This window comes from Gymnodinialimonas sp. JB5-7 (assembly GCF_055693405.1).
In genome coordinates, this window is record NZ_JBVFUX010000012.1 from 1,515,001 (window position 1) to 1,569,758 (window position 54,758).

At 61.4% G+C, this 54,758-nt stretch carries 55 protein-coding genes, 1 tRNA gene, 2 rRNA genes, 9 pseudogenes and 1 riboswitch (2 of these 68 only partly in view); of the genes and pseudogenes, 47 read left to right on the plus strand and 20 right to left on the minus strand.

Going from position 1 to position 54,758, the window contains the following annotated elements; genetic code table 11:
* The 16 genes from ACZ1HK_RS16070 to ACZ1HK_RS16145 all read left to right on the plus strand — a co-directional run.
* A 23S ribosomal RNA gene (locus tag ACZ1HK_RS16070) occupies positions 1-1,154 on the plus strand (it extends 1,701 nt beyond the left edge of the window).
* 90 nt (positions 1,155-1,244) lie between these two features.
* Positions 1,245-1,359 (plus strand): 5S ribosomal RNA (rrf, locus tag ACZ1HK_RS16075).
* 77 nt (positions 1,360-1,436) lie between these two features.
* Positions 1,437-1,513 (plus strand) — tRNA-Met (locus ACZ1HK_RS16080).
* Between the two features lie 222 nt (positions 1,514-1,735).
* A complete protein-coding gene (locus ACZ1HK_RS16085; RefSeq protein WP_472629540.1) occupies positions 1,736-2,182 on the plus strand; it encodes a MarR family winged helix-turn-helix transcriptional regulator in 447 nt (148 codons plus the stop codon).
* Between the two features lie 283 nt (positions 2,183-2,465).
* A complete protein-coding gene (locus tag ACZ1HK_RS16090) occupies positions 2,466-3,734 on the plus strand; it encodes an ABC transporter substrate-binding protein (protein WP_472629541.1) in 1,269 nt (422 codons plus the stop codon).
* 20 nt (positions 3,735-3,754) lie between these two features.
* Positions 3,755-4,318, plus strand: coding sequence for a carbohydrate ABC transporter permease (locus ACZ1HK_RS16095; RefSeq protein ID WP_472629542.1), 564 nt, complete (start codon positions 3,755-3,757; stop codon positions 4,316-4,318).
* Complete coding sequence (locus ACZ1HK_RS16100; protein ID WP_472629543.1) at positions 4,297-4,818, plus strand: carbohydrate ABC transporter permease; 522 nt, start codon at positions 4,297-4,299, stop codon at positions 4,816-4,818. Before ACZ1HK_RS16095 ends, ACZ1HK_RS16100 begins: the two co-directional genes overlap by 22 nt.
* The gene (locus ACZ1HK_RS16105; protein WP_472629544.1) at positions 4,815-5,234 is read left to right on the plus strand and encodes a hypothetical protein; all 420 of its coding nucleotides are present in this window, start codon (positions 4,815-4,817) and stop codon (positions 5,232-5,234) included. Before ACZ1HK_RS16100 ends, ACZ1HK_RS16105 begins: the two co-directional genes overlap by 4 nt.
* 37 nt (positions 5,235-5,271) lie before the next feature.
* Positions 5,272-6,255, plus strand: a complete 984-nt coding sequence (locus tag ACZ1HK_RS16110; RefSeq protein ID WP_472629545.1) for a carbohydrate ABC transporter permease — start codon at positions 5,272-5,274, stop codon at positions 6,253-6,255.
* A gap of 6 nt (positions 6,256-6,261) precedes the next feature.
* Positions 6,262-7,329 carry an ABC transporter ATP-binding protein gene (locus tag ACZ1HK_RS16115; protein WP_472629546.1) on the plus strand — a complete coding sequence of 356 codons (1,068 nt, stop codon included), beginning with the start codon at positions 6,262-6,264 and terminating at the stop codon, positions 7,327-7,329.
* Positions 7,330-7,427: 98 nt separating this feature from the next.
* Complete coding sequence (locus ACZ1HK_RS16120) at positions 7,428-8,420, plus strand: Gfo/Idh/MocA family protein (protein WP_472629547.1); 993 nt, start codon at positions 7,428-7,430, stop codon at positions 8,418-8,420.
* A 1-nt stretch (position 8,421) separates the two neighbouring features.
* Positions 8,422-9,696, plus strand: a complete 1,275-nt coding sequence (locus ACZ1HK_RS16125) for an acyl CoA:acetate/3-ketoacid CoA transferase (RefSeq protein WP_472629548.1) — start codon at positions 8,422-8,424, stop codon at positions 9,694-9,696.
* The gene (locus tag ACZ1HK_RS16130) at positions 9,686-9,994 is read left to right on the plus strand and encodes a hypothetical protein (RefSeq protein ID WP_472629549.1); all 309 of its coding nucleotides are present in this window, start codon (positions 9,686-9,688) and stop codon (positions 9,992-9,994) included. The genes ACZ1HK_RS16125 and ACZ1HK_RS16130 overlap by 11 nt, the downstream gene beginning before the upstream one ends.
* The gene (locus ACZ1HK_RS16135; RefSeq protein WP_472629550.1) at positions 9,991-10,140 is read left to right on the plus strand and encodes a hypothetical protein; all 150 of its coding nucleotides are present in this window, start codon (positions 9,991-9,993) and stop codon (positions 10,138-10,140) included. Before ACZ1HK_RS16130 ends, ACZ1HK_RS16135 begins: the two co-directional genes overlap by 4 nt.
* The gene (locus ACZ1HK_RS16140; RefSeq protein WP_472629551.1) at positions 10,101-10,757 is read left to right on the plus strand and encodes an enoyl-CoA hydratase/isomerase family protein; all 657 of its coding nucleotides are present in this window, start codon (positions 10,101-10,103) and stop codon (positions 10,755-10,757) included. The genes ACZ1HK_RS16135 and ACZ1HK_RS16140 overlap by 40 nt, the downstream gene beginning before the upstream one ends.
* Before the next feature lie 3 nt (positions 10,758-10,760).
* Positions 10,761-12,284: an aldehyde dehydrogenase family protein gene (locus ACZ1HK_RS16145; RefSeq protein WP_472629552.1), complete on the plus strand. Its 1,524-nt coding sequence runs from the start codon at positions 10,761-10,763 to the stop codon at positions 12,282-12,284.
* On the opposite strand, the gene ACZ1HK_RS16150 is transcribed toward ACZ1HK_RS16145, so the two are convergent.
* A complete protein-coding gene (locus tag ACZ1HK_RS16150; RefSeq protein WP_472629553.1) occupies positions 12,260-13,213 on the minus strand; it encodes a LacI family transcriptional regulator in 954 nt (317 codons plus the stop codon). The genes ACZ1HK_RS16145 and ACZ1HK_RS16150 overlap by 25 nt on opposite strands.
* A 340-nt stretch (positions 13,214-13,553) precedes the next feature.
* On the opposite strand from ACZ1HK_RS16150, the gene ACZ1HK_RS16155 reads away from it, so the two are divergent.
* From ACZ1HK_RS16155 to ACZ1HK_RS16220, 14 genes and pseudogenes are all read left to right on the plus strand, one after another.
* A complete protein-coding gene (locus tag ACZ1HK_RS16155; RefSeq protein ID WP_472629554.1) occupies positions 13,554-14,801 on the plus strand; it encodes an ABC transporter substrate-binding protein in 1,248 nt (415 codons plus the stop codon).
* Between the two features lie 77 nt (positions 14,802-14,878).
* Positions 14,879-15,787 (plus strand): carbohydrate ABC transporter permease, encoded by a 909-nt coding sequence (locus ACZ1HK_RS16160; RefSeq protein ID WP_472629555.1) that lies wholly within the window; start codon positions 14,879-14,881, stop codon positions 15,785-15,787.
* The gene (locus ACZ1HK_RS16165; RefSeq protein WP_472629556.1) at positions 15,787-16,668 is read left to right on the plus strand and encodes a carbohydrate ABC transporter permease; all 882 of its coding nucleotides are present in this window, start codon (positions 15,787-15,789) and stop codon (positions 16,666-16,668) included. Before ACZ1HK_RS16160 ends, ACZ1HK_RS16165 begins: the two co-directional genes overlap by 1 nt.
* Before the next feature lie 5 nt (positions 16,669-16,673).
* The gene (locus ACZ1HK_RS16170) at positions 16,674-17,786 is read left to right on the plus strand and encodes an ABC transporter ATP-binding protein (protein ID WP_472629557.1); all 1,113 of its coding nucleotides are present in this window, start codon (positions 16,674-16,676) and stop codon (positions 17,784-17,786) included.
* Between the two features lie 116 nt (positions 17,787-17,902).
* A complete protein-coding gene (locus ACZ1HK_RS16175; protein WP_472629558.1) occupies positions 17,903-18,616 on the plus strand; it encodes an FAD-binding protein in 714 nt (237 codons plus the stop codon).
* Positions 18,617-18,630: 14 nt separating this feature from the next.
* Positions 18,631-20,037 (plus strand): 3-ketoacyl-ACP reductase, encoded by a 1,407-nt coding sequence (locus tag ACZ1HK_RS16180; protein ID WP_472629559.1) that lies wholly within the window; start codon positions 18,631-18,633, stop codon positions 20,035-20,037.
* A 6-nt stretch (positions 20,038-20,043) separates the two neighbouring features.
* Positions 20,044-20,850, plus strand: coding sequence for a GMC family oxidoreductase (locus tag ACZ1HK_RS16185; protein ID WP_472629560.1), 807 nt, complete (start codon positions 20,044-20,046; stop codon positions 20,848-20,850).
* Positions 20,801-21,634, plus strand: a complete 834-nt coding sequence (locus ACZ1HK_RS16190; protein WP_472629561.1) for a GMC family oxidoreductase — start codon at positions 20,801-20,803, stop codon at positions 21,632-21,634. The genes ACZ1HK_RS16185 and ACZ1HK_RS16190 overlap by 50 nt, the downstream gene beginning before the upstream one ends.
* Before the next feature lie 3 nt (positions 21,635-21,637).
* On the plus strand, positions 21,638-22,138 hold the full coding sequence (locus ACZ1HK_RS16195; RefSeq protein ID WP_472629562.1) for a DUF993 family protein: 501 nt from the start codon (positions 21,638-21,640) through the stop codon (positions 22,136-22,138).
* A 25-nt stretch (positions 22,139-22,163) separates the two neighbouring features.
* Entirely contained in the window at positions 22,164-22,802 is a 639-nt protein-coding gene (locus ACZ1HK_RS16200; protein WP_472629563.1) for a DUF993 family protein, read from the plus strand.
* Between the two features lie 9 nt (positions 22,803-22,811).
* Complete coding sequence (locus ACZ1HK_RS16205) at positions 22,812-23,819, plus strand: LacI family DNA-binding transcriptional regulator (protein WP_472629564.1); 1,008 nt, start codon at positions 22,812-22,814, stop codon at positions 23,817-23,819.
* Positions 23,816-25,054 (plus strand): annotated as a pseudogene (locus ACZ1HK_RS16210) (glycerate kinase type-2 family protein). The gene ACZ1HK_RS16205 and the pseudogene ACZ1HK_RS16210 overlap by 4 nt, the downstream one beginning before the upstream one ends.
* A gap of 11 nt (positions 25,055-25,065) precedes the next feature.
* Positions 25,066-25,374: a Dabb family protein gene (locus ACZ1HK_RS16215; protein WP_472629565.1), complete on the plus strand. Its 309-nt coding sequence runs from the start codon at positions 25,066-25,068 to the stop codon at positions 25,372-25,374.
* Positions 25,375-25,437: 63 nt separating this feature from the next.
* Positions 25,438-26,361 carry a hypothetical protein gene (locus ACZ1HK_RS16220; RefSeq protein WP_472629566.1) on the plus strand — a complete coding sequence of 308 codons (924 nt, stop codon included), beginning with the start codon at positions 25,438-25,440 and terminating at the stop codon, positions 26,359-26,361.
* Here the strand turns inward: ACZ1HK_RS16220 and ACZ1HK_RS16225 are convergent.
* The 3 genes and pseudogenes from ACZ1HK_RS16225 to ACZ1HK_RS16235 form a co-directional block, all read right to left on the minus strand.
* Positions 26,358-26,534, minus strand: a complete 177-nt coding sequence (locus tag ACZ1HK_RS16225; RefSeq protein WP_472629567.1) for a PfkB family carbohydrate kinase — start codon at positions 26,532-26,534, stop codon at positions 26,358-26,360. The two genes, ACZ1HK_RS16220 and ACZ1HK_RS16225, sit on opposite strands and share 4 nt — an antisense overlap.
* The gene (locus tag ACZ1HK_RS16230; RefSeq protein WP_472629568.1) at positions 26,450-26,758 is read right to left on the minus strand and encodes a hypothetical protein; all 309 of its coding nucleotides are present in this window, start codon (positions 26,756-26,758) and stop codon (positions 26,450-26,452) included. Before ACZ1HK_RS16230 ends, ACZ1HK_RS16225 begins: the two co-directional genes overlap by 85 nt.
* 31 nt (positions 26,759-26,789) lie before the next feature.
* Positions 26,790-27,314: pseudogene (locus ACZ1HK_RS16235) on the minus strand (PfkB family carbohydrate kinase); the annotation flags it as partial.
* 32 nt (positions 27,315-27,346) lie between these two features.
* Between ACZ1HK_RS16235 and ACZ1HK_RS16240 the strand changes: the two are divergent.
* From ACZ1HK_RS16240 to uvrC, 7 genes and pseudogenes are all read left to right on the plus strand, one after another.
* Positions 27,347-28,167 (plus strand): annotated as a pseudogene (locus tag ACZ1HK_RS16240) (fumarylacetoacetate hydrolase family protein).
* Positions 28,164-29,601, plus strand: a pseudogene (locus ACZ1HK_RS16245) (class I adenylate-forming enzyme family protein). The pseudogenes ACZ1HK_RS16240 and ACZ1HK_RS16245 overlap by 4 nt, the downstream one beginning before the upstream one ends.
* A gap of 74 nt (positions 29,602-29,675) precedes the next feature.
* A pseudogene (locus ACZ1HK_RS16250) lies at positions 29,676-30,474 on the plus strand (S49 family peptidase).
* Complete coding sequence (locus ACZ1HK_RS16255) at positions 30,474-30,674, plus strand: hypothetical protein (RefSeq protein WP_472629569.1); 201 nt, start codon at positions 30,474-30,476, stop codon at positions 30,672-30,674. Before ACZ1HK_RS16250 ends, ACZ1HK_RS16255 begins: the two are co-directional and overlap by 1 nt.
* Positions 30,667-31,613, plus strand: a pseudogene (locus ACZ1HK_RS16260) (calcium/sodium antiporter). Before ACZ1HK_RS16255 ends, ACZ1HK_RS16260 begins: the two are co-directional and overlap by 8 nt.
* 15 nt (positions 31,614-31,628) lie before the next feature.
* Positions 31,629-32,402, plus strand: a complete 774-nt coding sequence (locus tag ACZ1HK_RS16265; RefSeq protein ID WP_472629570.1) for an SDR family oxidoreductase — start codon at positions 31,629-31,631, stop codon at positions 32,400-32,402.
* Between the two features lie 291 nt (positions 32,403-32,693).
* Entirely contained in the window at positions 32,694-34,562 is a 1,869-nt protein-coding gene (gene uvrC, locus ACZ1HK_RS16270) for an excinuclease ABC subunit UvrC (protein WP_472629571.1), read from the plus strand.
* A 13-nt stretch (positions 34,563-34,575) separates the two neighbouring features.
* On the opposite strand, the gene ACZ1HK_RS16275 is transcribed toward uvrC, so the two are convergent.
* The 4 genes from ACZ1HK_RS16275 to ACZ1HK_RS16290 all read right to left on the minus strand — a co-directional run bounded on the left by ACZ1HK_RS16275 (position 34,576) and on the right by ACZ1HK_RS16290 (position 37,756).
* Complete coding sequence (locus ACZ1HK_RS16275; RefSeq protein WP_472629572.1) at positions 34,576-35,472, minus strand: FecCD family ABC transporter permease; 897 nt, start codon at positions 35,470-35,472, stop codon at positions 34,576-34,578.
* Between the two features lie 145 nt (positions 35,473-35,617).
* On the minus strand, positions 35,618-36,379 hold the full coding sequence (locus ACZ1HK_RS16280; RefSeq protein WP_472629573.1) for an ABC transporter substrate-binding protein: 762 nt from the start codon (positions 36,377-36,379) through the stop codon (positions 35,618-35,620).
* Positions 36,333-37,349, minus strand: coding sequence for an ABC transporter ATP-binding protein (locus ACZ1HK_RS16285; protein WP_472629574.1), 1,017 nt, complete (start codon positions 37,347-37,349; stop codon positions 36,333-36,335). The genes ACZ1HK_RS16280 and ACZ1HK_RS16285 overlap by 47 nt, the downstream gene beginning before the upstream one ends.
* Positions 37,346-37,756, minus strand: coding sequence for a DUF1636 family protein (locus ACZ1HK_RS16290; RefSeq protein ID WP_472629575.1), 411 nt, complete (start codon positions 37,754-37,756; stop codon positions 37,346-37,348). Before ACZ1HK_RS16290 ends, ACZ1HK_RS16285 begins: the two co-directional genes overlap by 4 nt.
* A gap of 106 nt (positions 37,757-37,862) precedes the next feature.
* Positions 37,863-38,066: riboswitch (cobalamin riboswitch) on the minus strand.
* 237 nt (positions 38,067-38,303) lie between these two features.
* On the opposite strand from ACZ1HK_RS16290, the gene ACZ1HK_RS16295 reads away from it, so the two are divergent.
* The 4 genes from ACZ1HK_RS16295 to ACZ1HK_RS16310 all read left to right on the plus strand — a co-directional run bounded on the left by ACZ1HK_RS16295 (position 38,304) and on the right by ACZ1HK_RS16310 (position 40,264).
* Positions 38,304-38,726 carry a hypothetical protein gene (locus tag ACZ1HK_RS16295; RefSeq protein ID WP_472629576.1) on the plus strand — a complete coding sequence of 141 codons (423 nt, stop codon included), beginning with the start codon at positions 38,304-38,306 and terminating at the stop codon, positions 38,724-38,726.
* 153 nt (positions 38,727-38,879) lie between these two features.
* Positions 38,880-39,572, plus strand: a complete 693-nt coding sequence (pgsA, locus tag ACZ1HK_RS16300) for a CDP-diacylglycerol--glycerol-3-phosphate 3-phosphatidyltransferase (RefSeq protein ID WP_472629577.1) — start codon at positions 38,880-38,882, stop codon at positions 39,570-39,572.
* Positions 39,572-39,817 (plus strand): molybdopterin converting factor subunit 1, encoded by a 246-nt coding sequence (moaD, locus tag ACZ1HK_RS16305; RefSeq protein ID WP_472629578.1) that lies wholly within the window; start codon positions 39,572-39,574, stop codon positions 39,815-39,817. The genes pgsA and moaD overlap by 1 nt, the downstream gene beginning before the upstream one ends.
* 3 nt (positions 39,818-39,820) lie before the next feature.
* Positions 39,821-40,264 carry a molybdenum cofactor biosynthesis protein MoaE gene (locus ACZ1HK_RS16310; RefSeq protein ID WP_472629579.1) on the plus strand — a complete coding sequence of 148 codons (444 nt, stop codon included), beginning with the start codon at positions 39,821-39,823 and terminating at the stop codon, positions 40,262-40,264.
* Positions 40,265-40,443: 179 nt separating this feature from the next.
* Here ACZ1HK_RS16310 and ACZ1HK_RS16315 read toward each other — a convergent pair whose 3' ends face one another.
* From ACZ1HK_RS16315 to ubiA, 3 genes and pseudogenes are all read right to left on the minus strand, one after another.
* A complete protein-coding gene (locus ACZ1HK_RS16315; protein ID WP_368477420.1) occupies positions 40,444-40,773 on the minus strand; it encodes a hypothetical protein in 330 nt (109 codons plus the stop codon).
* Positions 40,770-42,749, minus strand: coding sequence for an OmpA family protein (locus tag ACZ1HK_RS16320; RefSeq protein WP_472629580.1), 1,980 nt, complete (start codon positions 42,747-42,749; stop codon positions 40,770-40,772). The genes ACZ1HK_RS16315 and ACZ1HK_RS16320 overlap by 4 nt, the downstream gene beginning before the upstream one ends.
* A gap of 72 nt (positions 42,750-42,821) precedes the next feature.
* Positions 42,822-43,777, minus strand: a pseudogene (ubiA, locus tag ACZ1HK_RS16325) (4-hydroxybenzoate octaprenyltransferase).
* 12 nt (positions 43,778-43,789) lie between these two features.
* Between ubiA and ACZ1HK_RS16330 the strand changes: the two are divergent.
* From ACZ1HK_RS16330 to ACZ1HK_RS16345, 4 genes are all read left to right on the plus strand, one after another.
* Positions 43,790-44,524, plus strand: coding sequence for a 16S rRNA (uracil(1498)-N(3))-methyltransferase (locus ACZ1HK_RS16330; protein ID WP_472629581.1), 735 nt, complete (start codon positions 43,790-43,792; stop codon positions 44,522-44,524).
* 92 nt (positions 44,525-44,616) lie between these two features.
* Complete coding sequence (locus tag ACZ1HK_RS16335) at positions 44,617-45,231, plus strand: hypothetical protein (RefSeq protein WP_472629582.1); 615 nt, start codon at positions 44,617-44,619, stop codon at positions 45,229-45,231.
* Positions 45,228-45,752 carry a hypothetical protein gene (locus ACZ1HK_RS16340; RefSeq protein WP_472629583.1) on the plus strand — a complete coding sequence of 175 codons (525 nt, stop codon included), beginning with the start codon at positions 45,228-45,230 and terminating at the stop codon, positions 45,750-45,752. Before ACZ1HK_RS16335 ends, ACZ1HK_RS16340 begins: the two co-directional genes overlap by 4 nt.
* A gap of 53 nt (positions 45,753-45,805) precedes the next feature.
* Positions 45,806-47,176, plus strand: a complete 1,371-nt coding sequence (locus ACZ1HK_RS16345) for a glutamate--cysteine ligase (RefSeq protein ID WP_472629584.1) — start codon at positions 45,806-45,808, stop codon at positions 47,174-47,176.
* On the opposite strand, the gene ACZ1HK_RS16350 is transcribed toward ACZ1HK_RS16345, so the two are convergent.
* The 9 genes and pseudogenes from ACZ1HK_RS16350 to ACZ1HK_RS16390 all read right to left on the minus strand — a co-directional run bounded on the left by ACZ1HK_RS16350 (position 47,170) and on the right by ACZ1HK_RS16390 (position 53,794).
* Positions 47,170-47,868: a DUF805 domain-containing protein gene (locus ACZ1HK_RS16350; protein ID WP_472629585.1), complete on the minus strand. Its 699-nt coding sequence runs from the start codon at positions 47,866-47,868 to the stop codon at positions 47,170-47,172. The genes ACZ1HK_RS16345 and ACZ1HK_RS16350 overlap by 7 nt on opposite strands.
* Before the next feature lie 172 nt (positions 47,869-48,040).
* Entirely contained in the window at positions 48,041-48,475 is a 435-nt protein-coding gene (locus ACZ1HK_RS16355) for a DUF805 domain-containing protein (RefSeq protein ID WP_472629586.1), read from the minus strand.
* Between the two features lie 200 nt (positions 48,476-48,675).
* Positions 48,676-49,158: a DUF805 domain-containing protein gene (locus ACZ1HK_RS16360; protein WP_472629587.1), complete on the minus strand. Its 483-nt coding sequence runs from the start codon at positions 49,156-49,158 to the stop codon at positions 48,676-48,678.
* A 74-nt stretch (positions 49,159-49,232) separates the two neighbouring features.
* A pseudogene (gene plsY / locus ACZ1HK_RS16365) lies at positions 49,233-49,842 on the minus strand (glycerol-3-phosphate 1-O-acyltransferase PlsY).
* Entirely contained in the window at positions 49,842-51,113 is a 1,272-nt protein-coding gene (pyrC, locus tag ACZ1HK_RS16370) for a dihydroorotase (protein ID WP_472629588.1), read from the minus strand. Before pyrC ends, plsY begins: the two are co-directional and overlap by 1 nt.
* A 4-nt stretch (positions 51,114-51,117) precedes the next feature.
* Positions 51,118-51,663: a hypothetical protein gene (locus ACZ1HK_RS16375; RefSeq protein WP_472629589.1), complete on the minus strand. Its 546-nt coding sequence runs from the start codon at positions 51,661-51,663 to the stop codon at positions 51,118-51,120.
* 75 nt (positions 51,664-51,738) lie between these two features.
* Complete coding sequence (locus tag ACZ1HK_RS16380) at positions 51,739-52,083, minus strand: hypothetical protein (RefSeq protein WP_472629590.1); 345 nt, start codon at positions 52,081-52,083, stop codon at positions 51,739-51,741.
* A gap of 247 nt (positions 52,084-52,330) precedes the next feature.
* Positions 52,331-53,276: pseudogene (locus ACZ1HK_RS16385) on the minus strand (aspartate carbamoyltransferase catalytic subunit).
* Positions 53,277-53,299: 23 nt separating this feature from the next.
* Complete coding sequence (locus ACZ1HK_RS16390; protein WP_472629591.1) at positions 53,300-53,794, minus strand: hypothetical protein; 495 nt, start codon at positions 53,792-53,794, stop codon at positions 53,300-53,302.
* Between the two features lie 47 nt (positions 53,795-53,841).
* Here ACZ1HK_RS16390 and ACZ1HK_RS16395 point away from each other — a divergent pair, with 47 nt between their 5' ends.
* Both ACZ1HK_RS16395 and ACZ1HK_RS16400 read left to right on the plus strand, forming a co-directional pair.
* Entirely contained in the window at positions 53,842-54,624 is a 783-nt protein-coding gene (locus ACZ1HK_RS16395; RefSeq protein ID WP_472629592.1) for a uracil-DNA glycosylase, read from the plus strand.
* Positions 54,621-54,758, plus strand: the 5' portion of a protein-coding gene (locus tag ACZ1HK_RS16400; protein ID WP_472629593.1) for a hypothetical protein. It continues 396 nt past the right edge of the window; 138 of the gene's 534 nt are visible here — the first part of the coding sequence; it begins with the start codon at positions 54,621-54,623; its stop codon lies off the right edge, out of view. Before ACZ1HK_RS16395 ends, ACZ1HK_RS16400 begins: the two co-directional genes overlap by 4 nt.

Consider the following 54,758-nt stretch of genomic DNA (forward strand, 5'->3'; position numbering starts at 1 on the left):
GCCCAGTTTCTACGCAAGTATTGACTGGGGGCACAAACCAGGGGGTGGCGACTGTTTACTAAAAACACAGGGCTCTGCGAAGTCGCAAGACGACGTATAGGGTCTGACGCCTGCCCGGTGCCTGAAGGTTAAAAGGAGAGGTGCAAGCCTTGAATTGAAGCCCAGGTAAACGGCGGCCGTAACTATAACGGTCCTAAGGTAGCGAAATTCCTTGTCGGGTAAGTTCCGACCTGCACGAATGGCGTAACGACTTCCCCGCTGTCTCCAACATCGACTCAGCGAAATTGAATTGCCTGTCAAGATGCAGGCTTCCCGCGGTTAGACGGAAAGACCCCGTGCACCTTTACTACAGCTTCAGACTGGCAACAGGACTGGGATGTGCAGGATAGGTGGTAGGCTTTGAAGCAGGAACGCTAGTTTCTGTGGAGCCTCCCTTGAGATACCACCCTTCGCATTCTTGTTGTCTAACCGCGGACCGTTATCCGGTTCCGGGACCCTCTGTGGCGGGTAGTTTGACTGGGGCGGTCGCCTCCTAAAGAGTAACGGAGGCGCGCGAAGGTTGGCTCAGAGCGGTCGGAAATCGCTCGTTGAGTGCAATGGCAGAAGCCAGCCTGACTGCGAGACTGACAAGTCGAGCAGAGTCGAAAGACGGCCATAGTGATCCGGTGGTCCCGCGTGGAAGGGCCATCGCTCAACGGATAAAAGGTACGCCGGGGATAACAGGCTGATGATGCCCAAGAGTCCATATCGACGGCATCGTTTGGCACCTCGATGTCGGCTCATCTCATCCTGGGGCTGGAGCAGGTCCCAAGGGTATGGCTGTTCGCCATTTAAAGAGGTACGTGAGCTGGGTTTAGAACGTCGTGAGACAGTTCGGTCCCTATCTGCCGTGGGTGTAGGATACTTGAGAGGAGTTGCCCCTAGTACGAGAGGACCGGGGTGAACGATCCACTGGTGGACCAGTTGTCGTGCCAACGGCAGTGCTGGGTAGCTATGATCGGAAAGGATAACCGCTGAAGGCATCTAAGCGGGAAGCCCCCTCAAAACAAGGTATCCCTGAGAACCGAAGTAGACCACTTCGTCGATAGGCCGGAGATGTAAGCGCAGTAATGCGTTCAGTTGACCGGTACTAATTGTTCGATAGGCTTGATTTGATCCAGTGAAAGCCAGGAATGGCTTGATTGGACCACAAGCGTCACACCAATCATCAGGTGTACGCGACTTGGATGATGTTGTTCTTTTGGTTTGGTGGTCATAGCGAGAGCAAAACACCCGGCTCCATTCCGAACCCGGCCGTTAAGTGCCTTTGCGCCGATGGTACTGCATCTTAAGGTGTGGGAGAGTAGGTCACCGCCAAACCTAATGAACAACATCCGTATCTCTCTGACGATCCTCATCTCAGACGCCACTTCTGACGCCCGAGGTGAAATCATTGTCGCGGGGTGGAGCAGCCCGGTAGCTCGTCAGGCTCATAACCTGAAGGTCGTAGGTTCAAATCCTACCCCCGCAACCAAATCTCATCAAAAACACTCGAATATGCGACGCACGCGCGCTGTTTTGTCTTTCGCTGGCCTAAGTGGGTCCTGTTGAACGTCGAGGCCGGAAACCTTCGTGTCGCGCGGCCTGTCGAGTGGAACCGAATGATCCGAACAATCGTGCAGCACAAGCCTACCTCGATAGCGCTCGTGTGCCCCAACTGGTTTCAATTGTAACTGCCGTCTGATAATCAAATCCCATGTCGGCTCCCAATTTCCATCTTCCCCATTTCCTGCCCTACCTCCTGAACCAAGCGGCCGAAGCGGCCAGCCACGAGTTTCAGGCCTATTACCGCACGCGTTACGGAATGCTCCGCACAGAATGGCGCGTTCTGTTTCACCTTGGCTGTTACGGAGAGATGTCGGCCAAGCGTGTTTGCGAATTGGCCTCTTTGCACAAAACCAAGGTGAGCAGGGCAGTTGCCGCATTGGAACGCAAACGCTTTCTGGCGCGTGCAGAAACGGAAGCAGACCGCCGGATCGAAACGCTCTCCTTGACGCCGCATGGCCGGCAGACGTTCGAAGATCTCTCCGCCGCCGCGGCGCGGTTCGAGGCAGAATTGGTGCAAGGATTGCCACCGGAGGAAGTGAAACTCCTGCGTTCTGTTTTGCTGAAAATGTCGGGCTTGGACCAAAAACGCATATGATTCGCATATCTCAGGTGCCCGATTTCTCGCGTGGCGCATCTAGCCACCACATTCGTGCCTGAACACAGGAGCTCGCGCCGACTAAATTGATATACGATTGATCTACCCCGGGCGCGCGCAATGCAAACACATCATCGCAGCATTGATCGGATTGCTCTACCAACCCGCGCTGCAAGAAACGGCTGACGTCGAGACCAATACGGTGCACCGCAATAAAGGTTGGACGCGCCCCCACTTGTTTTTATCGTTTCGTTCAAAAGAAAAAATCCAATGGGAGGATCTTATGACCAAACTGCAGACTCTGCGGCTAACCTGTGCCGCCACCGCTCTTGTCGCCGCGGGCGCCGCCTCGGCCGACGAAGTGAGCTTCCTGTGTTACCAGAATGGCAATGAATGCGATGTTCTGGGTGAGTTGGCCGCCGCGTTCGAGGCCGAAAGCGGCCACTCCATCGCGATGGAGGTCGTGGGCTACGAAATCGTGCGCGACCAGCTGGAAAACCAGCTTCAAACAGATGCCGCCCCCGACGTGGCCCGCGTGACCAACCTTGGTGGTCTCAATCAATACTATCTCGACCTGACGCCTTACGTGGACGCAGATTACATGGAGGCGTCCTATGGCGCAGTTCTGCCATGGTACCGCGCACCTGGTGGCGAGGATCAGGGCATCTATGGCTGGCCGACCGAGCTGACTGTCACCGGCCCCTACGTAAACGTCACCATGTTTGACGACGCGGGCGTCGAAATGCCTGGCGCAGGCGCAACCTGGGATGATTGGGCAGCGGCCCTTTCCGAGGTTCAGGAAACCCTCGGCATGGACGCCGCACTGGCAATGGACCGCACCGCCCACCGTTGGGCTGGCCCGGCCTTCTCTTACGGTGCCGCATTCTTCGATGATGCGGGTGAGCCGATCCTCGTCGATGAGGGCTTCCGCAACTACGCCGAGACCTTCGTAGGTTGGCACGAGTCGGGCCTGATGCCCGCCGATGGCTGGCCTGCCGGCACCGGCACAAACTACCGCAACGCGGCGCCCCTGTTCCTCGATGGCTCGGTTGCGATGCACATGTCGGGGTCGTGGATGATCGGCAACTACGCCGAGAACATCACGAACTTTGAATGGCGTGCGGTTCCGGCGCCTTGCGGCCCGGGCGGCTGCGGCGCAATGCCTGGCGGCGCGGGTATCGTGGCGTTCTCGTCCACCGATGTGCCGGAAGCGGCAGCAGCGTGGATCGAATTCCTTGCACGTGAGGAAAACGCGGCCACATTCGCAGCGGCGACTCGGTCCATCACCGCGCACCAGGGCCTTCAGGCATCCGGCGTAGACTATGGCGATACGGATCCGGCAGTCGCAGCGGCCCTATCGACATTTGCTGCGTCCATCGGTGAAGCTGCAAACACCACGCCGCAGGCCTTCACCTTCCAAGGCTACTCCAAGAACTTCGTCATCTATGGCGTTGTCCCGGATTACATCACGCAGGTCATCACCGGCGAGATGAGCATGGATGACGCGCTGGCCGCCATCGACGCGGACGTCGCCGCACAGATCGCCGAGTAAGGTAAAGGGCAGGCGGGGCCATGTGGGAAGCGATCCAAAACGCTTTCGCGGGCTCCGCCTGGCCGCTTGGCTTTCTTATATATCTTATCGTTGGGGCGGTCGTTGCCCGCCCCACCGGCTCCTTTAGCTCCCGCGCCATGGCCGTTCTCGGCTGGCCGGTCGAACTGGCGCAGAAGATGCGTGGCCACGGGCCGCTCCCTTACGTTTTCCTTTTGCCGAACCTGCTGGTGTTCGGCATTTTCACCTTTGCGCCTTTGTTCATCAATGTGGGCTTCAGCTTCACTGAAGGGCAAAGCATCAACTTCGCTGACCGCCCCTACGCGGGCACCGACAACTGGTCGCGTCTGCTGGCGGAGACGCAGATCGACACCGGTCAGGCGAACCTTGAAGACGACCAGTTCCGCCAGGCGGTTCTGGACACATCCGTTTTCGTGATCTTTCAGGTCCCGATCATGGTGCTGTTCGCATTGATCACGGCGCTTGTCCTGAACCGCCCCATCATCGCGCGCGGCTTCTGGCGGTCGATCTTCTTCTACCCGGTGATGCTCAGCCACCGGTCGTGGTGGGCTTCCTCTGGACGCTGATCCTGAAACGGCAGGGCCTGTTGTCGATCACGCTGATGAACTGGGGTTGGATTGATGAACCAATCCAATGGTTGGTGGACCCGGCCTGGACGATGTTCTGGTCCATCTTCGTCTACACCTGGGCGCATCTGGGCTTTTACATGCTGATCCTGTTGGCGGGCCTGCAGGCGATCCCCGGCGACCTCTATGAGGCGGCGGAAATGGACGGCGCGTCACCCTGGCGCGTGCTCACCAAGATCACCCTTCCGCTTCTGATGCCCACGCTTTTGGTGGTGACCGTCCTATCGCTGATCAAAGCCTTTCAGGCCTTTGAGGAGCTCTACGCGATGCAGGTCGGTTGGATCTCCATCGTCGCATATATCTTTGAGACCGCCGGTCTGCGTGGCAACCCAACGCCAAACGGCCTCGGCATCGCGGCAACGGCCTCCCTCATCATCGCAGGCGCACTGGCCATCTTGTCGATCGTCCAGATTTTCCTGAGCGGAAGGAACGCGAGATGAGTGCCGTTTGGGACTTCATGACCCGCACCCAAGGGCGCGGCGGGCGGCTGACCTGGACCGATTGGCTCAGCTACGGCTATCTGTTCCTGGGCTTCCTGATCATTCTGCTGCCGGTCCTTTGGCTCGGTCTGAATTCGATCAAGACGCAATTCCAGATTGAGTCGCAGGACCTTTCTCTTCTGCCCGGCGACTTCGACCGTGTGGCACGCGCCACTGTCAACGGACCCGATGGGCGTGAGATCTTTGTGATCGGCGAACTGCCCGATTGGGTCCTCAATTGGTCCGACCTGTCCGAAGAAGAGCGCGCTGATCAGGATGTTGCCGGGTTTCTGGCCGGGTATGACGGCAATCAGCTTTACGCGCTCCGCTCCCATCTGGGCCTAGGTCAGTGTCGCTGCAAGGCGGCTGATCGCTGAGGAGGGGCTGCCAGACTGGCTCAACCGCTACGGCGCGTTGACGCCGACTGCGCGGGAGGCCTTTGATCTTGATGCAGTGGTTACTCCGCTGAACGAAGATCAGCAACGCCTCCTTCTGGAATATTTGGGCCAGCCGCCCTATGAGCCCAACCGCATCGTTACCCAGGCCCTTGTTACTGCGCCTAACCCGGAAACGGGTGAGGTCATGCAATGGGCGATCCCAAATCCCAATGCGACGTCCGAATTTTTCCCCGGCCGCGCCGTGGACGGCGCCATCGAGGGTGTCGTCCGTCTGCCGGCTGACACCGTCACAGCCACCCGCAACGTTTCGCCGGCGTGGGAGAATTACGCAGAACCTCTTGCGGGGGACGCCTTTGGTCTGACCATCGACTTCACGACGTGCATCACGAACTCTGTCCTCGTGACGGTGATCGCGACTCTCATCACGCTGCTGATCAATTCCATGGCAGCCTTTGCCTTGTCCAAATACACGTTCAAGGGGCAGAATTTCTTCCTTGTGCTGATCCTCGCCACGCTGATGGTGCCCGCGACGATCACGTTGGTTGGGGTGTTCAAGGCCATCGACGCGACCGGGCTGTCCGGATCGATCTGGGGTGTGATCGTGCCGGGTGCGGCTACGCCTGCGGGCGTGTTCCTGCTGCGCCAATACATGCTGACGATCCCTGACGAATTGCTCGAAGCGGCCCGGATGGACGGCGCGTCGGAATGGAAGGTCTTCTGGCGCATCGTCCTTCCGCTGGCCCTTCCGGCGATCGCTGCGCTCGGCATTCTGTCGATCATCTGGCGATGGAACGATCTGATCATTCCAATGATCGCAATCTCCACAAACACGGAGGCCTATACGATCCAACTGTGCCTGCTGGCCTTCCGGGGTGAGCAGGTCAGCCAGGAGCATTACCGCCTTGCGATGACCGTGATCTCTCTGATCCCGACGACCCTCGTGTTCATCTTCTTGCAGAAGTACATCACCACCGGCATTGCCAATACAGGGATGAAATAACCCGCTATGGCCCTTCTCGAACTGCGCAACGTCAAGAAATCCTACGGCCCCGTCGATGTGATCCACGGCATCGACATCACCGTTGCGTCCGGCGAATTCTGCGTGTTTGTAGGCCCCTCGGGCTGCGGCAAGTCCACGCTTCTGCGCATGATTGCGGGGTTGGAGAAGATCACCGACGGTGAGATCGCCATCGACGACGAGGTCCTGAACAACGTCACCGCGTCCGAGCGGGGCCTTGCCATGGTGTTCCAAAGCTATGCGCTTTACCCGCATATGTCGGTTCGAAACAATCTCAGCTTCGGGCTGGAGAATATCTCCACCCCACGTGACGAGATCGACCAGCGCGTTAATGAAGCCGCCCGCATGTTGCAGATCGAGGATTACCTCGACCGAAAGCCCGGTCAGCTGTCCGGTGGCCAGCGCCAGCGCGTCGCCATTGGCCGCGCCGTGGTGCGCGAGCCGCGCGTGTTCCTGTTTGATGAGCCACTCTCAAACCTCGACGCAGAACTCCGCGTCGCGACGCGCGGTGAGATCAGCGCGCTTCACAAACGCCTGGGCAACACCATGGTCTACGTCACCCACGATCAGGTTGAGGCCATGACCATGGCCGACAAGATCGCCGTCCTGCGTGCCGGGAAGCTGGAACAATTCGGGCCGCCGCTGGAGTTGTTCAACGCCCCCGCCAACCGGTTCGTCGCGGGCTTTATTGGCTCGCCCAAGATGAATTTCGTCAAAGGTACAATCGGCGAAGGCGGCGCGTTCGTCAGTGAAGGTGGGGCCGAAGTGCAGATGGATACGAGCCGGTTCAATTTGCGCCCCAATCAGGCCGTCGAACTGGGGGTGCGACCTAGCCACACGTCACCCGCCGATGGCGGTATCCCATTGAAGGTGCGTGCCGTCGAGCAACTGGGCACGGAAACCTTTGTCTATGGCTCAGTCGACGGGGCCGAGGAATTCGCCATGCAACTTTCGGGGCAGGTGAACATCCAGCCCAACACGGTGCAGCATGTCGCCATTGATGCAGGATCTGCGCACCTGTTCGACCTCGACACTGGCCTGTCCTGCTCAAAGTAGCAGGGCTTACACTTCCCTGATGATCTGCGCTTGACTCTTCATGTGGAACGTTCCAATAAACTGAGAATAGGAACGTTCCAAATCAACCGGAGAAAAGCATGCGTTGGGGATTGATCGGTGCCAGCACTATTGCTGCCGAGCATATGATCGGCGCGATCCGCGCCTCCGGCGGACATATTGCAACCGTCCTATCATCTAGCCCTGACCGTGCGGCCAGCTATGCCGCCACCCACGGGATCGCTGCTGGCGTCACCGACCTGGATAACGCGATGGAAGGCGTGGAAGCCGTCTACATCTCAACCACCAATGAAAAGCACCTGCCCCAAGCGATGGCTGCCATTGCGGCGGGCAAGCATGTGCTGTGCGAAAAGCCTTTGGCGATGAGCGTCGCGGATGCGGTCGCAATGGTGCAGGCCGCGGACGCTGCTGGCGTCACGTTCGGTACCAACCACCATTTGCGCAACGCGGGCTCACACCTCGCGATCCGCGATCTGATCACATCGGGTCGGATCGGTGATGTCCTTTCAGTCCGCGTCTTTCATGCCGTTCATTTGCCGCCGCATCTTCAGGGCTGGCGTATCGACAACCCTGATGCCGGCGGCGGTGTGATCCCCGATATCACGGTCCACGACGCAGATACCGTCCGCTTTCACCTGGGTGAGGACCCGGTCGACGTGGCAGCCACGAAGACGTCGCGCGGCATGGGGCAGGGGGTCGAGGACAGCGCGATGTCGCTCTGGTCGATGCCGTCTGGTGCAATGGTCCAGACTCATGAAAGTTTCACCCACGCCTACGCGGGAACAGGGATCGAGGTGCATGGCACCGAAGGATCAATCATCGCCCGCAACGTGATGACACAGCAACCCATTGGTGAAGTCACGCTGCGTTTTGATGGTGGTGAGCAAGCCGTCGAATACTCTGGCCACTCCCTTTATGAGCGTGCAGTTGATCTTTTTGCCAAAGCATGTTCGGGCGAGGGCCGCCCGGCTGCGGATGGCGTGGATGGCGTCAAATCTCTGGCTGTCGCCGCTGCCGTATCGCGGGCCGCCGAAACTGGCCAACGCACGCCCGTTGACTACGGTGGGATCTGACATGTCGAAACTTGTCACAGCCGCCGAGGCCGTGGAGCGGATCCAGGACAACGCGGTTGTCACCGTCTCAAGCTCCTCGGCGCTTGGCTGCCCTGATGCGGTTCTACAAGCTTTGGGTGAACGGTTTGATGCTGAAGGCGCGCCGCGCAATCTGACCACGATCCACCCGATTGCGGCGGGTGACATGTACGGCGTGAAGGGCGTGGACCATATCGCCAAGGATGGGCTGCTTGCGCGGATCATTGGTGGATCTTACCCCTCCGGCCCCTCATCGCTGCCGATGCCGGCCATCTGGCAGATGGTCGTTGAAGATCGCGTCGCTGCCTATAACGTGCCATCGGGCATCCTTTATGACATGCACCGTGACGTCGCCGCCCGCCGCCCCGGCGTTCTAACGCAAGTGGGGTTGGAGACGTTTGTGGACCCGATCCGCGAAGGGTGCACAATGAACGAGGTCGCTGCAAAAGCCCCCATTGTTCACCGCACTGAGTTCGCAGGGGATACGTGGTTGCACTTCCCCAACATTGTGCCGGACGTCGCCATCATCCGCGCCACCACTGCCGATGAGAATGGCAACCTGACCTACGAACATGAAGGCGCCTATCTGGGCGGTCTCGACCAGGCGATTGCCACACGCAATCACGGTGGCGTGGTGATCGCGCAGGTCAAGCGTATGACCGCAGCGGGATCCCTCCGGCCCCACGACGTTCATGTCCCCGGTCATCTCGTGGATCTTATCGTACTCGCCCCGGACCAGAAACAGACCACCGAAACACCCTACGACCCCGCCATCTCGGGGGAAGTCATGCGGCCCTGGTCGTCGTTTAGCCATGCGGAGTACGGCGTTGAGAAAATCATCGCGCGCCGCGCTGCGATGGAGCTGCAGGCGGGCATGACCGCAAACCTCGGCTTTGGCATTTCGGCCTTGGTGCCACGCATTCTGCTAGAAGAAGGCGCCCATGACGCTGTCACCTGGGCCATCGAGCAGGGGGCCGTAGGCGGTATGCCCCTGACTGGCTTCGCCTTTGGCTGTGCCTCCAACGCAGACGCCTTCGTGCCATCGCCCAACCAGTTCAGCTACTTTCAGGGCGGCGGGTTCGACGTGTCTTTCCTGTCGTTCATGGAGGTCGACGTGGACGGCAACGTCAACGTCTCGAAACTCGGGAAGAAACCCTACCTGACTGCCGGGTGTGGAGGATTTGTCGACATCACGGCGCACGCAAAGAAAGTCGTCTTTTGCTGGCTATTTCGAAGCCGGTGCGCAGTTGGAGCTTAGCGAGACCGGCCTGCACGTCGCCAAGCCCGGCAAGTTTACGAAAATGGTGGATGCGGTCGAACATGTCACGTTCGCCGGCCGCCGTGCCAAGGCGCGAGGAGCAGACATCCAATACATTACCGAGCGTTGCGTGATGCGTTTGGGCGATAATGGTCTTGTGGCACATGAAATCATGCCCGGCATCGATCCCGACCGCGACATCATCGCGGCCTCGGAGGGGCGCGTATCGGTGGCCGAAAACGCCACTGTCATGCCCGTTTCCCTGCTGCGCGATGCGCCGATGGGGCTAAGTCTATGAGCGCCGTCCACCTTCATATGGAAGGCAAAATCGCCCGCATCCGCCTCGACAACCCGTCGAAGCTGAACGCGCTCACGACCGAGATGCTTGAGCAGCTTGAAGCCGCGTGCGCCGCGCTGGAGCGCTCCCCCAGATCGGGGCCGTGATCCTGTCCGGTGAGGGCGACCGAGCATTCTGCGCCGGGGCTGACATCAAGGCCTGGGGAGCGCTCAGCCCGACTGAGTTTGCCCGAAACTGGGTGCGTGACGGACACCGCATCTTCGACCGCTTCGCGCGGCTTTCGATCCCCACCATCGCCGCAATCCACGCGCCCGCGATGGGCGGCGGTCTGGAGCTGGCCGCCTGCGCGGACATCCGCGTCATGGCACCCATGGCCACGCTTTCCCTCCCGGAGGCGCAAGTGGGTATCGTGCCCGGCTGGGGCGGGACGAACCGGTTGTTGCGCCTGCTGCCTGAGCCTGTGGTGAAGGAAATGGCCTTATTCGGCCGCAAGCTGACCGCCGACAAGGCCTGGTCCTTGGGGTTCGTGGCCGAAGTTGCGGAACATCCTTTGGCCGTGGCCGTAGCCATCGCCGAACAGGCCGCAACGGCCAGTCCGCGCGCCCACGAGGTGGCCAAATACCAGATCCACGCGGCCGTTGGCGAAGATCGGTCCGCGCTGATTGAGGCATTGGGCGGCGGGATGATTGGTGCCACGGATGATCGCGCTGAAGGCGTCGCGAGCTTCAAAGACAAACGCAAACCTGATTTTCCAGGGACCTGAGATATGACCGAATTGCGTGTGATCCCCTCTGCCGGTGCAACGATCCCTGACCCGTTCAAAGCCCGTCACCTGATTGGTGGCATTTGGCAGGACAGTGCCGATGGCGGAGTGTCCGAGCGTCATTCCCCCGCCCATGGCGCACTCGTCAGTACAGCGGCCAAGGGCGGCCAGGCCGATACTGACGCCGCCATCGCAGCCGCTCGAACCGCCTTTGATCAGGGGGACTGGGCGTTCTCGAGCGGCGCGTCCCGCGCAGCGATCCTGTTGAAAGTGGCCGACCTGATTGAGCGTGACCTAGATCGCGTTGCGCTGATCGAGACTTTGGAATCCGGCAAGCCGATCAGCCAGGCGAAGGCTGAAATTGCGGGTGCGGCTGACCTTTGGCGCTATGCCGCAAGCCTCGCCCGGATGATCCACGGCGACAGCCACAACAGCCTTGGCGCGGATATGTTGGGTGTTGTGCTGAAAGAGCCCATTGGCGTCGTCTCCCTCATCACACCGTGGAACTTCCCGTTCCTTATCATCTCTCAGAAACTGCCCTTTGCACTCGCCGCAGGGTGCACAGCAGTCATCAAACCGTCCGAGCTGACGCCGTCCACCACCTGTATCCTGGGCGAATTGCTGATCGAAGCAGGCCTGCCCGCAGGCGTCGCCAACATCGTGCTGGGTTTCGGAGACCCGGTTGGCGAGGTTCTATCAACTGATCCTCGCGTTGATATGGTCAGCTTCACAGGCTCCACCGGCGTCGGCAAACGCATCAGTGCGGCGGCGTCTGGCACCCTCAAGAAGGTCTCGCTTGAGCTTGGCGGCAAAAACCCGCAAGTCATCTTCCCCGACGCCGATCTCGACCAAGCGGCAGACGCGATCACCTTTGGCGTCTACTTCAATGCGGGCGAGTGCTGCAATTCCGGGTCCCGCATCATTGTGCACGAGGACGTGGCGGAGGCTCTGACCGAAAAGGTCGTGGCACTCAGCCGCAAAGTGCCGTTCGGCGATCCGCTCGACACCGCTACACAGGTCGGCGCGATCATCAGCCCCGAGCATATGGCGAAGATCGACGGCTATGTGCAGGAGGCTGTCGCTGACGGTGCCAAGGTCGCCATAGGTGGTGCCGCCCTAAACGTCGACGGCGTTGGCCCACAATTCTACCAGCCTACCGTTGTTACCAACCTGCGCCCAGAGATGCCAATCGCGCGTGAAGAGGTGTTCGGTCCTGTCTTGTCCGTCCTAACGTTCAAGACCCTCGATGAGGCGCTAAGCCTCTGCAACGATGCAGCTTATGGTCTCTCCGCCGGTGTCTGGTCCCGCGACATGTCCACCTGTCTGGAGTTCGCGCGGCGCGTGCAGGCGGGCACTGTCTGGACCAATACCTGGATGGATGGCTATCCGGAAATGCCGTTTGGCGGCGTCAAGGAAAGCGGGCAGGGACGTGAGCTCGGGCGCTACGGCCTCGATGAATTCCTGGAAGTCAAAACCGTCCAGATGCGCATCGGCAATACCCGTCAGCCCTGGGTGTCCTCCGAATGATGCAAGCGCTCGAAATCTGGCACCAGCATGTGCGTCAGCTTGGCGGGATCATCCCACTGCATGCGTCGGATCAGCATTTCGGCCATTTTGCGCCCGGTCTCGCGCAAATCCTCGAACACGGTGTCGATGCGAGGGCGAATATTGTCAAAGATCGGCGAGGCGCGTTTGGCAAATACATCGGCGTCTCGGCCCAGAACAGCGCCACTATCGGCCATCGCGGACAAGGTCACCAGCGCGGTGACCTCCCCCACACAGACATAGCCGTCGGGCGGCGTGTCGCTCGCGCGGCTAGCGCGCAAGGCTTCCGCAATGCGCGCGGCGGGGCTGTCGAGGGTGACACCATCGACGATTTCATGCTCCACGCCCGCATTCCGCGCCTCGCTCAAAAAGCCGTAGCGCAGATGCTGGGTAAAGGTGAACCGGTCCTCTGGCAGGATAAGCGACAGCCGCGTGCGCCCCTTGGCGACCAGCCGTTGGACGGCCTGACGGGCGAATGCTTCATTGTCGAAATCGACGTACGGATGGGGTGCGGTGAATTCGGTCCGGCCATGGCTGACAAAGGGAAAATCGTTCTCCATCAGCAGCCGGACGCGAGGGTCAAATGCCTCAGTCCGCGTGAACAGGATACCGTCCGCCAAATGGTTGCGCAGGATGTTGCGGACCGGTGCGAGGCGGTCGTCGCCCACATCATCAGGCACGACATTGACGGAATATCCGGTGCCCTGCAGCGCCTCGGTGATCCCCGAAAGAAATTCGTGCGTGAAGCCCAGAAATTCATGTTCGGTATTCAACAGCAGTGTGACAACTTGCGTCCGGCCCGTCCGCAATCGCCGCGCGGCGCGATCCGGTACATATCCCGCGACAGCCGCCGCCTCGGCCACCAGCGCCCGTGTCTTCGCAGCGATCTCGCGGATCGTCCGCCAGCGCACGGCTGACCGTCGCGACAGAGAAACCCGTCGTCTCCGCAAGGCTGCGCAGGGTGGGTTTTTCACCGCTTGCAGCGGTCGGCAGATCGGTCGTTTCGCGGCTCATGGCGAGAGATCGCCTTTCAGTTGCATCGCGCTCTATATTGCGCGGGATTTCAAACGTTTCAATAGCCGTCTTGCAACGAGTGATCTTTCCGCGCTGCAGAAAAACTCAAGCATTTATGCTGTTGTGCAGCGATGCTTGCAGATGAAAGTCTCAATTTCTGGTTGACTTCAACCGGATTTATAACGTTTTAATTCTGTCAGCCCCGGTAAGGGGATTGGTCAATAGGGAGGAAACGACATGACCATGATGAAAAAACTGCACCTCGGTGTGGCAGCGTTGGCCATTTCGGCCACCGGCGCTGTCGCGCAGGAAGTTGAGGTTCTGCACTGGTGGACCTCGGGTGGCGAAGCGGCCGCTCTGAACGTTCTGCGCGAAGACCTCGCCGGTGGCGGCATCGGCTGGACCGACATGCCGGTCGCGGGTGGCGGCGGCTCTGACGCCATGACCGTTCTGCGCGCGCGCGTCACCGCAGGCGATCCGCCGACCGCCGTGCAGATGCTCGGCTTCGCGATCCAGGACTGGGCCGCCGAAGGCGCGCTGGCGGACCTGAACGCCCTGGCGGAAGAGCAGAACTGGAACGAAGTTGTTCCAGAAGCCCTTCAGGCCTTCTCGACCTATGACGGCAACTGGGTTGCCGCCCCGGTGAACGTGCACTCGACCAACTGGGTCTGGGCCAACACCGCCCTGATGGAAGAGCTTGGCATTGAACAGCCCGGTTCTTGGGAAGAGTTCGTCGCAGCCATGCAGACCGCACAGGATGCAGGCTACACCGCGCTGGCCCATGGTGGTCAGGCTTGGCAGGACGCCACGATCTTCGACTCGATCGCAATGGGCGCCGGCGGCCCCGAATTCTATCAGGCAGCCTTCGTTGACCTCGACCCCGAAGCGCTTGGCGGCGCTGAGATGGTCGAAGCCTTCAACCGCATGGCAACCCTGCGCGGGTTCGTGGATGACAACTTCTCGGGCCGCGACTGGAACCTCGCCACGGCCATGGTCATCAACGGCGAAGCGCTGTTCCAGATCATGGGTGACTGGGCAAAGGGTGAATTCGTCAACGCGGGCATGACCGCTGGTGAAGAATTCCAGTGCTTCCGCGTTCCCGGGTCTGAAGGCACCGTGACCTTCAACTCCGACCAGTTCGCGATGTTCAATGTCGAAGGCGACGCTGCAGACAGCCAAGTCGCAATGGCCTCTGCCGTGATGAGCCCGGAATTCCAGATCGCGTTCAACGTGGTCAAAGGCTCTGCGCCTGCACGGACCGACATCGACCCGTCCTCGTTCGACGCTTGTGGTCAGGCCGCCATGGCCGATCTGGCCGCTGCCGGTGATGCAGGCACGCTGTTTGGCTCCATGGCCCACGGCCACGCCAACCCGCCGTCGATCCAGAACGCGATGTATGACGTGATCACTGCGCACTTCAACGGTGAGTTCGACGCCGAAACGGCGGCCGAAGAAATGGTCACCGCAGTTGAGTTGGCTCAGTAATCACTGACTTCGGACCGGCCCTGACATCGGGGCCGGTCCACCCCAAGACAACCACACGATTTCGAAGGAGAGGCCCAATGGCCGCCACCGATCCCATGCTGGACAGCGGTGCGGATTTCCGCACGCGCCTGCAGACCTGGCTGCCGAAGATCGTGCTCGCCCCGTCCTTCGCGGTGATGGTCATCTTCGTCTACGGCTTCATCGCCTTCACCATCTACCTCAGCTTCACCGACAGCCGCATGTTGCCGTCCTACGATCTGGTGGGCTGGCAGAATTACGAACGCCTCTTCCGCGTCCGCCAGTGGGACACCGCGATCGTCAACCTTGGCATCTTCGCGGGCCTCTATATCGTGATTTCCACGATCATCGGACTGCTGCTGGCGATCTTCCTTGATCAGAAAATCCGCGGCGAAAGCTTTCTGCGCCCGATCTTCCTTTACCCCATGGCACTCAGCTTCATCGTGACCGGCACCGCGTGGAAATGGATCCTCGATCCGGCCATCGGGCTCGAGACAACCATGCACCGCTGGGGGTGGGAAAGCTTCCAGTTCGACTGGATCAAGGACAGCGACATGGCAATCTACACCATCGTCATCGCCGCCGTCTGGCAAAGCTCCGGCTTCGTCATGGCCATGTTCCTCGCGGGCCTGCGCGGGATCGACAATGAAATCCTCAAGGCCGCCCAGATGGACGGCGCGTCGAACTTCCAGATGTACCGTCGGATCATCCTGCCACAGCTGCGGCCCGCTTTCCTGAGCGCCTTCGTGATCCTGTCGCACCTCGCCATCAAGTCCTACGACCTCGTCGTTGCGATGACGGACGGCGGGCCGGGCACCTCCACATGGCTGCCAGCCCTCTTCATGTATGAATACACGTTCACCCGGAACCAGATGGGTATCGGCGCCTCGTCAGCCGTCATCATGCTGATGACCATCGCTGCCATCATGGTTCCCTACCTCTACGCTGAACTGAAGGAGCAGAAGTGATGGCCGTTGCATCGTCAGACACTGCGATCCGCTCTTCCAACGTGACGCGGACCTTCATCTACCTCTTCCTGCTGCTCTTCGCGTTGTTCTACTTGATGCCACTTGGCATCATGCTGGTGAACTCGCTCAAGCCGCTGGATGAAATCACGTCTGGCGGTATGATTGCCATGCCCAACGAGTGGACGATCGAGCCGTGGCTTTCCGCATGGTCGACTGCCCAGATCGGGGTCGAACCCACCGGCTTGCGTCCGTACTTCATCAACTCCATCGCCATGGCGGTGCCCGCCGTTGCGATCTCGACCGTCCTTGGCGCGTTGAACGGCTATGTCCTTACGAAATGGCACTTCCGTGGCGCGACATGGATCTTCGGCCTGCTGCTCTTCTCCTGCTTCATCCCGTTTCAGATCGTCCTGATCCCGATGGCGCGCATCCTTGGGTTGTTGGAGATTGCAGGCACCACCTATGGCTTGATCCTCGTCCACGTTGTCTACGGTATCGGCTTCTCGACGCTCTATTTCCGCAACTATTACGCGGCCTTCCCGACCGAGCTTGTGCGTGCCGCACAGATCGACGGGGCCGGGTTCTTCCAGATCTTCTGGCGGATCATGTTGCCGTCCTCCGGCCCCATCATCGCTGTCTGCTGCATCTGGCAGTTCACCAACATCTGGAACGACTTCCTCTTCGGCGCGTCCTTCGCTTCGGGCGATGCCGCGCCGATGACGGTCGCGCTCAACAATCTGGTGAACTCGTCCACGGGTGAGCGCCCCTACAACGTCCACTTCGCCGGCGCCATCATGGCCGCCGGTCCCACACTTCTCGTCTACATCGTGGCCGGTCGATACTTCGTCCGCGGCCTGATGGCTGGCTCCGTGAAAGGATAAGTCCGATGGGTTTTCTCGACATCAACAACGTCACCAAATCCTATGGCGCGGTGGAGGTCCTGCACAAGGTCGACATCCAGGTGGATGAGGGTGAATTTCTTGTCCTCGTCGGCCCGTCCGGTTGCGGCAAGTCCACGCTTTTGAACATGATTGCGGGGCTTGAGGGGATTTCTTCGGGCGAGATTGCGATCAAGGATCGCGTGGTCAATAACATCACGCCGTCCAAGCGCAACATCGCGATGGTGTTCCAATCCTACGCGCTCTACCCGAACATGACGGTCGGCCAGAACATCACATTTGGCCTTGAAATGCAGGGGACTCCGAAGCCGGAACGGGACAAGGCGATGGCTGAGGTGGCGCAGCTTTTGCAGATTGAGAATTTGCTGGATCGCAAGCCGGGGCAACTGTCGGGCGGGCAGCGTCAGCGCGTGGCGATGGGGCGCGCGTTGGTGCGGGACCCGGATGTGTTCCTGTTTGATGAGCCGCTTTCGAACCTCGACGCCAAACTCCGTGTCGACATGCGGACCGAGATCAAGAAGCTGCACCAGAAGCTTGGCACGACCATCGTCTACGTGACGCATGACCAGATCGAGGCGATGACGCTCAGCACCCGGATCGCGGTCATGTATGACGGCTACGTCCAGCAACTCGGCACGCCCAAGGAGATCTACGACACGCCCGCGAACATCTTCGTTGCGACGTTTATGGGATCGCCGGCCATGAATGTCCTTCCGGCGCAACTGATTGAAATGAATGGCGCAATTCATGCGGAAGTTGCGGGCGCAGACGGACCGAAACATCTTCGGATCGAAGATGCACCGGACGCTTACGGCAATTATGTCGGCAAATCCGTGATGCTCGGCATCCGGCCCGAAGCCATCACCGATCCCGAGGGCGCAGACCGAAATGCGAAGAATATCCAGAGCCTGGCCAACCAGGTTACGGTCACAGAACCGGCGGGCGCCGACACGTTTGTGACGATGTCGCTGGGTGGAAAGGATTGCGTTGCGCGGATGCGTGCGGATGCGGAAGCGAACCCGGGTCAGCCGTTCGAATTTGCCGTGAACATGGACAAGGCCGTCCTGTTCGACCCGCAAACCGAGGCGCGGATTGCCTGAAAACCGCGTGTAATTATCGCGTAATTATTCTGTAGTTTTTCTGTAACTACAATTGTAGTGCACCAGTCTTTTTTGGACTTGGAATTGGAACGTTCCAAATATATGCAGAGAGGGCAATGAGCGACGCAGATATCATCATCGTCGGCTCCGGCATGGGGGGCGCGACACTTGCGGCGGGACTGAAGGGCTCCGGCCTCAAAGTGCTGATCGTTGAGCGCGGCCAGTTGCTTCGGGACAGCCCAGAAGCGCGCGACGCGGACGCGATTTTCCGGGACGGCCATTACCGCCCGGATGAGACCTGGCTCACCCCGGATGGCAATCGCTTCAATCCCGGCAACTACGCCTATGTCGGTGGCAACTCGAAGTTCTACGGCGCCGTGATGTTGCGGTATCGCGAAGCGGATTTCGCGCAGCACTGGCCCATCGACCATGCAACACTCGCGCCGTTCTATGCGCGCGCTGAGGTTCTATTCAAAGTGCGCGGCGATATCAGCGCCGACCCGACGGAGCCGCCGCACGACGCGCCCTATTCCTTTCCGCCCGTCCCCCACGAACCCGATATTGTCGATCTCGCCATTCGCCTGAAGCGTATCGGGCTGACCCCATCGCCACTTCCGCTTGCCGTGGACCTCGATCGCTGGCTCGCCCGAGGGGCCACACCGTGGGATGCGCATCCCGACACCAATGGCGGCAAGCTCGACGCGGAAAGCGCGGCTTTGGCCTATGCGATGGAAGACCCCAACATCACCCTGCGCACCGGTGTAACCGTGCGTAGGATCGAGACTGACGGAGACCGTGTTACGGGTCTGATCACTTCCGGGGGCGCCTGACCGCCCCGCGTATCGTGATTGCCGCAGGCGCGGTGCATACCGCCGCCTTGCTGTTGCGTTCGGCGAACAAGGGCCATCCCAACGGGCTTGCAAACAGCTCCGATCAGGTTGGCCGCAACTTCATGAACCACAATGCCAGCGCCGTTCTGGCGTTGAGCCATAGGCGCAATCGCTCGGTCTACCAGAAGACCCTTCAGATCAACGATTGGTATGCCGAAGGGCTGGGCAATGTGCAGCTTTTGGGCCGTGTCTCTACCCCGATTCTTGCGGCGCAGACGGGTCTGCCCAAGCCATTGGCGGCTTTGATCGCGAACCGCGCGATTGATTTTTACGCCATGTCCGAGGACCTGCCGAACCCCGATAGCCGGGTGACGGTGCAGGGGGATGACATCGTGCTCGATTGGAAACGCTCAAACTGGGAGGCGCATCTTGCGCTGGTATCGCGGCTCAAGACATCGCTGAAGAAGGCGGGCTTCCCGGTTGTCCTGTCCAAGGCCTTTGACCGCCGCACGCCGTCGCATCAATGTGGCACGGCGCGGTTGGGGGACGATCCGGCGACTTCGGTCTGTGACCCGTTCGGCAAGGCCCATGACCTTGATAACCTGTACATCTGTGACGCGTCCCTTTTGCCGACCTCGGCGGCGGTGAACCCGTCGCTGACCATCGCCGCAATTGCGTTGCGGCAAGCTGAGCTATCTGAAGGACACCACATGAAGGCGCTTATTACAGGTGGGCAGCAGGGCATCGGCCTTGGTATTGCGCAGGCACTGTTTGACGCGGGCTGGCAGATTGCCATCGCGTCCGAGCAGCCTGCCGCGGACCTGCCGTTCGAGGCCAGCTACCACCAGCATGATGTCCGCGACATCGGCGCCATTCCCGCGCTGCTCGACGCCGTTGGACCTGTCACCACTTTCGTGTCCAACGCCGGGGTTGGAGCCATTCAGCGGGGCGACCTGTTGGACATGAAGCCGGAGAGTTTCGACCGCTGCCACGCCATCAACACGCGCGGTGCGTTCTTTCTTGCACAAGAAGTTGCGCGGCGGATGCTGTCCCAACCTGCTGATCCTTTTCGGTCCATTACATTCATCACCTCTGTCAGTGCGTCCATGACCAACCCGGACCGTGCCGAATACAATGCGTCGAAGGCTGCCACAGCCTCGCTTGCGCAAGCCTTCGCGCTGCGGTTGGCGACCGAGGGGATTGGCGTCTACGACATCCGTCCGGGCATCATTGAAACGCCAATGACCGCCCCTGTGGCTGACCGCTACAATCCCCACATTCCCGAATTGATCCCGCAAGCCCGTTGGGGCCAACCCGCCGATATCGGCGCAGTCATGGTCCCGCTCGCGCGTGGTGACTTCGCCTATTCGACCGGTGCGGTGATCCCCGTCGATGGCGGCATGACAATCCAGAGCTTCTGAGGACCCATGACTGAATCCTACGATTTCCTGATCATCGGTGGCGGCTCGGCCGGGTCGGTTATTGCCAGTCGGTTGAGTGAGAACCCGGATGTCTCCGTCTGCCTGTTGGAGGCTGGAGGATCGGACCGTCACCCGTTCTTCCACCTGCCTGCCGGGTTCGCGAAGATGACCAAGGGCATTGGGTCTTGGGGTTGGTCGACGACGTTCCGCAACAAGCACATGCAAGACAAGGTGTTCACCTACACGCAGGCCAAGGTGATCGGCGGTGGATCGGCGATCAATGCGCAGATCTACACGCGGGGCCATCCGCTTGATTACGACGAATGGCGGCAGATGGGGTGTGAGGGGTGGAGCTATGAGGATGTCCTTCCCTATTTCCGCAAGTCCGAGGGCAATGACACCTATTCGGGCCGCTATCACGGGCAGGACGGGCCGCTTGGCGTGTCGAAACCCGCCGCGCCCTTGCCGATTTGCGAGGCCTATTTCGAGGCGGCGAAGGCAGTTGGCATTCCGTTCAACGAGGATGTGACGGGTGAGGTGCAGGAGGGCGCGGCGTACTACCAGCTCACCCAGAAAAACGCGCGCCGTTCGTCGGCTGCGATGGCGTTTCTGCACCCCAATAGGTGGCGTGCGAACCTGACGGTGAAGCTTGGCGCGCAGGTGCGGCGGATGCTGTTTGACAAGGGCAGGGCGGTGGGCGTCGAGATGCTGGATCGGTCGCTGATCCATGCGGGGACAGAGGTGATCCTGTCATCGGGCGCCATTGGATCGCCGCGTCTGCTGCAACTCAGCGGGATTGGGCCTGCCGGATGATTTGCGCGCGCTTGGGATTGATGTGCTGTTGGACCAGCCGAAGGTGGGTGCGAACCTTCAGGATCACCTTGATCTTTATTGCATTTGCGAGGTGTCGGGTCCGCACACCTATGACCGGTTTGCCAAGCCGCATCTGAGTGCCTTGGCGGGTTTGCAGTATCTGTTCACGAAGACCGGACCTGTTGCCTCAAGCCTCTTCGAGACGGGCGGGTTCTGGTATGCCGACCCGGATGCACGGTCGCCTGATTTGCAGTTCCATCTGGGTCTTGGGACAGGGATTGAGGCGGGGGTTGCCGCCATGCCGGAGGGTGGGGTGACGTTGAATTCCTGCTATCTGCGCCCGCGGTCGCGGGGCTCGGTCCGGTTGCAATCGGCGGATCCGACCAAGGCGCCATTGATCGACCCGAATTACTGTGCCGACCCGCAGGATCGGGCCATGTCGATCCGGGGCTTGAAGCTGACGCAGGAGATCTTGAGCCAGGCCCCGCTGAAACCCTTCATCAAGGCCGAACGCCTACCCGGTCCGGATGTGCAAACCGACGACGACTATTTCGACTTCATCTGCCAGCATTCCAAGACCTCGCACCATTGTGCGGGCACCTGCGCGATGGGGCCGGGCGACAGTGCGGTGGTCACGCCGCGCCTGCGCTTCAATGGCATCGAGAAGCTGCGCGTCGCGGATGCGTCGATCATGCCGAATGTCGTCTCCTCCAACACCAACGCGCCCACGATCATGATTGGCGAGAAGGCCGCCGACATGATCCGCGAAGATCACGGGATTTAGGCTATGAAACTGCCAACTTACGCAGGAACGCTGGAAGACTTCGCCCTCATGGGGGACCCGCTGGTTCCGCGCCCGCCAATGGTCCCGCTGACCCGCACCGCCTTTGCCGCCGCGCATGTCGTCAGCGACCCGCTGAACGAGCGTGATCCGTGGCAAGGCCGCCCCGCCGTCGATTGGGACGCCACATTGCGGTTCCGAGAAAACCTGTGGGATCAGGGTCTTGGCCTGGCCGAGGCGATGGACACCGCACAGCGTGGCATGGGCGTGGATTGGGATACGGCGAAAGAGCTGATCCAGCGCACGATGCGCGCGGCCAAGGCCCATCCGATGAAACCCCGTGTCGCCTGCGGGGCTGGGACGGATCATGTGCCGCTGAAAGACCTGACCGATCCCGTCCGCATCAAGGCCGCCTACACGGAACAGATGGAAGCCATCGAGGCTGAAGACGGCCAATTGATCCTTATGGCCAGCGCGCGCCCTTCCGGCCATTGGCGCAGGCCCTGAGACCTACGCTCGTGTCTATGACGATTTGATCGCGCAGGCGACGCAGCCGGTAATACTGCATTGGCTTGGCGATATGTTTGACCCGGCGCTGACGGGCTATTGGGGCGGTGCCAGTGTGGACGAGGCGAACGAGATCGTCCTGGACCTCATTCAACGCAACGCTGCCAAGATCGACGGCATCAAAATCTCACTCCTCGACCAGACCCACGAAGAAACCTTCCGCGCCCAATTGCCCGAAGGTGTGCGCCTTTATACCGGCGATGATTTCAACTACGCGCCCTTGATTGAAGGGGACGGCACGCACCATTCCCACGCGCTTCTTGGCATCTTCGCGGCCATCGCCCCGGCAGCGAGCCAAGCCCTTGAAGCGCTCGCTCAAAACGATCGCGCGACCTACCACGCCCTTCTCGCGCCCACCGTCCCGCTTAGTCGCGAAATCTTCAAAGCCCCAACGCAGTACTACAAGGCCGGCATCGCGTTCCTGTCATGGCTGAACGGCTATCAAACCCACTTCATTATGCCCGCAGGCTTCCAATCCTCGCGCGAGATCACCCACTATGCCGAGGTCTTCCGTCTGGCGGATCAGGCCCGCCTGTTGACCGACCCGGACCTTGCCACGCACCGGATGCAACAGCTGCTTTCCATACACGGTTTCGGCGGATAACAACGCGCCATGAGCCGCCGCCCCACCATTCTTGACGTTGCTGCCAAAGCGGGCGTGTCCAAATCGACGGTGTCGCTTGTCCTGCAAAACTCCAAGCAGGTGAAGGACGAAACCCGCGAGGCGGTGCGGGGCGCGATGGCGGAGATCGGCTATGTCTACAACCGCGCCGCGGCGCAGATGCGCTCTCAATCGGCTGGGCTTGTGGGGCTTGTTATCAACGATCTGCGCAACCCGTTCTTCACGGAATTCGCTACTGTTCTGCAGATGACGCTCGCCGCGAAAGGCTACGCGACCGTCATCGCGAATTCTGATGAGGACGCGGACCTGCAAGCCAAACTCGTAGGGTCCATGATCGAACACGGCGTCTCGGCCCTTGTCGTTTCTCCTGCTTATGGCGATGGCGGCGCGGCGTTTGACCAGATTGAGCGCGCGGGCCTTCCGGCCATTCAGGTCCTGCGCAAGACCGACGCGCGCACGGGCCTGTTCCCGTTCGCCAGCTTCGACTATGCCGCCGGGTCCGCGCGCGCCACGCGCCATCTGATGAACCAGGGCGCGCAAAACATCGCCTTTGTTGGCGGCGTTGAGGGGCGCGAGATCACCGAAGAGCGCAAATCCGGCTATCTGGCTGAGATGAAGCGCGTGGGCGCCAATCCGATCACGTTTCACGGGCGCAGCACGCGCGCATTCGGGGTTGAGACGGCCCCTGCGTTGATCGAGGCCGGCGCGGATGCTGCCGTCTGCTTCAACGATCTTGTGGCCCTTGGCCTGCACGCCGGTTTCGCCCGGGCGGGCATGGTTCTGGGAACAGATTTCCGCATCGTCGGGTTTGACGACATCGAGGATTGTGCCTTGGTCTGGCCGCAACTGTCTTCTGTGGCCTGCGATATTGACGGCTTTGCCCGCGCCACGGCGGATCGCCTGTTGGCCTGGATGCAAAATAGCGAAACACCACCGCCTGATCATCGTGCTCCGGTCGATCTGGTGGCCCGCACCTCTAGCACGGGACGAATTACATGAACGCTGACGCTTTCCTCCGCTCTCTCTTTGCCCGTGCGGTTGAGGTGGCTGACCCGATGCAATCGCTTGCTGCCGCGTTGCCGCCAAAACCCGAAGGCCGCGTCCTTGTGATCGGGGCGGGTAAGGCCAGTGCCCGCATGGCCGAAGCGGTGGAGGCCGAGTGGGGGCCTTGTGAAGGCTTCGTCATCACCCGTTACGGCTATGCGCGCCCCTGTCAGGGCATCGAAATCGTCGAGGCTTCGCATCCCGTGCCCGACGCGGCGGGAGAGCAAGCCACCAAGCGCCTTCTCGAAATTCTCGCGACAGCGGGCGAAGATGACTTTGTGCTCGCGCTGATTTCGGGGGCGGGTCTGCGTTGCTGACCGCGCCAGCCGGTGACATCACGCTTACGGAGAAGCAGGCGCTGACACAGGCACTTTTGGCCTCAGGCGCGCCGATCAGTGAGATCAATGGCGTCCGCAAGGAGCTGTCCGCTGTGAAAGGTGGGCGACTTGCGGTGGCAGCGTATCCTGCGCGGATGCTGACCCTGATGATCTCGGACGTGCCGGGCGACAGTCCCGGCGACATCGCCAGTGGCCCGACGGTTGGCAATACAGGCCCTGCTGCGCAAGCGCTGGATACGCTGGATGAATGGGGGGTGATCGCGCCGCCCGCGATCCGGGCGTATCTTGAGGCAGGCGGCGATCCGGTTCTGCCTGACGATCCGCGCCTCGCCCGGGTTGAGAATGTGATCTATGCCGCCCCGTCGCAATCGCTTGCCGCTGCCGCCGATCTGGCGGAGGAGCAGGGCTTTCACGTCGAGATCCTTGGAGATCTCGATTGAAGGTGAGGCGCGCCATGTCGCCGTTGCCCATGCCGAAATCGCCAAAGCCGCCAAGCCGGGCACGCTGATCCTGTCGGGGGGCGAGTTAACCGTCACGCGCCGCGGTGACGGTGTCGGCGGCCCAAATGCGGAATACGCCTTGGCCTTGGCAATCGAGTTGCAGGGCGCTGCCAATATCCACGCCATCGCCTGCGATACGGATGGGGTCGATGGGGCTGCCGAGGTTGCGGGGGCGGTCATCGGGCCAGATACTTTGGCCAAGGCCCGTGCTGCCGGGATCGACCCGGATGCGGCTTTGGCCAACAACGACGCCCATTCCTTTTTTGCCGCCATTGACGATCAGGTCGCGCCTGGCCCGACCCTCACCAACGTGAACGATTTCCGTGCCATCCTTGTCGGCCCGGCTTCCTGAAGGACTTTGACATGCTGATCCACACTGTTTTGCTTGAACCGGCGTCCGACACAGCGCAGGCCGCCTTTGATGAGGCGATGGCGATCCTTGAACAGGTGGCGTCGAACCTGCCGGGAATGATTGCCTTCCACCACGGGCCGAACCGCGATTTCGAGAAGAAGTCACAAGCCTATCCCTATGGCTTCACCTGCATGTTCGAAGATCAGGCGGCGCTTGAGGCCTATGCCGCTGACCCTGAGCATCAACGCGCGGGCGGGATGTTGGTGGCGAATTGCCGGAACGGGGCGGATGGGATTTTCGTCTCGGATCTGGAGGTCTGACTGGCGCGCAGGGGCAATCCGGGGCAAGGTGTCGGCAGAGCAGACAATCGCGGACCAACCGCCATGGCCGACCAAACATCTCTGGGTCTTTTCTACGTCGCCGATGGTGTGCGGCTTGAAAAGCAGTCGTGGCTCTTGGCGGCCAGCCTGAAGACTGCCCATGATGGGGACGATCGGGTCAAGCAATTCGCCTATGTGTCGGAGGCGTATCGGCCAGAGCTGAGCGATCTGACCCACGCCATGTTCGAGGTCTGCGGGGTCGAGCTGCGCACGCTGGCCAAGCCACCCAAGTGGAAAGGGCCGTACCCGCACGGCAACAAGATTGTTGCGGCGTGCGACACGCGCGGGACGACGCATTCCATCTTTCTGGACACCGACATGGCCTGCACGCGGAGCCTGGCGGAGTTCATGGAGCTTGCGCCCGATACCGTAAGCGCCGCGCCGGAGGGGCGCCCGACATGGGGTGGCAAGAATGCCCGCTGGACCCGCGCCTACGCGCATTTCGACATGACCGTGCCGACGGAGCGCGTGCGCCTGCTGCGCGGCACAAAGATGGAATATGTGCCCTATTACAACGCGGGCTTCATCGCGTTTCCCGAAGCGGCCCATCCCAAGGATGGCCTGCGGTTCCCGGAGCATTGGCTGGACACGGCGCTGGATTTTGACAAGCGCTGCAAGATTGCCAACAAGCGCCCCTGGTTGGATCAGATCAGCCTGCCGCTGACGATCAAACGCTTTGGCTACAAGACCCGCGTGCTGAATGAGTTGCACAACTACTCGCTCTCGCACCGCGGGGATTATTCCAAGACGCCCGATGCGGTGATCCTGCACTACCACCGGATGCGGTTCCTCTACCAATCGCCGCAATGGCCGGGCCTGCGCGACACGCTTCTGGAGACAGTGCCAAGCGCCCATCGCGATGGGATCGTGGCCTGGGTGGCGGATGTGGAAAGCTCGCTCGATCCTAAGCCGGACGAGGAGGGCTAAAGCAGCGCCTCGATCTCGGATTGGGTTGGCATGGACGCGGCTGTGCCGTGTTTCGTGACGGAAAGTGCTGCGGTGGCCGTGGCGAATTTCAGCGCGTCTTCCACCGAACGGCCCGCCGCCAATGCCGTGGCAAAGCCGCCATTGAACGCATCTCCGGCGCCGGTGGTATCCACCACCGGTCCCGCGCTGTATTGGCGGCGTGTGGATGGCCTGCAGCGCCATCCCAGAAACAGCGATCCGCTGCTCGCCCAAGGTGATCAGTGCGCCCTTTCCGCACGCCTTGCGCCAGCAAGGCTTTCGCGGCCTCCAGCGCATCCTCCGGCCCCGTCACTCGGCAGCCGGTCAATTCCTCTGCCTCGGTCTCGTTTGGGGTGACGTAATCGCACAGCGCCAGCATCCCCTCGAGGCAGGTCAGCGGCGGGGGCCGGGTTCAGGATGGTGGTGACACCCGCCTCTGCCGCGATCTGCAAGAACCGCTCCGCTGCGTCCATGGGCTGTTCCAACTGGGTCATCGCCACTTTGGCGCCTGCAATCGCGCTGGCCTGAGCCTCCACATCCGCCACGCCAATCGCCCCGGCGGCCCCCGGCACAATCACGATGGCGTTCTTGCCTGTCGCCTCTTCGATGAAGATGCCTGCTGAGCCTGTCGGCCGCTCAGGGTCTTCTATCACCAGCGGCCTCACGCCGGCCTCGGCCCACACGTCGCGCCCCATCTGCCCGAACGTGTCCGCGCCGATCCGGCTGAGAAAGCCCACATCGCCGCCTGCTTTCGCCGCAGCGACGGCCTGGTTGGAGCCTTTGCCGCCTGGTCCAAGCTGGAACCCTGTTCCCAGGAGCGTCTGGCCGGTCACCGGCATCTTCTTGGTCCGGTAGGCGGCGTCGGCGACGAAGACGCCGAGGATGATGATATCGGGCATGCGACCCCTCTTTCCCTTGCTCAAACAGCGAAGCATGATGGCCACAACTTATTCAAGGGAGAGACGCGATGCGGTTCGTAAGGTGGGGTGAGGCCGGTTCAGAAAAGCCGGGGGTTCTGGACGCCGAGGGGCAAGTGCGCGACCTGAGCGGGATCACGGGCGATATCGATGGCGCGTTCCTTGCGGCACTCCCCGAGATCGATGTCGAAAGCCTTCCTCCGGTCGGGGACACGCGCCTTGGTGCATGCGTCGCACGGCCCGGCAAGCTTGGTCTGTGTCGGCCTCAACTATGCGGACCACGCGGCTGAGGGCGGCTGGGACGTGCCGACCGAGCCTGTGGTTTTCATGAAAGCCACCACCGCGATTTCCGGCCCCCATGACCCCGTGATCCTGCCACCCGGCAGCGAAAAGACCGATTGGGAGGTCGAGCTGGGCATCATCATCGGCCAAACCGCCAAGCACGCCAGCGGATGGGGCCGCGCATATCGCGGGCTATTGTGTGGTCAACGATGTGTCCGAGCGGGCGTACCAGCAAGAGATGGGCGGCCAATGGACCAAGGGCAAAAGCTACGACACGTTTGCGCCGATTGGTCCGTGGTTGGTGACGGCGGATGAGTTGGGCGAGCCCACGGGGCGGTCGATCTGGCTGGAGGTTGATGGCCAGCGCATGCAGGACGGCACAACCGATACGATGATCTTCAAGCCCGCTTTCCTTGTCGAATATATCTCGCGCTTCATGACGTTGGAGCCAGGTGATGTCATCACCACCGGCACGCCCCCGGGTGTTGGCATGGGCAAACGCCCGCAGGTCTTCCTGCGCGATGGGCAGGAGATGCGGTTGGGCATCGACGGACTTGGGGAGCAGCGCCTTCCGGTGCGCGCCGCGTGAACATCGCGGGCTGGCTGGCCCGGACCGCTGCCACACGCGGCGAAACCCCGGCACTTTTGCTGGGCGGAGACCTTGTGGCCAGTTATGGGCAATTCGCCGAGCACGCCGCTTGCCTTGCCGGTGGCCTGCACGCCCAAGGCATCGCGCCGGGGGACCGGGTTGGCATCTTTGCCAGGAACTGCCCGGACTATCTGATCGCGATGTTTGGCATCTGGTGGGCCGGGGCCGTTGCCGTTCCGGTCAATGCCAAGCTCCACCCGAAAGAGGCGGCGTTCATCCTTGACGATGCGGGCGCTACGCTTTGCTTTGTGAGTGATGGCCTTGATGCGCCGAACGCGGTCCCCTTCGGCACCATCACCGCCGATCCCATTCCCCTCGCCCCATGTGACGCCTCGGACCTCGCCTGGCTGTTTTATACCTCTGGCACCACGGGCAAACCCAAGGGCGTTCAGATCACCCATGGCATGATTGCCGCGACCTCAACCTGTTACCCCATAGACGTCGACCCGGTCGGCCCGGACGACGCGGCGCTTTATGCGGCCCCGATGAGCCATGGGGCAGGCATCTACGCGCCCATTCACGTTCGCATGGGCGCGCGCCATATCGCGCCTGCCTCGGGCGGCTTTGACCCAGCTGAAGTCTTGGCTTTGTCCAAAGCCCATGGCCCGACCTCCATGTTCATGGCGCCCACCATGGTCCGTCGTCTGCTGGATGAGGCCAAGGCGCGGGGCGCGGTGGGCGAGGGGATCAAGACCATCGTCTATGGCGGCGGTCCGATGTACCGCGCTGATATTGAGGATGCGGTCGCGTGGATGGGACCGAAATTCGTGCAGATCTACGGGCAGGGTGAGTGCCCCATGGCGATCACCGCGCTGTCTCGCGCTGATGTCGCGGACCGATACGCACCCGCGCTGGGGTGCACGCTTGCTGTCTGTTGGACGCGCGCAGTCCTTGGTGGAGGTCAAGGTGGATGCCGCGCCGGGTGAAATCGGCGAGATCATGGTGAAGGGGGCGCCTGTCATGCCGGGTTACTGGCAAAACCCTGAAGCGACACAGAAGACGCTAAAGGAAGGTTGGCTGATGACCGGGGATGTCGGCCTGCTGGACGAAGATGGCTATCTGACCCTGCAGGACCGCTCAAAGGATGTAATCATCTCGGGCGGGTCAAACATCTATCCACGTGAGGTGGAAGAGGTTCTGCTGACCCACCCGTCTGTCGTCGAGGTCTCGGTCGTGGGCCGCCCAAGCGCGGAGTGGGGCGAGGATGTTGTCGCCTTTGTTGTGGCGTCCGACCTGGATGAGGCGGCGCTTGATGCCCATTGCCTGTCTCAGATCGCGCGCTTCAAGCGGCCCAAGGCCTATATCGCCGTGCCAGAGCTTCCGAAGAACAATTACGGCAAGGTTTTGAAGACCGAGCTCCGCAAAAGGTTGTGAGAACCGCAACAGGGGGAGAAATCGCGCACCCTCTCCTTGTTGCCAATGCTCGCGCGGCCTACATCGCCAAGGCAATGAAACGTTTTATTCCGTTCCTGAAATCCGAGCCCCTGGTGTCGGTCATCCGCCTGCAGGGCGCGATTGCGGCTGGCGCGCGGGGTGGGATCAGTGATGCGGGCTATGCCAGCGTGATCGAAAAGGCGTTTGCCAAGGGCAAGCCCGCGGCGGTGGCGCTGTCGATCAATTCGCCCGGCGGCTCGCCTGTTCAATCGGCTCTGGTCGCGGCGCGCATCCGGCGGCTTGGCCGAAGAGAAAGAGATCAAGGTCCATTCCTTTGTCGAGGATGTGGCGGCCTCGGGTGGTTACTGGCTGGCCTGTGCGGGCGATGAAATCTGGGTCGACCCGTCGTCCATCGTCGGTTCCATCGGCGTGATTTCGGCGAGCTTCGGCTTTGTGGAGGCGATGCAGAAGATCGGTGTGGAACGGCGCGTGCATACGGCGGGCGAGGATAAATCCATCCTCGATCCGTTCCGGCCCGAACGCGCAGAAGACATCGAACGCCTCAAGGACATACAGCGCGATATTCATGCCGCGTTCATCGACCATGTGAAAGCGCGGCGTGGCGACAAGCTGGCCGATCAGGACCTGTTCACAGGTGCGTTCTGGACCGGTGCGAAGGGCGTAGAGCTTGGGCTTGCCGATGGGATCGGGCACCTCGTGCCCAAGATGAAAGAGCTTTACGGCGACAAGGTGCGCTTTGCGGTGCACGGGCCGAAAAAAGGCCTGCTGTCCCGGTTCGGGGCGCAGATCATGGAAGATGTGGACCTTGGCCTGCAGGAGCGTGCGCTTTACGCAAGGTATGGTCTGTCGTGATGATCAAGATCATTTCCCTTTTCCTGATTGGCATGGCGGTGCTGGCGATGTTTGGCCGGCTGCGCTGGCCCGGCGGCGCGAAAGGCGTGGGCCGCGAAAAGCGGGGCGCGCTTCCCAAACCCAAGACTTGCCCGAAATGCGGTCGCATGAACCTGCGTGGTGGTCCATGCCGCGCCTGCCGCGAGGGCGGGAATGGCTGACGAGTTCGGTTTTGCGATCCTCGGACTGGTGATCCTGCTTTTGGCGGGCGACGTGTTGGTCAAAGGGGCGGTCAACCTGGCCCTGCGCCTTGGCATTCCCGCGTTGATCGTGTCGTTGACCATCGTGGCATTTGGCACCTCGGCACCCGAACTCCTGATTTCGATCCAGTCAATTCTGGAAGACGTGCCGGGCCTTGCGCTGGGCAATGTCGTAGGTTCCAACACCGCCAATGTCCTGCTTGTGCTGGGCGTGCCTGCCCTGTTGGCGGGCCTTGGCGCAACCTCGGACACGCGGCGTGAATTCGTGTTCATGCTGGGGGCCAGCGTCCTTTTCATCGCACTCTGTTTCCTGGGGCCGCTTACGTGGTGGCACGGTCTGATCCTGCTGGCGGGCCTTGCCATCATGCTCGGCGACGCCGTGCGGTCCGCCAAAGCCCACCGCGATGCCTGCGCCGATGACACCGATGACCTCGAAGAGGCCGATCCGAACATGGAGTGGTGGAAGATCGGGGCCTACCTTGTGCTGGGCCTGATCGGCCTGCCGCTGGGCGCGAACCTTTTGATCGACAGCGCCACGGAAATCGCCACGGCCTACGGTATCTCGGACACAGTCATCGGCCTGACGCTTGTGGCCGTTGGTACCTCATTGCCCGAGTTGGCCACGACTGTGATGGCCGCGTTCCGAAAGCAAGCCGACGTGGCCATCGGCAATGTCATCGGCTCAAACGTGTTCAACCTGCTCGCCATCATCGGCATCGCCACGCTTGTTGGCCCGATCCCCGTCGATCCCGGCATCCTGCGCTTCGACCTTTGGGTCATGCTCGCGGCGCATCGCTGGTTCTGATCCCGTTTGTCTTCAAACAGCTTCCGATGGGGCGCGGCGTCGGTCTGGCCTTTTCTGCGCTTTATGCGGGCTATATCGTGATCCTCCTGATCTGAGGGGAGCACCAAAGAATGACAGCACTTGTAACAGGCGCCGCCAAACGGCTGGGCCGGGCCATGGCACTGGAGCTGGCCAGCCAAGGCCATGACATCGCCGTCCACTACAATGGCAGCGCCGAGGCGGCTGAAGAAACCTGCGAGGATATTCGCGCCCTTGGCGTGAAGGCCGTTGCCCTGCAGGCCGACCTGCTGGACGAGGACGCGGTCCAAACCCTGATGCCGCGCGTGGTCGAGGCGCTTGGGCCGGTTGAGGTCCTGATCAACAACGCGTCTGTTTTTGACTATGACAACATCGAAAGCGCCACCCGCGACAACTGGGATCGCCACATGGAATCCAACCTGCGCGCGCCCTTTGTCCTGACGCAGGCGCTGGCCGCCGGGCTGCCCGACCCGGCCATCGATGCAAACAACGAACCCGTTGCCCGCGGTCTAGTCATCAACATGTGCGATCAGCGCGTTCACAAGCTGACGCCTGAGTTCATGACCTATACCATTGCCAAGATGGGCCTGTGGGCGTTCACCCGCACCGCCGCCCAAGCGCTGGCCCCCAAATGCCGCGTCAACGCCATCGGCCCAGGCCCGACCATGCAGGGTGGGCGCCAGTCGGCTGAGCACTTCGCCAAGCAACGCGCGGCCACTATTTTGCGGCGAGGCGCAGACCCGCAAGCGATCTGCGAAGCGCTGCGCTATTTCCTGACTGCAAAATCAGTCACGGGGCAGTTGATTTGCGTGGATGGCGGCCAGCATCTGGGGTGGGAGACACCGGATGTCGTCGGTGTAGAGTGACGCTGCGGAACGCGATTCTCCACCGGGCGATGCGACGTAACGGTTTTGTAAAGGTTTCGTTAGGGATTATTTACACGCGGTATACAGGTGGAAAATAATCAATGAAAACAACGCTGTATTTAATCGCCTAAAAATTGTGCAAAGCGTAGAAAGGTGCCAAAAACAAAGGAAAAATCCATGTGCCAAATAGTTTTCCGCAAGGTTATCCACAGAAACGGTGGAAAGCTTATGGGTTGATGGAGCCTCCGATCCGTTGCAGCGCAGCAAAGAATCACGAAGCCGTGAAATTCGATGAAAAATGAGACCGAAAATCAGCCGAAAACCGGCCATGAGGTGATCCAGGGATACCTCAAGACGCTCGACAACAGCCCTGGCGTCTACCGGATGCTGGATGAGCAATCGCGTGTCCTTTATGTCGGTAAAGCTCGCGCGCTGAAGCGGCGCGTGTCGAATTATGCCAAACCGTCGGGGCACAGCCCCCGCATTGCGCGCATGATCCGCGAAACCGCGTCGATGATGTTCCTCACGACCCGGACGGAGACCGAGGCGCTGCTGCTGGAACAGAACCTCATCAAGCAGCTCAAGCCCAAGTTCAACGTGCTGCTGCGCGACGACAAGAGCTTCCCGAATATCCTTGTCAGCCGCACCCATGCCTTTCCGCAGATCAAGAAGCACCGGGGCGCGAAGAAGGAGAAGGGCGAGTATTTCGGCCCCTTCGCGTCGGCCGGCGCGGTGAACCGCACGCTCAACCAGCTGCAAAAGGTTTTCCTTTTGCGCAACTGCACCGATGCCACTTTCGAGGCGCGCACGCGGCCTTGCCTGCTCTACCAGATCAAGCGCTGCTCCGGCCCCTGCGTCGGCTATATCAGCGAAAAGGAGTACGAGGCGTCGGTCGCCGATGCCATGCGGTTCCTGAAAGGCGACAGCACGGAGTTGCAGGCCAATCTGGCCGACCAGATGGCCGAGGCGAGCGCACAGATGGAGTTCGAACGCGCCGCCGCCCTGCGCGACCGCATCCGCGCACTCACCAACGTGCAATCGGCGCAAGGCATCAACCCGCGCGGCGTGCGGGAGGCCGACGTGATCGCGCTACACATGGAAGGCGGGCAGGCCTGCGTGCAGGTCTTCTTCATCCGCGCCAATCAGAATTGGGGCAACAAGGATTACTATCCGCGCATAGGTCCAGATATCGAAGAACCCGAGGTGTTGGAGGCCTTTGTTGGCCAGTTCTACGACACCAAGGATGTGCCGCGTCAGGTCATCCTCTCACATCCGGTCGAAAACATGGACCTGATGGCCGACGCGCTGTCCCAGAAGCGCGGCACGAAGGTCGAGATCCTCGTCCCCCAGCGTGGCGAGAAGCTGGAGCTTGTCGAAGGCGCGCGGCGCAATGCCCGTGAAAGCCTCGGCCGCTCGATGGCCGAAAGCCAGGCGCAGGGAAGCTGCTTGCGCGGGCTGGCCGAGGCGTTCGATCTGGATGGTCCGCCCAAGCGGATCGAGGTCTACGACAACTCTCACATTCAAGGCACCAATGCCGTGGGCGGGATGATCGTGGCGGGGCCTGATGGCTTCATGAAAAGCCAGTATCGCAAGTTCAACATTCGGGGCGAAGAGCTGACCCCGGGCGACGATTTCGGCATGATGAAAGAGGTCCTGAACCGCCGCTTCAAACGCCTTCTGAAAGAGGACCCGGATCGAGAGACCGAGGCCTGGCCCGATCTGCTGCTGATCGACGGCGGCGCGGGGCAGATCAGCGCCGTGAAGGAAATCATGGACGATCTCGGCGTCGAAGACGTGCCGTTCATCGGTGTGGCCAAAGGCATCGACCGCGATCAGGGCAAGGAAGAATTCTACCGCCCGGGGCAGTCGGTGTTTGCACTGAAACGCAACGATCCGGTTCTGTATTTCGTGCAACGCCTGCGGGATGAGGCCCACCGCTTTGCCATTGGCGCGCATCGCCAGAAACGTTCGAAAGCTGTGTCGGCGACGCCGCTGGACGATGTGCCGGGCGTGGGGGCGGCGCGCAAACGCGCGCTGCTGGCGCATTTCGGGTCGGCCAAGGCGGTGACGCGCGCGAACTTGGCGGACCTCAAGGCAGTCGACGGCGTGTCAGAGGGGCTGGCGCAGAAGATCTACGACCATTTCCACGAGGGTGGATAACGGCGGGCCGTCTTCACCTTTTCTGCCGCAGCAAGGCCACGAAGAACACACCGCCGATGAGCCCGGTGACAATCCCGATCGGCATGTCCTCGGGCGCCATGACGGTGCGGGCCACGATGTCGGCCCAGAGGAGGAAAATGGCCCCGGCAAGGGCCGACCAAGGCAACACGCGCGTATAGTCGCCGCCAACCATGGCGCGGACAATGTGCGGGATCATCAGCCCAACAAACCCGATCATGCCTGAGAAGGCCACCATGACGCCGGTGATCAGAGCGCATGCGATGAAGACCAGGCGGCGGAACCCGACCACAGAGATCCCAAGCGATGTGGCGGTCTCATCCCCAATGGTCATTGCATTGAGGTCTGCCGCCCGGCGCCACAGCCAGATGACGCATGGCACCAGCACGACAAGCGGGTAGATCAGGTGGCTCCATTGCGCGAGGCCAAGCCCGCCCAACATCCAGAAGACGACCGTATGAGCCGCCCGTGGATCGCCCAGAATTATCAGAAGATTGGCCAGCGCCATTATGACGAATGAGACGGCTACGCCGGTCAGAACCAAACGATCCGCACTGCTGGCCCCGGTAAAGCGCGACACGGCCAGCACGGCCCCTGTGGCCGCCAAGGCCCCCAGGAATGCCAGAACCGGGACCGTCAGTAATCCAAGAAACAAGCCGGTGTGGAGAAGCGCAAGGATCGCCCCAAAGGCCCCGCCCGAAGAAATCCCCAGCAAATGCGGATCAGCCAATGGGTTGCGTGTGACGGCTTGAAGGCTTGCGCCAACAACGGCCAGGCCCGCGCCCACAATCGCGGCCAGCAGGGCACGCGGAAAGCGGATTTCCCAAACAACGGCCGCCTGGCCCTGGGTCCAATCCGGCGTGACCAGGCCAAGACCGATCTGTTCGGACATGACCCCCAGACTGTCCGGAACGGGACCGAGACGGCCCCGACAGAGATCGCGGCGCTGATGGACAAGACCAACGCCGTCAAACCCACAAGGATCAGGAGGGGCAAATTGCCCCTCCGCCCTAGGGCACGATCTCTGGACGTCACGCTCATTCCGGCCAGAAGGCCTCGGCCAGGCGGGCCACGGCGTCGATGTTGCGTGGGCCTGGCGTGGCTTCGACATATTCCAGAACCACGAAGCGGTTGTTCTGAACGGCGCTGATGCCCGACAGGGCCGGGTTGGTGCGCAGGAAGTCCATCTTCTGGTCTGCGGTCACTTCGCCATAGTTCACGATGATGATGACCTCCGGGTCCCGCTCTACCACCGCTTCCCAGCTGACCGTGCCCCAGCTTTCGCGGAAATCATCCATGATGTTCACGCCCCCGGCCGCTTCAATCATCGCGGTCGGGATGGCAAAGTGGCCCGCGGTGAAGGGCGCGTCTTCGCCACTATCGTAGACAAACACCCGGGGTGCGTCGCCATCGGTATCGAGGCCTGCGATGATCGCGGCCAGTTCCGCCTCATACCCCGCGATCAATTCCTCCGCACGGTCTTCGACGCCGAAGATGGCGCCCAGGTTGCGCAGATCGTTGTACATCAGATCGAGTGTGACCTCCTGCTCCACGCCGACATGAATGCAGCTTTCGCTGAGCTCGTAGACGTTGATGCCGAACCGTTCGAGCGTCTCGGGCGTCACTTCACCGCCGACGCGCATGCCGTAGTTCCAACCGGCAAAGAAGAAATCCGCATCGGCCCCGGCCAGCACCTCAAGCGAGGGGTAACGCTCGGACAGTTCTGGCAGCTCTTCCACGCCTTCACGGATTTCAGGCTCCAGCTTGTTCCAGCCGGAAACGCCGGTGTAGCCGATCATGTGGTCGGTCAGCCCCAGGACCAGCATCATCTCGGTCAGGTTCACATCGTTGGAAATCGCGGCCTGAGGCACGCTGTCGAATGTGACCTCCCTTTCGCAGGATTGAACGGTTGTCTGCGCCAGGGCGACCGTCCCTATGAGGCTGAAGGCTGCCGATAAGGTGAGCGTTTTCATTGCAGGGGGACCTTTCGTTTTGCAAATGGAAGGTGAAGTGCCGCGTGTCCGAACGGTTGAGCCAATCGGCCCGCGCGTCGACCCGGAACGCGTTGGTCACAAGGTCTTCGGTCAGCACCTCGGCTGGGGTGCCGCAGGCCAGTGTCTTGCCCTGTTTGAGGATCAGAAGGTCGTCGCACAGGCCGGCGGCAAGGTTCAGATCGTGCAGGCTGGTCACGACCGTCAGGTCGAGGTTTCGGATCAGATCGAGCACTTCAAGCTGATGGCGGATATCGAGGTGATTTGTCGGCTCGTCCAGGATCAGCACCTGTGGTTCCTGTGCCAGCGCACGGGCAACCATGACCCGCTGCCGTTCACCCCCGGAAAGTGTCCCCATTTGGCGAAACGCCAAGTGCGCAAGATCGAGTTTCAGAAGCGCCGCTTCGACAATCTCGTTCTCTGCCGCACCGCCTGCGCTGAAGCCAGCGCGATGGGGCACGCGCCCCAAGGCAACGATTTCGCCAACCGTCAGCGCAAAGTCGGTGGGGTGTTCCTGCAGAACGGCAGCAATCTTCTGTGCGGCTTTGCGAGGCGGCATCGCCCAGATGTCGTCGCCCCCAACCATGATCCGGCCCGTGGCGGGCATGTTGTAGCGATAAAGCAGCCGCAACAGGCTCGACTTACCCGCCCCGTTTGGCCCGACGATGCCCAACAGCCGACCGGCCGCAACGGTGAAGCTGGTGGCGTGCAGCGAAAATCCTTCCGTCCCGCGCGACGCCCATGAGGCGTTTTCGACAACCAGTTCCGCCGCGCTCATTGGACCGGCTCCGGGCTGTGCTCAACGATCGTCATGGCTGCAGGAACACGGGCGAGTGCGGTGCGGCGCAATTTGCCGGGCCTGTCGACTGAACTGCACCATCCGTCATGCAACACGGCATATTGGCGCGCAAAGGCGACAAGGTCGTCGATGTCCGCGTCGGCATCAATGTCGCCGAACAGATAGGTCGCCTTGCGCGTGCCATGATAGGCGACGGTGCACGGGCGGTCGCAGCCCGCCATGCAGGCGACACCCGAAATCTCGAATGCCTCAGGGATGGCGTCACCGGCTGCATCAATCGCCGCGCGGAGGCGTTTGATCAGGTCATATCCCGGCTGGCACGGGCTGCCCGTGTGGGTACAGGATGTGCAAACCGAGATGCGATGATTGGGTGTGGTCCGGCGCATGTCGCCCTCCGCGCATATGCGGGGGCATCGGGGAACCGGATCGGTCTGCGGCGCGTGCCGTATGTGCCATACCTGTCTCCTCCACCGGGCGCCCCGCCCGGGTTACGGTTGGATCGAGCAACAGGCAGGTCTCCTGACTTTGCGGGTCTGGGCGCATTTGCGGCCTTCCCGGGGCGGACCCAGTGACCTGATGCAACGCGCTCACCGCTTACAGTTGCGGGGGCAGTCACGGACTTGGCACCTATCGACAGCGCCGCACCATGTTCCCTATTAACCCACAAGGCGTGGGACCAATTGCTGGGTAACGCGTAGGTTGATTCCGTGAGGCTTGCAATAGAATTGGCGAGATCGGGGAAATGCCAACAAGTGATGGTTGGGCGCGCTGGTTCGGTTAGCGCTTGGCGCGTGACCATGGCGGGCGGTGGCATTGAAGAGGTTCACCGGCATCAACGTGGGGCTGGCACAGTGGATCAACGCCAATTCCTCAGACGGCTGGCTAAGTGGCGCTGCTTCGCACGCAACGGTTTGATGAGGGTTGCAAAACCACTTGGCACCCGGGGTTATCCTCGACAACACAACCGAAGCGCCGGACCGTATCGCCAGGGTCTGGCAAAGCTGGATGACGCAAAACGGCATTGTCAGGGATGTGCTCTCTGAAGGTTTCGAAGATGTTTTGAGCATTGGCCGAACGGTCGGCGACGCGCCCATAAGGTCGGGCCTCCTGCTGATGTCGCGGGCCGTGTTCGACCGCGCGGGTAGGGTTGATGGGGAACGGGCGTATCACCAAGAGACGGATGGCACGCAGTTTCTTGCGGCCCCCTGGGATAAAGCCTGTGCCGCTTTGAGGGATGCGGCGCTCTCTTTCGGGGCAAGCGACCACTGCGATGCGAGCGATCGTGTCGCCCTTTGCGCACCGTTACGGCAAACGGCTCCCGATTTGGTTGCGCTGATTGAGGGCAAGAAGGGATAGGGTTCGTACGATCCTCGATCCCTTAACAAAACGTAAACAAAATCCACAATTCCGTTCCCTTTCAAAGCCTTAACCCCCTTGCTCACGCGTGAGCACGCCGCCGTGCGCCCGCCCCCTCTGGCCCCGGCCTCGTATCCCGGCTAACAAGGGCCCATGCGCTGGACCCTGCCCAATATTTTGACCCTCGTGCGCCTCATCGCGGCGCCGATGGTGGGTCTTGTCTTCCTTTTGCTGCCGCGTCCCTTTTCCGATTGGGTGGCCCTGATCCTCTTCATGTCGGCGTCACTTACGGACTATCTCGACGGCCTTCTGGCGCGCAGATGGGGCCAGGAAACCCGGTTCGGCGCGATGCTCGATCCGATTGCCGACAAGGCCATGGTGGTGATCGCGCTCGCTGTCCTTCTGGCCCTTTATGGCGTCGATTTCGCGGCGGGCAGTCTGGCCCTGAAACCCATCTTCCTGATCCCGATCCTCGTGATCCTGTTCCGTGAGATTTTTGTCTCGGGCCTCCGCGAATTCCTTGGCGCTTCGGCGAAGGAGTTGAAGGTGACAAAGCTCGCGAAATGGAAAACCACGGTCCAGATGTTCGCCATAGGCTTCCTGTTCTGCTTCGGCCTCTTCGCCCACTACCTTTGGGCGCTGTCGGTCGGCATGGATGCGGGCCTGATTGAAGGCATCCTCGCGGGAACGGTGGAGGATGAATTCAACTTGCGTTGGATCTTCGTTGGCTACCAGTGGAGCGAACTTCTGGGGGTCGCTTTGCTGTGGCTGTCCGCACTGCTGACAGCGCTCACCGGATGGGATTATTTCCAGAAGGCCCGTCCCTTCCTGAAGGAGCCCCAGTAATGGATATTCGCTACTTCGCCTGGCTCCGCGAGCGCATTGGTACCGGTCATGAGACGGTTGAGACGCGCGCCGAAACGGTGGCCGACCTGATCGAAGACCTCAAAGCGCTGTCCGATGCGCACGCCTTCGCATTCTCCGACACCAACGCTATTCGTGCGGCCGTGGATCAGGAGCTTGTGCCATTTGATGCGTCGATTGCAGGCGCCAAGGAAGTTGCCTTTTTCCCGCCCATGACCGGGGGATGAAGGATGAGCATCGACGTCAGTGACCGCGCGTTTGATCCGGGAGCCGTCCTTTCCGCCTTCTCGCAGCGCGTCGATGGTTCCGGCGCCATTGTCACTTTCACAGGCATTACGCGTGACGTGAGTGAGGGTGATCTTCAGGCGATGGAGATCGAGCACTATCCTGGTATGACGGAAAAGGCCCTGGGCGACATCCGGGCGCAGGCAATGGATCGGTTCAGGCTGATCGACGCGGTGATCATCCACCGCTACGGGCGCCTCAGCCCCGGTGAGACCATCATGATGGTTGCAACCGCCGCGCCACATCGACGCGATGCATTTGAGGCCGCGGATTTCCTGATGGATTACCTCAAGTCCCGCGCGCCATTCTGGAAACGCGAGATCACGGCGCGCGGTGCGGATTGGGTCGCCGCCAAGGATGAAGACGAAGACGCCCTTAATCGGTGGTAGCCCTCGCCCGCCCTTCTTTGTTCTGAAAATATGCCGGGGAGTCGCCGTGGCGACGGGGCAGCGCCCCCAATCAACCTCACCAAGTCGAGCGATGGTATCGTGGATGTACCCTGCCGCGCGCGCCGGAGGCGCGCGCGGCCCCCGGCGACGACGAAGTCGGCGCAATCCCTTTCAGGCGTTCAATTGCCCTGGTTGACGCTTTCCACATATGTGCGAAGCTCTTCCGCTTCCGTCCGGGCTTCGCGAAGCCCTTCCATGGCGGCGCGCAGTTCAGCCTCGGTCTGGCTCAGCTGATTGGTCAACTCGCCCTCCCGTTGCTGGAGATAGGCAATTGCCTGATCCCGGGTTTCTTCCGCGTCATGCAATGCGCGCGCCAGGTTCTCCATTTCACCCAGATCGGCGGAGGACACCTGGTTGAACCGCGTAACCAGCCAATGCGCCAGCCATCCCAGCGCGAAGGCGACGAAGAGGATAATGGCGATTGCGATGATGAATTCGAGGCGGTTCATGGGGCTGCTGCTTTCGTCTTAATTCTCGCCGTCCACGTCGGGGCGGGGCAGGGGCGGGCCTCGAACGGCCAGTCGGCGATCGCGCCTTGTGCCAGAATGCCCGCACGTGTGCGCGGTTGGTCGTCTTCACCGGCCGCAAGCCCGGCAACTTCGGCGGAGGCCAGAAGCCGGAATTCGATCCGACGGTTTTGTTCGCGACCCTCCTCCGTCTCGTTGTCGGCAATGGGTTGGCTTTCGCCATAGCCTTGGGCCGTCAGGTTCGAGATCAGGATGCCGCGCGCAAGAAGGCCGTTCAAAACGGCATCGGCGCGTGCCTGGCTGAGGTTGAGGTTCATCGTCTCGCCGCCCTGCGCGTCTGTGTGTCCGCCAATTTCCATGCGGACGTGCAAGCAATCCGGAAGGACTTCGGCAATCTGGTCCAGCACGCGCCCGGCCGTTTCATTGATCTCAGTCGATCCGGGATCAAAGGTGATCTTTGTCTCATCCTGAATAGCGCGGATACGTGCAACGCATTCCTCATCGGTCGGTTGCGAGGCAATCGGATCCAGGGCTTCGACATAACTCACGTCGAGCTGGAAATTCGCGCCTTGCCCCAAATCTTCCGACAACATGCGTGTGAGTTGCGAGACCATCTCTTGATCACCGGTTTCGCCGGTCAGACGCAAGGTGTCAGGCTCGACCGTCAATTGCCCTGAGTTCAATTCTGACAAGGCGTTCAGGCCTGCCATGACGCGCACGGACCAGCCCTGCGGCAGGTCCGTGACCGAGCGTGTCGCTACATCAGTCCGGTCGGCCCCGAACAGAGCGGTGGCAAAGGTCTGGACCGAAGCGCCGATGGCCCCGTCTGGCAAGCGGCCGCGCAGACGTGCGCCCGTATCCGGATCCAGCGTTGCGGTGAACCGTGCGGGTCCGGTGCTTGCAAGGGTTTCTGGCTCTGGCAGCACGGCTTGAAGGGAGAAGAGGTCAGGCAGGGCTGCGCCCAATTCCCCGACGACGGTATCGAAATGGTCTTGCTCGGTCCGCTCCGCCGCGATCAGCGTGACGTCCGCGTCTGAGAAGGTCACGCTGCCTGTGCCAAGCTCTGCCAGGGCCTCCAGCGCCGTTTCGACAGCATCGCCCCAAGACGGGGATGGCACGCCAAGCCCGATCGTGCAGGGGACGGTCCCAGTTGCCCCGGCTGCCCGTCCTGCGGCGACGATCTGATCGCGCGTTTGCGTTGTGTCAGCGGTGCAGGTCTCAAACCGTCCGCCGTCTTCGTCCCGCACAAACCGAAGCGCAAAGGGTGTGATGACGGGGCGCGGGGCCGAGATATCCAACACGACCTGCACGCCTTCCGGTTGGTTTTGCTGGAGGCGCGCGATGAACTCCGCCCGTTCTTCGCGCGTCTCACCGACCGCTTCAATTTCCACACGATCCGCTAGAACCGTCACTTTCGATCGCGGCAATGTTTGCAGTGCGCGTAGACCAAAGGCCAACGCGTCGGCCCAGGTATCGGGCGCTGCCATTTCTGCGGTTTCGATCATGTTCACAACGTCCGCCTCGCCCGCGATATCCGCGATGGCTTCGGCGACGGCGAAGGCTTCATCGCCTTCGGGTGCGGGGATCAGGCCAATCAACTGGATCCCATCGCCGTTGCGCAACATGTCGAGCGAAAAGCGCGGGGGCGCGGAAAAGTCCTGTGCGGCAACGTCGAGGCGGTTGACGACGCGGTCCGCGTCGATAATCGCCGACGCCCGCGTTTGGGCACGGAACCGGGCGGCCTCATCCGGGGCCTCGCCATCGAGGAACACCTGCAGACCATTGGCGGACACTTCGACCCAAGTGATCCCATCGGCTTCCAGCGCGGTACCGATGTCTTCTTCGGTACGCCGCTCAATCACCAGAGCCGCAAAGATGGCGACGCCAACAGAGAGCCCGCCCGCCACCACGAAGGAGGCTGGCCCGACCAGTGCGGATATGCGTTCGGATATCGACATGGGCGTTGTACCCGGTTTCCCTGCTCGGGGCCTTTATCCCTTAGCCCTAGCCTGTCCAGCGCGGGCTTTCAATCAGACGAAGAGCGCAACGGCGAAAAACAGCGCGGGGATCAGGCCCGCATCACGGTTGGAGCGGAAGAGTTTCAGACACAATTCCGCATCATCGATCTTCAAGCGGACCAACTGCCATGACAGGTGCCAGCCCATTGCCCAGACCCCGGCCAGCGCGATGATGAGCGCCAGGAAATTTCCGCCGGGGACAAGCGCCACAAGGATGGCAGCGCCGATCAGGCCGACGGTTGCAGCCAGAAAACCGCGGAGCCAGGTTTTCGTGTTCTCGCCAAAGAGCCGCGCGGTGGATTTGATGCCGATCAGCGCGTCGTCCTCGCGATCCTGGTGCGCGTAGATCGTGTCATAAAATAGCGTCCAGGCGATGCCGCCCAGATACAGCAGGACAGGGGCGAGCGAGAGGCTGCCGGTATGGGCCGTCCAAGCCAGCAGCGCGCCCCAGTTGAAGGCGATGCCTAGGAACACCTGCGGCCACCAGGTAATGCGTTTCGCGAAGGGATAGATGGCGACGGGGATCAGGGCGATGACGCCCAGTAGGATCGCGGCCCAATTGAAGGTGATGAGGATCAGGAAGGCGAACAAGGATTGCGCCACGGCCCATGCCAGCGCTTGTTTCACGCTGACCTGGCCCGACGGGATAGGGCGCGAGGCCGTGCGCGCGACCGACCCGTCAAAGTCGCGGTCGGTGATGTCGTTCCAGGTGCAGCCCGCCCCCGCATCAGGAAAGCGCCGATGGCGCAGCCGAAGAAGATCCAGACATCGTAGAGCGTGGGTGTGCGCCCGGAATGGGAGAGGGCCAGTAAAAGGCCCCACCAGCAGGGCAGCAGCAAAAGCCAAGTGCCAATAGGGCGGTCTGCACGGCTGAGCCGCAGGTAGGGGCGTGCCGGTGCGGGAGCGTATTTGTCCACCCAATTCCCGCTCACGGCGTCAGCGACTTGTCCCTGCTCGGTCTCGCTCATAGGGTTCGCTCCATGCCTGTGCGCCCGAAAATACGCCTCTTTGTAGACCAGCCTTTGGGGGAGGGCGAGCGTGTCGCCCTGTCACGGGACCATGCAAATTACCTGTTCAACGTCATGCGCCTGCGCGAAGGCGCGATGCTGGCGCTGTTCAACGGACGGGACGGCGAATGGCGTGGAGAGGTTGTTGCGGCAGGCAAACGAGCCGGTGAAGCGGTTTGTGTGGAGCGTGTGAGCGAACAGAGTGATCCGCCCGACCTTTGGCTTCTGTTTGCGCCGATCAAGAAGACGCGGACGGACTTCATTGTTGAAAAGGCGGTGGAGCTGGGGGTGCGACGGATCTTGCCGGTGCAGACGGAGTTCACGAACGCCGAGCGGATCCGGCAGGATCGACTGCAGGCCCATGCGGTGGAAGCCGCCGAACAATGCGGCGCGGTCTTTGTGCCTGAGGTGGTGGAGCTTCAACCCCTGACAAAGGTGTTGGACGCATGGGATGCCCGCGCGCTGGTTTTTGCGGATGAGGGCTTGGCTGGTCCGTCCTCCGGCCCGACGGCTGTTCTTGCAGATGCAGCGCCGCCTGCGGCGATCTTGGTGGGCCCGGAGGGTGGGTTCGCGGAAACTGAACGGGCGCGGTTGCGCGGAATGGAGCAGGTTGTGCCCGTGGCTTTGGGTCCGCGCATTTTGCGCGCAGACACCGCAGCGGTTTCAGTGCTGACACTTTGGCAGGCCGCGGCGGGAGATTGGCGGTGAGCGTCCGTCCGCCCTGTCGTCTGGACATATATTTCGCGTCTGAGAAACCGCGCGCCGTCATTTTGCGGCGGGGTCCAACGCAACATGTCCGGATGATTGCCTGGAACACCAAGGCAGACACTTTCCAAGACGGGCAATGGGTCAAGCACCGCGTCTACGAGGCGAAATGCGATCTGTCGCCTGATGGAAAACACTTCGCTTATTTCGGCTTTAGCAACCGCCAAAGCCAGGGGCAGATGACCGGCGGCTTTGCGGCGGTCAGTGAGGTGCCGTATTTCACGGCTTTGGCTATTCTGATCGAGGGAAGCACCTGGGGGCATGGTGGACGCTTCATCGACCGCCATCATGTGCTTTGTCCTTATCTTCACAGCGATCACGTGCCCCCTTTGCCTGCGCCTTTACGGTGGGTGTGGCACCCGAACAGCTTTGGCGTTGCCCGCAACCAAACCCCACTGTCGCGCGATGTGCGTCCGTCGCATTTCCTGCTTTCGTCGGGGAAGGTTGCGCAGATCGAACCGGCCGCCCTGGAGAGGTTTTTGTCTGCGTGGCCCCCGCTGCCGAAAACAATGGATTTGCCGAAATGGTGCGCGGTCGAGGACGGGTGCCTATATCGGATTGGACCAAAGGGAAGGCGCGTCTTGTTGCGGGATTTCAATTCCATGGAGTTTGAGGCCATCGAGGCACCGTATAGCGGAGTTGTCGTATGAGCGGCTTTTTCAGACCGGAAGCTGTCGCAGCGCTGACCCGTTGGCGGGAGGTGCTGATGGCACTTGCCATTATGGGGATTGGACTTTGGATCGCCCTACGGCCGGGCGGGGTGATCGTGACGGGCTTTGGATATGTTCTGATTGCCCTGGGCGCCGCCTTTATGGTGCCTGCTGTGCGGCGCGCGCGGTTCAACACCAGCGGCGACGGGCCGGGCGCGGTTCAGGTGGATGAGGGTCGCATCCTTTACATGGGGCCGATCACCGGTGGATCGATGGCGTTGGATGATCTGACTGTCCTGTCTGTGCGCCGCGACAGAAACGATCAAGTCTCCTGGGTTCTGGCGGATGCGACGCAACTTCTTGTGATCCCAGTCGATGCGGCGGGCGCGGATACCTTGTTTGATGCATTTGCGGCGCTTCCGGGCCTCAATGTCGAAAGGCTGATCCGGGCTGTGCAATCGCGCACAAAGGGGTCGCAGCGGCTATGGTCGCGAGAGCGTCAACTGGCCTTGACACCCTGAGCGCCTCGGGCCACGCCTGATCTCCGAGCGACACGCAAAGGAGGCCTTGCGCCATGTCCATTCCCCAGCAAGGCGGCGGGCCGATTGAACGGCACGAACAACTGGCAGAATACTTGGCGGAGGGCTGCAAGCCCAAGGCCGAGTGGAGGATCGGCACCGAGCACGAAAAATTCGGGTTCTGCCGCGATACCCACAAGCCAATCCCCTACGAGGGCGAGCGTTCGGTGAAGGCCGTTCTGGAAGGACTGCGCGATCGGTTCGGCTGGGCCCCGGTTGAAGAGGGCGGTAACATCATCGGGCTGGAAAAAGACGGCGCCAATGTATCGCTGGAACCGGGTGGGCAGTTGGAACTTTCTGGTGCGCCGCTGGAGAACATCCACCAAACCTGTGACGAAGTGAACGAACATTTGCGCCAAGTGCGTGAGGTGGCTGACATCATTGGAGTCGATTTCATCGGCCTCGGCGCGGCCCCGATCTGGCGGCATGAGGATATGCCCTTGATGCCCAAGGGCCGCTACAAGCTGATGGATGCTTATATGCAGAAGGTCGGCACGATGGGCCGCACCATGATGCGGCGGACGTGCACGGTTCAGGTGAACCTCGATTTCGGGTCCGAGGCTGACATGGTGCAGAAGATGCGGGTGGCAATTGCCTTGCAGCCGGTGGCCACGGCCTTGTTTGCGAATTCCCCGTTCCTCGACGGAAAGCCGAATGGTCATAAGAGTTGGCGCAGCCGGGTCTGGCGCGATCTGGATGCGGACCGGACGGGCATGGTGCCATTTGTCTTTGACGAAGGCTTCGGGTTTGAGGCCTGGGTCGACTATGCCCTCGATGTGCCAATGTATTTTGTCTACCGCGACGGCGAATATGTGGATGCCTTGGGCATGAGCTTCCGGGACTTCCTGAAGGGCGAACTGCCCGCATTGCCCGGCGAAATCCCAACGCTCAGTGATTGGGCGGACCATCTGACCACAATCTTCCCCGAAGCCCGTGTGAAGAAGTTTATTGAGATGCGTGGCGCCGATGGGGGGCCTTGGCGCAGGCTCTGCGCGCTACCTGCGTTTTGGGTAGGGCTGATGTATGATCAAGGTGCGCTGGACGCGGCCTGGGACCTTGCCAAGGGCTTTGACGCGGAAACCCGCGAAGATATGCGGGTGCAGGCGTCTGTTCATGGGTTGGATGCCACGGCGGGCGGTCACAAGATGATCGATCTGGCGCGTGAAGTGATCGCAATTTCGGAACATGGGCTCAAATCTCGGGCGATGCCTGGAGCCGGCGGTCTTGTGCCGGACGAGACCCACTTTCTGAATGCGCTGAAGGACTCCGTTGAAACCGGGCAAGTGCCCGCCGATGAGCTGTTGGAGTGCTACAACGGCGAGTGGGCGGGCGACCTGAGCCGGATCTACGCGGAATTCTCTTACTGAGTTTGCGGTCTTTGGACGCTCGGGAGCACGTGCCGCTTGTAGTAGTCCCGTGCGGCTGCCTTGCGCGCCACTTCTGAGCGGCCGGCCGCCTCGCCTTCGAGCGCGGGTGCGAAGGCGGGGTGCGCGGGAACAGGTAGAATTCGGTCTGGCACGCTGTCCGGGCCGAAGCGATTGCTGCCATTCGTTCCAGCCTGACACAGCCAGAAGAGGAACCAGACGCAAGCCACCAGGGTCGGGATAGTCATCACAAGCGACGCCAGGAATACCCCGCCGGCACTGCCACCGGCAGCTGCGGCGCCGGTCAGGACGACGCCGGCGATGCCCGAGACAATGGCCACCAAGGTCGGCATGAAAATGCGCCAGCCGCTGCGGTCGGTGTCGTGCAGGCGACGTATCGTGACAGACAGGTTCGGAACATAAAACAGGAAGATGGAGCCGATCAGCATTGGTAGCTCATATCCAGCGAAAAGAGAGTTGAAGTAAGCCTCTGCCTGGATGGGATCGCGCATCATCGCGGCAAAGGCTGGATCGGTCGCGGCACGGCTTGCCAAGTGGTAGCCGAAATAGCCACCGGCGGCACCGCCAAGTAGCGTCTGCCACAGGAAGAACCACCAGTATTCCGCCCGACGCGCGCGCCCGAAGAAATCGAACATGCGGATGTAGCAACGCCCAACTGCTCTGAAAAAGCCCATTCCATCTACCCCAAATCAATCGCACCGGGACTCCGGCTGTTGGAGTGAAGATCGGATGGAAATGTGCCTTAGGTTTGGCATCGCGGCGGCATTCTTTTGGGATTTCGAGGTCACCAAACGACAAACGGCCCACCGGTTGGTGGGCCGCTGAAACGCGCAAATGCGGTTTGGATTACGAGGCTGCAGGCGCGTCGTAGGGGTCTTCGCCAAACTGGTTCGGGCCAACAGTACCGCGCTGAACGAACCAAACGATGATCAGGATGATCGCGGCGAGGTAGGCCAGGCCAAGGATGATGCCCAGAATGCCAGGTGCGGCGCCGTTCGCCAGCGATGCGCCCGTGGTTACGCCAAGCAAGACGCCTGGGACCGCGGGAAGAAGGATCCACCAGCCGGACCGGCCTGTGTCGTGCATGCGGCGCACGGCAACTGCAATGGACGGCACCAGAAGGCCAAGCATGATGATAAAGCCGATGATCGGAATCCAGCCAGTTGCGATCGATACGGCAAAGTTAAACAGAACCCACCACCAGTATTCAGACCGGCGGGCGCGGCCGGAAAACGTGGCGTAGTTCGAGAAGACGTGCTTCACAGCAGTCATGAAATCCATTGGAAAGTCCTTTCAGGGTCCGGTCTAATTTTCGTGACGGGGCTTATTTTGGGTGTTCTAAAAAGCACCCTAGCCGCCGTTCGACGACACATTTGCGTGAGGTCATTGCAAAATCAACGAAATTAACCATCGGGTAAGGAAACCCACCGGTGTGTGTGTTGATCCGATGTCATTCGGACCAAACTCGAGATCAAACCTGCCTATTTCTGCAACATTTCCTGATAGTAGCGCTGCACTTCTGCGATGCGGTGCTCCTCCGCATCAGCAAGCGTATCGAGTGCGGGGTGATCCCCGCGGGGGACCTTGCGCCAAGGGGCCGGATCCGGACCGTGTTGGTTGGGTCCGTGTGTGCCGCGCATCATCAAGAGGGCCGCAAGCCCAAGCCAGCCAATAACTGGAAGCAAAATTAACAAGATCCACCCGGTATGGTGGCCACTGTCATGCAAACGGCGGCACGCGGCCGTCAATAACAGGATGCTCAAAAGGCCAACGCAGCTCAGAACGATCAAAAGAAAATCAAACGGCAGTTTGTCGTCCATATCCGTCCAGCGGGGCAACTGTGCGATTACGGCAAAGCCCAAGGCGCAAAGTGCGGCTGTCCACCAAAACTCAGCCCGACCGGTGCGACCCCGGACGGTAAAGATGAACGACAAGCTGCGGACAAGCGAACGCCCGGGCGACATGGCCAAACCTCAATAAAGGGAAATTGTGGTGTGCAACGCCAAGACGGCGAAAATTTGGCGAGAGCCGCGAGACCTCAGCCCTTTTGGCCAATCCTTGGTTCTTCGCCGTGCACGAGACGACGAATGTTCGGAGCGTGGCGAATAAAGATCAGAGTTGCGAGCGCGATGCAGACGAGCAGTGCGCTCAGGCCGCCCAAGCAAAACCGCCGCCAGCGGGCTTGAGGCCGCTGCGACGAGTGCTGCGAGTGAGGAGATGCGGAAAAGACCGGCTGTCACAGCCCAAACCGCGCAAGCCGCCGCGCCCAGTGGCAAGGCCAGCGCCAACAGTGTTCCCAAGGCTGTCGCAACACCCTTGCCGCCGCGAAAGCCCAGAAAGATCGGGTAGCAATGGCCGAGAAAGGCCGCAAACCCTGCCAGCTGTGCGGCATCCTCGCCCAAAGTGACCCTCGCGATCACCACTGCGATGGAGCCTTTCCCGGCATCCAGAACAAGGGTCAGAAAGGCGGCAACCTTGTTGCCGGTTCGAAGGACGTTTGTGGCCCCGATATTTCCAGAACCCACCTGCCGAAGATCCCCAAGACCAAACAAGCGCGCCATCACGATCCCGAACGGAATAGAGCCCAAAAGGTAAGCAAGCAGGGCGGTCAGCCCAAGCAGTCCAAATGCGGTCTCGATCGTTGGGATCATGCTTTGGCCTCAAACACCGAAGCGCCGCCAACCCATGTCCGCAGGACACGCCCCTGCATTCGGGACAGATCGAATGGAGTGTTCTTGGACTTGGAACGCAGCACGGCCCTGTCGAGGACAAAGGGGGCGTTCGGATCGAACAAGACCAGGTCGGCCGGAGCCCCCGGGGAGAGGCGACCACCTGGCAGGCCAAACCGCTGTGCAGGTTTGAGCGCCATGGCACCGAACAATTCGGCCAGGGTCAGCTGGCCGGCGTGATAGAGCCGGAGCGCGGCCGGCAGAAGCGTCTCAAGACCCACGGCACCGCTGGCGGCCGCTTCGAACGGCAAGCGCTTGCTTTCTTCGTCCTGCGGCGTGTGCATCGAGCAAATGATGTCGATTGTGCCATCCCGGACAGCCTCGACCATGGCGACGCGGTCATCTTCCGCGCGCAGCGGCGGCTTCAGTTTGAAGAAAGTCCGATAGTCCCCAACGTCGAACTCGTTCAGCGTCAGATGATGGATGGACACGCCTGCCGTCACATCTTGCCCGGCCGCTTTGGCCCGTGCGAGGGCCGGAAGGGCGGCGGATGTGGAGATCTGATCCGCATGGTAGGCAACACCGGTCATCTCAGCGAGTGCGAGATCGCGTTCCAGCCCCATCTTTTCAGCCACAGGCGACACGGCGGGGAGCCCCTTGAGGGACGCAAACTTGCCAGAGGTGACGGCGGCGCCCTCGCTCAAAGTGGGATCCTGCGGATGTCCGACAACCATCGCGCCAAGCGATCGCGCATAGGTCATGCAGCGGGCGAGCACCTTTGCATTCGCGACCACATGATCACCGTCCGAGAAGGCGACTGCCCCGGCATCCCGCATGAACCCCACTTCGACCATTTCCCGCCCTTCGCGGGCTTTGGTAAGGGCAGCCATCGGGGCGACACGGACTATTGCTTCGTCGCGGGCGCGCCGGATGACGAATTCAAGCACCTCTGGTGTATCGATCGGGGTCGCTGTGTCCGGCCGTGTGACCATGGTTGTCACGCCGCCTGCGGCGGCAGCCAGTCCGGCAGTGCGGAAGCTTTCTTTGTGCCGCTCACCAGGTTCGCCAACCTTCACGCCGACATCCACGATTCCGGGCGCGAGGCACGCGCCACCGCAATCCGCGCCACCGGCCCGTTGACCTTCGCCGATTTCGGCAATCAACCCGTCTTCAATGCGGATCCAGCCGAGGGTCTCGGTTCCAGCTTCAGGGTCGATCAATCGGGCGTTGTGGAGCAGAGCGTTTGTCATGACATCAGTCCCTCGCGCGGGCGTCCGCGAAATTCAAGGCCCCGCGTGCTTCGCGCAACATGCCATAGACCTCACGCGCGGGGGCAATGCGCCGAAACCCGGCAAGCCTGTCGTCTGACGCGCCAAAGAGGATGGAGCCGAAGGGGCCGTCCTCGAGATCTAAACGCGGCATGTTGCGGATCGGGTAGCTTTGCAGCTTACGCGCGCCCATGACATCGGTTGCCACAAAGGCAGTGCGGTCGGTCAGGGTGTACCAGGTGTACCGTCGCATATAGGCGTCAAACACTGGCAAACCGAGCGCCATGTAAAGCCCTAGTGCAACAAAAGGCAGGCCGAAAACAGGAAAGAAGAGACGGAAAAAGAGGGGGCCGCCCGATGTGATGGACACTGCCATCAGCATCCAGACGAGCCCCACGGATGCGATTGCAAATCCAACGCCGCTGGCCGCGTTAAGGCACAGCCGCCAGTCAACGGACCGGTCGGGCTGACCCTGCCAAAGGATGGTCTCGCCATCTTGGAGTATGCCGTCCCAGCCAGTTCCTTGGCTCATGCTGCCCCCGGTCCGATGGAGGGCGTTGACTTGGCGCCGCTTGAGGTGAGGCCTCGCTTCATCAATTCCACCCGATCAGAATGGCCAGCAATGCAAAAGCTGCGATGCCGAGGAGCATATAGAGCGCGATGGGCGGCGTTGCTTCGCGCTCGGGCGCGGTGTGGGGGTGTTGGCTTTGGGCGCAGCAACATCTGCCTTGGGCAAAGTCGCTGAATGGTCCGGTTGCGCCAACGGGATCGTTGCGATCAGCGTGGCCTTCGGGCCTAGGGCGAGCGGGCTGGTCATGGCGTCGTCGGGAACCAGCAGCACGGACCCTTCAAGTGTGTTGACCCGGCGCTGGTCATCGGAGGGGATGCCGGCCTCTGGCGTGAAGGCCAGTTGGATGTAGTCAGACAGGGGCATACCGCCGAGGTCGGACACCGGGAAGAGTTCGATCCGGTCGGTGTCGAGGGCGTCGAGGCCGAGCCATTCTGCAAGCGGCGGCAGGTCAGGCGTCTCCCCTTCTGGCGGGTGAGGTTGGTGTGGGAGACGGAAACCGGTTCGTTTAGGGCGATGATGTAGAGGTCGGTCATTGGGTTAGGGCCTCCTTGTGGCTCGAGAACAAGACCGCCACTGGCTCGGGATTACTGAGCATTCGAAACTCGAAGCCCTATTTCGCAACTGAAATTCACGCCGCCGCTCTCCGCTCCCGCAAATTCTCCGCCAGCAGCTCCATCGCCGCCATCCGCACGGCTACGCCCATCTCGACCTGCTCCTGAATCACGCTCCGATTGATGTCGTCGGCCAGCACGCCGTCAATCTCCACGCCTCGGTTCATGGGTCCCGGATGCATCACAATCGCATCGTCCTTGGCGACCGACAGCTTCGCCGCATCCAGACCGTAGCGGTGGTAGTATTCGCGCTCGGAGGGGATGAACCCGCCGTCCATGCGCTCTTTCTGGAGGCGTAGCATCATGACTACGTCGCAGCCTTCCAACCCCGTTTCCATGTCGTCGTAGACCTCAACCCCCCAATCGGCGACGCCGGAAGGCATCAAGGTGGGCGGGCCAATCAGGCGGATGCGGTTTTCCATCTTGCCCAGAAGCAGGATGTTCGACCGCGCCACGCGGGAATGGGCGATGTCGCCGCAGATGGCGATGTTCAATCGATGCAGACGCCCCTTCGCGCGGCGAATGGTCAGAGCATCAAGCAACGCCTGCGTTGGGTGTTCGTGGCGCCCGTCGCCCGCGTTCAACACGGCGCAGTTCACCTTGTCGGCCAGCAACTTCACCGCGCCAGAATGGGGGTGACGGACGACCAGCAAGATCGGGGTGCATGGCATTGAGCGTGAGGGCGGTATCGATCAGCGTCTCACCCTTTTTCACCGAAGAGGTCTGCATCGCCATGTTCATCACGTCGGCCCCAAGCCGCTTGCCCGCAATCTCGAAACTCGCCTGCGTTCGCGTCGAATTCTCGAAGAACATGTTGATTTGTGTCAGGCCCTTGAGCGGTTGGCCATGGTCACGACTGCCGCGCTCGGCCTCGGCATGAATATCGGCGCGGTCGAGGAGGGTGGTAATTTCCGGTGGCGACAGCTCTTCGATGCCAAGAAGATGCGGCTTGTCGAAACTCATTGGCGTCCCTCCGGTTTCGCGGCTTATAGGCGGGAGGGGTGTGGCGCGGCAAGTCTTAGGCGCGGGTGATCGCGACCGTGATGTCTTCGCCATGGCGGTTCACATGGCGACGGCGATAAAGCTTGCTGCCGACCCACGCCATGTAGCCCGTGGCCCAGGAGCAATCGATCTCGATGCTGATCCGTCCACCGGCAGCCATCGCCCTCGGGCGTGACGGTCAACGTGTGGTCCCAGTTGCGGATCATGAAACCAAATTCGCGGCTCTGCACGACCCGCTCCACCCGGTCGAGCCGTTCTACATGGACTTGATAGTTCGGGTTCCGCATGACGCCCCAGACCGTGACGTTGAGTGTGTAGGTCTCCCCCTCAACGAAATTGCCTTTCGGAAGGTCCTTGTAGGTTGCGACGCCGCGCGTGGCCTCGGCCATTTCTTCAAAACTGAGGGCTTCGGTGAAGACCGCATCGGCATTGCGGGGATAGTGGGCGGAAACGGTCAGGATGCGTGGCATGGGCGGCACGATGGCAGGCCTTTCCGCCCCCCGCAATAGGGCCTAGCTTGGCACCCATGGACGAGTCGCTGGAATATTGGGACGCGGTGGCCGCGTTGGACTGGCAGGTGGAGCTGGGGGCCGACGAGGCGATCCTGGATGTGCCTGTCGACCGGTTCGATTTGCCCGCCCCTGCGCCCAAACCAAAACCGGCAGCGGCTCCGGTGACGCAGGCCGCGCCTGTCCAACCTGCGGCGCCTGCGGTTGATACGGTCGCGATCTCAAAACAACTGGCCGAAAGCGCCGGGTCGCTGGAGGTGTTGCGCGCGGCGATGGAGGGGTTCGAGCACTGCGAGCTGAAGCGCGGTGCGCGGAACTTTGTGTTCAGTGACGGGCACCCTTCGGCCCGTGTGATGGTGGTGGGGGAGGCGCCGGGCCGGGACGAGGATCAGCAGGGCAAGCCGTTCGTTGGCCGCGCGGGTCAGTTGCTCGACAAGATGTTTGCCGCGATCGGTTTGGACCGCGCGGTGGACGGGGCAGGCGGACTTTACATCACCAACATGCTGCCCTGGCGCCCGCCGCAGAACCGCGATCCGAAGCCGGAAGAGTTGGCCATGATGCAGCCTTTCACGAGGCGGCATATTGAATTGGCGGACCCGGATGTGGTGGTGCTGATGGGCAACCACGCCTGTTCCGGATTGCTCGGACGGCGCGGGATCACCCGTATGCGCGGGAATTGGGAGGATGTGCTGGGCAAACCGGCGATGCCGATGTTCCACCCGGCGTATTTGCTGCGTAATCCGGCGGCGAAGCGGGAGGCCTGGGCTGATTTGCTAGAGATAAAGGCGCGGCTGGGGTGAATATGCCTCACGCGCTCCTCGGACCTTTGGTCTTCTTCGCAGCTTTGCCTGCTTGGGCGGAACCGTTTGGCGTGGTGGAATTGGACGCGATGGCTGGGTCCGGCACCGTGCAAGGTCCAGTCAGCGTGGCGGAC

What these genes read in the sequence shown, in the direction of transcription:
- ACZ1HK_RS16120 (WP_472629547.1), top strand. Translation starts at nt 7,428, where the DNA reads ATGCGTTGGGGATTGATCGGTGCCAGCACTATTGCTGCCGAGCATATG.
- ACZ1HK_RS16310 (WP_472629579.1), top strand. Translation starts at nt 39,821, where the DNA reads ATGAGCATCGACGTCAGTGACCGCGCGTTTGATCCGGGAGCCGTCCTT.
- pgsA (WP_472629577.1), top strand. Translation starts at nt 38,880, where the DNA reads ATGCGCTGGACCCTGCCCAATATTTTGACCCTCGTGCGCCTCATCGCG.
- ACZ1HK_RS16160 (WP_472629555.1), top strand. Translation starts at nt 14,879, where the DNA reads ATGGCCGCCACCGATCCCATGCTGGACAGCGGTGCGGATTTCCGCACG.
- ACZ1HK_RS16115 (WP_472629546.1), top strand. Translation starts at nt 6,262, where the DNA reads ATGGCCCTTCTCGAACTGCGCAACGTCAAGAAATCCTACGGCCCCGTC.
- ACZ1HK_RS16165 (WP_472629556.1), top strand. Translation starts at nt 15,787, where the DNA reads ATGGCCGTTGCATCGTCAGACACTGCGATCCGCTCTTCCAACGTGACG.
- ACZ1HK_RS16175 (WP_472629558.1), top strand. Translation starts at nt 17,903, where the DNA reads ATGAGCGACGCAGATATCATCATCGTCGGCTCCGGCATGGGGGGCGCG.
- ACZ1HK_RS16375 (WP_472629589.1), bottom strand. Translation starts at nt 51,663, where the DNA reads ATGAGCCAAGGAACTGGCTGGGACGGCATACTCCAAGATGGCGAGACC.
- ACZ1HK_RS16285 (WP_472629574.1), bottom strand. Translation starts at nt 37,349, where the DNA reads ATGAGCGCGGCGGAACTGGTTGTCGAAAACGCCTCATGGGCGTCGCGC.
- ACZ1HK_RS16105 (WP_472629544.1), top strand. Translation starts at nt 4,815, where the DNA reads ATGAGTGCCGTTTGGGACTTCATGACCCGCACCCAAGGGCGCGGCGGG.
- ACZ1HK_RS16355 (WP_472629586.1), bottom strand. Translation starts at nt 48,475, where the DNA reads ATGGATTTCATGACTGCTGTGAAGCACGTCTTCTCGAACTACGCCACG.
- ACZ1HK_RS16145 (WP_472629552.1), top strand. Translation starts at nt 10,761, where the DNA reads ATGACCGAATTGCGTGTGATCCCCTCTGCCGGTGCAACGATCCCTGAC.
- uvrC (WP_472629571.1), top strand. Translation starts at nt 32,694, where the DNA reads ATGAAAAATGAGACCGAAAATCAGCCGAAAACCGGCCATGAGGTGATC.
- ACZ1HK_RS16320 (WP_472629580.1), bottom strand. Translation starts at nt 42,749, where the DNA reads ATGTCGATATCCGAACGCATATCCGCACTGGTCGGGCCAGCCTCCTTC.
- ACZ1HK_RS16280 (WP_472629573.1), bottom strand. Translation starts at nt 36,379, where the DNA reads ATGATCGGCTACACCGGCGTTTCCGGCTGGAACAAGCTGGAGCCTGAA.
- ACZ1HK_RS16085 (WP_472629540.1), top strand. Translation starts at nt 1,736, where the DNA reads ATGTCGGCTCCCAATTTCCATCTTCCCCATTTCCTGCCCTACCTCCTG.
- ACZ1HK_RS16215 (WP_472629565.1), top strand. Translation starts at nt 25,066, where the DNA reads ATGCTGATCCACACTGTTTTGCTTGAACCGGCGTCCGACACAGCGCAG.
- ACZ1HK_RS16095 (WP_472629542.1), top strand. Translation starts at nt 3,755, where the DNA reads ATGTGGGAAGCGATCCAAAACGCTTTCGCGGGCTCCGCCTGGCCGCTT.
- ACZ1HK_RS16220 (WP_472629566.1), top strand. Translation starts at nt 25,438, where the DNA reads ATGGCCGACCAAACATCTCTGGGTCTTTTCTACGTCGCCGATGGTGTG.
- ACZ1HK_RS16205 (WP_472629564.1), top strand. Translation starts at nt 22,812, where the DNA reads ATGAGCCGCCGCCCCACCATTCTTGACGTTGCTGCCAAAGCGGGCGTG.
- ACZ1HK_RS16340 (WP_472629583.1), top strand. Translation starts at nt 45,228, where the DNA reads ATGAGCGGCTTTTTCAGACCGGAAGCTGTCGCAGCGCTGACCCGTTGG.
- ACZ1HK_RS16345 (WP_472629584.1), top strand. Translation starts at nt 45,806, where the DNA reads ATGTCCATTCCCCAGCAAGGCGGCGGGCCGATTGAACGGCACGAACAA.
- ACZ1HK_RS16290 (WP_472629575.1), bottom strand. Translation starts at nt 37,756, where the DNA reads ATGCGCCGGACCACACCCAATCATCGCATCTCGGTTTGCACATCCTGT.
- ACZ1HK_RS16275 (WP_472629572.1), bottom strand. Translation starts at nt 35,472, where the DNA reads ATGTCCGAACAGATCGGTCTTGGCCTGGTCACGCCGGATTGGACCCAG.
- ACZ1HK_RS16230 (WP_472629568.1), bottom strand. Translation starts at nt 26,758, where the DNA reads ATGCTGGCGCTGTGCGATTACGTCACCCCAAACGAGACCGAGGCAGAG.
- ACZ1HK_RS16335 (WP_472629582.1), top strand. Translation starts at nt 44,617, where the DNA reads ATGATTGCCTGGAACACCAAGGCAGACACTTTCCAAGACGGGCAATGG.
- ACZ1HK_RS16170 (WP_472629557.1), top strand. Translation starts at nt 16,674, where the DNA reads ATGGGTTTTCTCGACATCAACAACGTCACCAAATCCTATGGCGCGGTG.
- ACZ1HK_RS16360 (WP_472629587.1), bottom strand. Translation starts at nt 49,158, where the DNA reads ATGTCGCCCGGGCGTTCGCTTGTCCGCAGCTTGTCGTTCATCTTTACC.
- moaD (WP_472629578.1), top strand. Translation starts at nt 39,572, where the DNA reads ATGGATATTCGCTACTTCGCCTGGCTCCGCGAGCGCATTGGTACCGGT.
- ACZ1HK_RS16090 (WP_472629541.1), top strand. Translation starts at nt 2,466, where the DNA reads ATGACCAAACTGCAGACTCTGCGGCTAACCTGTGCCGCCACCGCTCTT.
- ACZ1HK_RS16350 (WP_472629585.1), bottom strand. Translation starts at nt 47,868, where the DNA reads ATGGGCTTTTTCAGAGCAGTTGGGCGTTGCTACATCCGCATGTTCGAT.
- ACZ1HK_RS16315 (WP_368477420.1), bottom strand. Translation starts at nt 40,773, where the DNA reads ATGAACCGCCTCGAATTCATCATCGCAATCGCCATTATCCTCTTCGTC.
- ACZ1HK_RS16195 (WP_472629562.1), top strand. Translation starts at nt 21,638, where the DNA reads ATGAAACTGCCAACTTACGCAGGAACGCTGGAAGACTTCGCCCTCATG.
- ACZ1HK_RS16135 (WP_472629550.1), top strand. Translation starts at nt 9,991, where the DNA reads ATGAGCGCCGTCCACCTTCATATGGAAGGCAAAATCGCCCGCATCCGC.
- pyrC (WP_472629588.1), bottom strand. Translation starts at nt 51,113, where the DNA reads ATGACAAACGCTCTGCTCCACAACGCCCGATTGATCGACCCTGAAGCT.
- ACZ1HK_RS16330 (WP_472629581.1), top strand. Translation starts at nt 43,790, where the DNA reads ATGCCTGTGCGCCCGAAAATACGCCTCTTTGTAGACCAGCCTTTGGGG.
- ACZ1HK_RS16125 (WP_472629548.1), top strand. Translation starts at nt 8,422, where the DNA reads ATGTCGAAACTTGTCACAGCCGCCGAGGCCGTGGAGCGGATCCAGGAC.
- ACZ1HK_RS16395 (WP_472629592.1), top strand. Translation starts at nt 53,842, where the DNA reads ATGGACGAGTCGCTGGAATATTGGGACGCGGTGGCCGCGTTGGACTGG.
- ACZ1HK_RS16265 (WP_472629570.1), top strand. Translation starts at nt 31,629, where the DNA reads ATGACAGCACTTGTAACAGGCGCCGCCAAACGGCTGGGCCGGGCCATG.
- ACZ1HK_RS16255 (WP_472629569.1), top strand. Translation starts at nt 30,474, where the DNA reads ATGATCAAGATCATTTCCCTTTTCCTGATTGGCATGGCGGTGCTGGCG.
- ACZ1HK_RS16155 (WP_472629554.1), top strand. Translation starts at nt 13,554, where the DNA reads ATGACCATGATGAAAAAACTGCACCTCGGTGTGGCAGCGTTGGCCATT.
- ACZ1HK_RS16185 (WP_472629560.1), top strand. Translation starts at nt 20,044, where the DNA reads ATGACTGAATCCTACGATTTCCTGATCATCGGTGGCGGCTCGGCCGGG.